General features: G+C 72.8%; 51 protein-coding genes (2 of these 51 only partly in view). 27 read left to right on the forward strand and 24 right to left on the reverse strand.

The genetic code is table 11. From position 1 onward, the window contains the following. Positions 1–1,139: the 3' portion of a PAS domain-containing protein gene (locus tag CK485_RS01750; protein ID WP_109446072.1), read on the forward strand. The gene continues 208 nt to the left of window position 1, outside the view; 1,139 of the gene's 1,347 nt are visible here — the last part of the coding sequence; the start codon falls outside the window, past its left edge; its stop codon occupies positions 1,137–1,139. A gap of 266 nt (positions 1,140–1,405) precedes the next feature. Here the strand turns inward: CK485_RS01750 and CK485_RS01755 are convergent, their stop codons facing one another. Then, on the reverse strand, positions 1,406–2,161 hold the full coding sequence (locus CK485_RS01755) for an SIS domain-containing protein (protein ID WP_109446074.1): 756 nt from the start codon (positions 2,159–2,161) through the stop codon (positions 1,406–1,408). A gap of 137 nt (positions 2,162–2,298) precedes the next feature. On the opposite strand from CK485_RS01755, the gene CK485_RS01760 reads away from it, so the two are divergent. The 7 genes from CK485_RS01760 to CK485_RS01790 all read left to right on the forward strand — a co-directional run bounded on the left by CK485_RS01760 (position 2,299) and on the right by CK485_RS01790 (position 8,365). Continuing rightward, positions 2,299–2,994, forward strand: a complete 696-nt coding sequence (locus CK485_RS01760; protein ID WP_109446076.1) for a metal-dependent transcriptional regulator — start codon at positions 2,299–2,301, stop codon at positions 2,992–2,994. 744 nt (positions 2,995–3,738) lie between these two features. Further along, on the forward strand, positions 3,739–4,659 hold the full coding sequence (locus CK485_RS01765) for an alpha/beta hydrolase (protein ID WP_109446551.1): 921 nt from the start codon (positions 3,739–3,741) through the stop codon (positions 4,657–4,659). Positions 4,660–4,794: 135 nt separating this feature from the next. After that, complete coding sequence (locus CK485_RS01770; protein ID WP_109446078.1) at positions 4,795–5,082, forward strand: hypothetical protein; 288 nt, start codon at positions 4,795–4,797, stop codon at positions 5,080–5,082. Continuing rightward, positions 5,082–6,389, forward strand: a complete 1,308-nt coding sequence (locus CK485_RS01775) for a hypothetical protein (protein ID WP_109446080.1) — start codon at positions 5,082–5,084, stop codon at positions 6,387–6,389. The genes CK485_RS01770 and CK485_RS01775 overlap by 1 nt, the downstream gene beginning before the upstream one ends. 45 nt (positions 6,390–6,434) lie before the next feature. Beyond that, entirely contained in the window at positions 6,435–6,836 is a 402-nt protein-coding gene (locus CK485_RS01780; RefSeq protein ID WP_109446082.1) for a hypothetical protein, read from the forward strand. Positions 6,837–7,012: 176 nt separating this feature from the next. Next, entirely contained in the window at positions 7,013–7,615 is a 603-nt protein-coding gene (locus CK485_RS01785; protein WP_146214475.1) for a hypothetical protein, read from the forward strand. A 6-nt stretch (positions 7,616–7,621) separates the two neighbouring features. Continuing rightward, complete coding sequence (locus tag CK485_RS01790) at positions 7,622–8,365, forward strand: hypothetical protein (protein WP_109446086.1); 744 nt, start codon at positions 7,622–7,624, stop codon at positions 8,363–8,365. On the opposite strand, the gene CK485_RS01795 is transcribed toward CK485_RS01790, so the two are convergent. Beyond that, positions 8,277–8,936, reverse strand: coding sequence for a bifunctional DNA primase/polymerase (locus tag CK485_RS01795; protein WP_241968093.1), 660 nt, complete (start codon positions 8,934–8,936; stop codon positions 8,277–8,279). The two genes, CK485_RS01790 and CK485_RS01795, sit on opposite strands and share 89 nt — an antisense overlap. A gap of 534 nt (positions 8,937–9,470) precedes the next feature. Between CK485_RS01795 and CK485_RS01800 the strand changes: the two genes are divergently transcribed. Continuing rightward, a complete protein-coding gene (locus tag CK485_RS01800) occupies positions 9,471–10,856 on the forward strand; it encodes a transcriptional regulator (RefSeq protein ID WP_109446088.1) in 1,386 nt (461 codons plus the stop codon). A 394-nt stretch (positions 10,857–11,250) separates the two neighbouring features. Continuing rightward, entirely contained in the window at positions 11,251–13,062 is a 1,812-nt protein-coding gene (locus CK485_RS01805) for a hypothetical protein (RefSeq protein ID WP_109446090.1), read from the forward strand. Positions 13,063–13,163: 101 nt separating this feature from the next. Here CK485_RS01805 and CK485_RS01810 read toward each other — a convergent pair whose 3' ends face one another. Next, positions 13,164–14,411: an ABC transporter substrate-binding protein gene (locus CK485_RS01810; RefSeq protein ID WP_109446092.1), complete on the reverse strand. Its 1,248-nt coding sequence runs from the start codon at positions 14,409–14,411 to the stop codon at positions 13,164–13,166. 173 nt (positions 14,412–14,584) lie between these two features. Here CK485_RS01810 and CK485_RS01815 point away from each other — a divergent pair, with 173 nt between their 5' ends. After that, positions 14,585–15,085 carry a hypothetical protein gene (locus tag CK485_RS01815; protein ID WP_109446094.1) on the forward strand — a complete coding sequence of 167 codons (501 nt, stop codon included), beginning with the start codon at positions 14,585–14,587 and terminating at the stop codon, positions 15,083–15,085. Positions 15,086–15,179: 94 nt separating this feature from the next. Next, positions 15,180–16,046: a formyltetrahydrofolate deformylase gene (gene purU / locus CK485_RS01820; protein WP_241968062.1), complete on the forward strand. Its 867-nt coding sequence runs from the start codon at positions 15,180–15,182 to the stop codon at positions 16,044–16,046. Between the two features lie 83 nt (positions 16,047–16,129). Here the strand turns inward: purU and CK485_RS01825 are convergent, their stop codons facing one another. Together CK485_RS01825 and CK485_RS01830 are read right to left on the reverse strand one after the other, a co-directional pair. Further along, a complete protein-coding gene (locus CK485_RS01825; RefSeq protein ID WP_241968094.1) occupies positions 16,130–17,305 on the reverse strand; it encodes a maleylpyruvate isomerase N-terminal domain-containing protein in 1,176 nt (391 codons plus the stop codon). A gap of 266 nt (positions 17,306–17,571) precedes the next feature. After that, positions 17,572–18,132, reverse strand: a complete 561-nt coding sequence (locus CK485_RS01830) for a sigma factor (protein WP_109446100.1) — start codon at positions 18,130–18,132, stop codon at positions 17,572–17,574. Between the two features lie 381 nt (positions 18,133–18,513). Between CK485_RS01830 and CK485_RS01835 the strand changes: the two genes are divergently transcribed. After that, positions 18,514–18,888 (forward strand): STAS domain-containing protein, encoded by a 375-nt coding sequence (locus CK485_RS01835; RefSeq protein WP_109446102.1) that lies wholly within the window; start codon positions 18,514–18,516, stop codon positions 18,886–18,888. A gap of 109 nt (positions 18,889–18,997) precedes the next feature. Here CK485_RS01835 and CK485_RS01840 read toward each other — a convergent pair whose 3' ends face one another. Together CK485_RS01840 and CK485_RS01845 are read right to left on the reverse strand one after the other, a co-directional pair. After that, a complete protein-coding gene (locus CK485_RS01840) occupies positions 18,998–20,062 on the reverse strand; it encodes a GTP-binding protein (RefSeq protein ID WP_199239197.1) in 1,065 nt (354 codons plus the stop codon). Positions 20,063–20,210: 148 nt separating this feature from the next. Then, positions 20,211–20,819 (reverse strand): DsbA family protein, encoded by a 609-nt coding sequence (locus tag CK485_RS01845; protein ID WP_109446106.1) that lies wholly within the window; start codon positions 20,817–20,819, stop codon positions 20,211–20,213. Between the two features lie 125 nt (positions 20,820–20,944). Between CK485_RS01845 and CK485_RS01850 the strand changes: the two genes are divergently transcribed. Together CK485_RS01850 and CK485_RS01855 are read left to right on the forward strand one after the other, a co-directional pair. Next, positions 20,945–21,460 (forward strand): O-acetyl-ADP-ribose deacetylase, encoded by a 516-nt coding sequence (locus tag CK485_RS01850; protein ID WP_109446555.1) that lies wholly within the window; start codon positions 20,945–20,947, stop codon positions 21,458–21,460. Positions 21,461–21,939: 479 nt separating this feature from the next. Then, positions 21,940–22,446 carry an ATP-binding protein gene (locus CK485_RS01855; protein WP_199239198.1) on the forward strand — a complete coding sequence of 169 codons (507 nt, stop codon included), beginning with the start codon at positions 21,940–21,942 and terminating at the stop codon, positions 22,444–22,446. A 223-nt stretch (positions 22,447–22,669) separates the two neighbouring features. On the opposite strand, the gene CK485_RS01860 is transcribed toward CK485_RS01855, so the two are convergent. After that, on the reverse strand, positions 22,670–23,326 hold the full coding sequence (locus CK485_RS01860; protein WP_109446108.1) for a flavin reductase family protein: 657 nt from the start codon (positions 23,324–23,326) through the stop codon (positions 22,670–22,672). A 124-nt stretch (positions 23,327–23,450) separates the two neighbouring features. Then, positions 23,451–25,730, reverse strand: coding sequence for an acetate--CoA ligase family protein (locus CK485_RS01865; protein ID WP_109446110.1), 2,280 nt, complete (start codon positions 25,728–25,730; stop codon positions 23,451–23,453). 263 nt (positions 25,731–25,993) lie between these two features. On the opposite strand from CK485_RS01865, the gene CK485_RS01870 reads away from it, so the two are divergent. Then, positions 25,994–26,581, forward strand: a complete 588-nt coding sequence (locus CK485_RS01870; protein ID WP_241968063.1) for a GNAT family N-acetyltransferase — start codon at positions 25,994–25,996, stop codon at positions 26,579–26,581. 176 nt (positions 26,582–26,757) lie between these two features. Here the strand turns inward: CK485_RS01870 and CK485_RS01875 are convergent, their stop codons facing one another. Together CK485_RS01875 and CK485_RS01880 are read right to left on the reverse strand one after the other, a co-directional pair. Continuing rightward, positions 26,758–27,021 carry a hypothetical protein gene (locus tag CK485_RS01875; RefSeq protein WP_146214476.1) on the reverse strand — a complete coding sequence of 88 codons (264 nt, stop codon included), beginning with the start codon at positions 27,019–27,021 and terminating at the stop codon, positions 26,758–26,760. 297 nt (positions 27,022–27,318) lie between these two features. Next, complete coding sequence (locus CK485_RS01880; protein ID WP_109446114.1) at positions 27,319–27,966, reverse strand: TetR family transcriptional regulator; 648 nt, start codon at positions 27,964–27,966, stop codon at positions 27,319–27,321. An 807-nt stretch (positions 27,967–28,773) separates the two neighbouring features. Between CK485_RS01880 and CK485_RS01885 the strand changes: the two genes are divergently transcribed. Beyond that, a complete protein-coding gene (locus CK485_RS01885; RefSeq protein ID WP_109446116.1) occupies positions 28,774–29,613 on the forward strand; it encodes a VOC family protein in 840 nt (279 codons plus the stop codon). Positions 29,614–30,428: 815 nt separating this feature from the next. Continuing rightward, complete coding sequence (locus tag CK485_RS01890) at positions 30,429–32,885, forward strand: serine/threonine-protein kinase (RefSeq protein WP_109446118.1); 2,457 nt, start codon at positions 30,429–30,431, stop codon at positions 32,883–32,885. 178 nt (positions 32,886–33,063) lie between these two features. Here CK485_RS01890 and CK485_RS28935 read toward each other — a convergent pair whose 3' ends face one another. From CK485_RS28935 to CK485_RS01900, 3 genes are all read right to left on the reverse strand, one after another. Next, positions 33,064–33,216, reverse strand: a complete 153-nt coding sequence (locus tag CK485_RS28935; protein ID WP_199239200.1) for a hypothetical protein — start codon at positions 33,214–33,216, stop codon at positions 33,064–33,066. Positions 33,217–33,635: 419 nt separating this feature from the next. Beyond that, positions 33,636–33,818: a hypothetical protein gene (locus CK485_RS01895; protein ID WP_109446120.1), complete on the reverse strand. Its 183-nt coding sequence runs from the start codon at positions 33,816–33,818 to the stop codon at positions 33,636–33,638. Between the two features lie 198 nt (positions 33,819–34,016). After that, positions 34,017–36,974, reverse strand: a complete 2,958-nt coding sequence (locus CK485_RS01900; protein ID WP_109446122.1) for a BTAD domain-containing putative transcriptional regulator — start codon at positions 36,972–36,974, stop codon at positions 34,017–34,019. 328 nt (positions 36,975–37,302) lie between these two features. Between CK485_RS01900 and CK485_RS01905 the strand changes: the two genes are divergently transcribed. Next, positions 37,303–38,031, forward strand: coding sequence for an AMP-binding protein (locus CK485_RS01905; RefSeq protein WP_241968064.1), 729 nt, complete (start codon positions 37,303–37,305; stop codon positions 38,029–38,031). 172 nt (positions 38,032–38,203) lie between these two features. On the opposite strand, the gene CK485_RS01910 is transcribed toward CK485_RS01905, so the two are convergent. Next, the gene (locus CK485_RS01910; RefSeq protein ID WP_109446126.1) at positions 38,204–38,809 is read right to left on the reverse strand and encodes a TIGR03086 family metal-binding protein; all 606 of its coding nucleotides are present in this window, start codon (positions 38,807–38,809) and stop codon (positions 38,204–38,206) included. Positions 38,810–38,888: 79 nt separating this feature from the next. Between CK485_RS01910 and CK485_RS01915 the strand changes: the two genes are divergently transcribed. Both CK485_RS01915 and CK485_RS01920 read left to right on the forward strand, forming a co-directional pair. Further along, positions 38,889–39,728, forward strand: a complete 840-nt coding sequence (locus tag CK485_RS01915; RefSeq protein ID WP_241968065.1) for a helix-turn-helix domain-containing protein — start codon at positions 38,889–38,891, stop codon at positions 39,726–39,728. Positions 39,729–39,782: 54 nt separating this feature from the next. Next, entirely contained in the window at positions 39,783–40,910 is a 1,128-nt protein-coding gene (locus tag CK485_RS01920; RefSeq protein ID WP_109446130.1) for an LLM class flavin-dependent oxidoreductase, read from the forward strand. Positions 40,911–40,942: 32 nt separating this feature from the next. On the opposite strand, the gene CK485_RS01925 is transcribed toward CK485_RS01920, so the two are convergent. Both CK485_RS01925 and CK485_RS01930 read right to left on the reverse strand, forming a co-directional pair. Then, complete coding sequence (locus CK485_RS01925; RefSeq protein ID WP_109446132.1) at positions 40,943–41,563, reverse strand: hypothetical protein; 621 nt, start codon at positions 41,561–41,563, stop codon at positions 40,943–40,945. Then, positions 41,560–42,921 (reverse strand): CehA/McbA family metallohydrolase, encoded by a 1,362-nt coding sequence (locus tag CK485_RS01930; RefSeq protein ID WP_199239209.1) that lies wholly within the window; start codon positions 42,919–42,921, stop codon positions 41,560–41,562. The genes CK485_RS01925 and CK485_RS01930 overlap by 4 nt, the downstream gene beginning before the upstream one ends. 106 nt (positions 42,922–43,027) lie before the next feature. Between CK485_RS01930 and CK485_RS01935 the strand changes: the two genes are divergently transcribed. Together CK485_RS01935 and CK485_RS01940 are read left to right on the forward strand one after the other, a co-directional pair. Continuing rightward, positions 43,028–43,954, forward strand: coding sequence for an RNA polymerase sigma-70 factor (locus CK485_RS01935; RefSeq protein WP_109446134.1), 927 nt, complete (start codon positions 43,028–43,030; stop codon positions 43,952–43,954). A 495-nt stretch (positions 43,955–44,449) separates the two neighbouring features. Further along, complete coding sequence (locus CK485_RS01940; protein WP_109446136.1) at positions 44,450–44,986, forward strand: UTRA domain-containing protein; 537 nt, start codon at positions 44,450–44,452, stop codon at positions 44,984–44,986. 359 nt (positions 44,987–45,345) lie between these two features. On the opposite strand, the gene CK485_RS01950 is transcribed toward CK485_RS01940, so the two are convergent. From CK485_RS01950 to CK485_RS01960, 3 genes are read right to left on the reverse strand one after another with little or no spacing between them, the layout of a single operon-like run. Then, positions 45,346–45,723 carry a hypothetical protein gene (locus tag CK485_RS01950; RefSeq protein ID WP_109446138.1) on the reverse strand — a complete coding sequence of 126 codons (378 nt, stop codon included), beginning with the start codon at positions 45,721–45,723 and terminating at the stop codon, positions 45,346–45,348. Between the two features lie 6 nt (positions 45,724–45,729). Continuing rightward, positions 45,730–47,073 carry a hypothetical protein gene (locus tag CK485_RS29320; protein ID WP_241968066.1) on the reverse strand — a complete coding sequence of 448 codons (1,344 nt, stop codon included), beginning with the start codon at positions 47,071–47,073 and terminating at the stop codon, positions 45,730–45,732. Positions 47,074–47,080: 7 nt separating this feature from the next. After that, on the reverse strand, positions 47,081–47,389 hold the full coding sequence (locus CK485_RS01960; RefSeq protein WP_109446140.1) for a hypothetical protein: 309 nt from the start codon (positions 47,387–47,389) through the stop codon (positions 47,081–47,083). A gap of 226 nt (positions 47,390–47,615) precedes the next feature. Between CK485_RS01960 and CK485_RS01965 the strand changes: the two genes are divergently transcribed. The 3 genes from CK485_RS01965 (at position 47,616) to CK485_RS01975 (ending at position 52,456) form a co-directional block, all read left to right on the forward strand. Further along, the gene (locus tag CK485_RS01965; RefSeq protein WP_109446563.1) at positions 47,616–48,437 is read left to right on the forward strand and encodes a TIGR03619 family F420-dependent LLM class oxidoreductase; all 822 of its coding nucleotides are present in this window, start codon (positions 47,616–47,618) and stop codon (positions 48,435–48,437) included. A gap of 147 nt (positions 48,438–48,584) precedes the next feature. Continuing rightward, the gene (locus CK485_RS01970) at positions 48,585–51,194 is read left to right on the forward strand and encodes a bifunctional FO biosynthesis protein CofGH (RefSeq protein WP_109446142.1); all 2,610 of its coding nucleotides are present in this window, start codon (positions 48,585–48,587) and stop codon (positions 51,192–51,194) included. 173 nt (positions 51,195–51,367) lie between these two features. Then, on the forward strand, positions 51,368–52,456 hold the full coding sequence (locus CK485_RS01975) for an ADP-ribosylglycohydrolase family protein (protein ID WP_109446143.1): 1,089 nt from the start codon (positions 51,368–51,370) through the stop codon (positions 52,454–52,456). Positions 52,457–52,565: 109 nt separating this feature from the next. Here the strand turns inward: CK485_RS01975 and CK485_RS01980 are convergent, their stop codons facing one another. From CK485_RS01980 to CK485_RS01995, 4 genes are all read right to left on the reverse strand, one after another. Then, a complete protein-coding gene (locus tag CK485_RS01980) occupies positions 52,566–53,459 on the reverse strand; it encodes a DUF72 domain-containing protein (protein WP_109446145.1) in 894 nt (297 codons plus the stop codon). 141 nt (positions 53,460–53,600) lie between these two features. Then, positions 53,601–53,819, reverse strand: coding sequence for a DUF397 domain-containing protein (locus CK485_RS01985; RefSeq protein ID WP_109446147.1), 219 nt, complete (start codon positions 53,817–53,819; stop codon positions 53,601–53,603). A gap of 168 nt (positions 53,820–53,987) precedes the next feature. Further along, the gene (locus CK485_RS01990) at positions 53,988–54,845 is read right to left on the reverse strand and encodes a helix-turn-helix transcriptional regulator (RefSeq protein WP_109446149.1); all 858 of its coding nucleotides are present in this window, start codon (positions 54,843–54,845) and stop codon (positions 53,988–53,990) included. A 300-nt stretch (positions 54,846–55,145) separates the two neighbouring features. Then, positions 55,146–55,856, reverse strand: coding sequence for a GPP34 family phosphoprotein (locus CK485_RS01995; RefSeq protein ID WP_109446151.1), 711 nt, complete (start codon positions 55,854–55,856; stop codon positions 55,146–55,148). 506 nt (positions 55,857–56,362) lie between these two features. Between CK485_RS01995 and CK485_RS02000 the strand changes: the two genes are divergently transcribed. Further along, on the forward strand, positions 56,363–56,881 hold the start of the coding sequence (locus CK485_RS02000; RefSeq protein WP_342673447.1) for a D-alanyl-D-alanine carboxypeptidase. It continues 1,404 nt past the right edge of the window; only the first 519 of its 1,923 coding nucleotides appear in the window; it begins with the start codon at positions 56,363–56,365; its stop codon lies beyond the right edge, outside the window.

Below are 56,881 nucleotides of genomic sequence, written 5' to 3' on the forward strand. Positions count from 1 at the left end.
GCAGCGCCGACGCCGAGGACCTGATGGCACGTCTGCTGGGCGTCATGACCGGGCAGGGCCGCCAGGTGCACGAGTTCCCGCTGCTCACCAAGGACGGCCACCGCGTCCTGGTACGGGCCCAGACCGCCGCCGTGCACGCGCCGGACGGGCGGCCGGTCGGCGTCTACTGCGCCTTCTCCGAGGTCCACGCCCAGATCGACCTGGAGCGTTCGATCGCGTTGAGCGACGCGCTGTTCCAGGAGGCGTCCTGGGGCGTCGTCCTCATCGACGCCGACCTGCGCCCCGCCGTCGTCAACGATCACGCCGCCCGCCTGTTGCGCACCGGCCGCGAGTCGCTGCTCGGCCGCCCGCTCGGCGAGCTGCTCGACCAGGGCGTGGACGAACTGGAGAACGCGCTGCACCACGTGCTGTCCGCCGGCACCCCCCCGGCCCCGCTCGACCTGTGGGTCACCCTGCGCGGCGACGCCGAGCAGACGCGGCGCTGCTGGCGGGTCGGGTTCGTCCGGCTCGGCTCGCCGCTCGGCGAGGAACCCGTGCCGCTCGGCGTCGGCTGGCTCTTCCAGGACGTCACCGACGACCGCAAGGCCTCCGGCGAGGCGTCCCGGCTGCGCTTCCGCACCACCCAGCTGCGCCGGGCCGCCGCCGCCGCGGCCGAGTGCGAGGACCCGATGGAGGCGGCCACCTGCCACCTCGACTACGCGCTGGCCGGCTTCGCCGACCACGTCCTGCTCGACCTGCTCGCCGCGCCGGACGTCGTCCCCGACGACGCGGAGACGGCCACCGCGCCCCGGCTGGTGCGCGCCGCCGGGACGCCGGGTGGCCCCGGGCCCTGCCTGCCGGTCGCGTCGGCCGGGATCCCGGCGCGCTACGAGGAGGGGCACCCGGCGTTGCAGGCGGTGAGCAGGACCGGCCCGGTGCGCGCCGCCGACCTCTCGCCCCGCCGGGCGGAGGAACTGCGCTGGCCGGACGGCACGGTGGCGGGCCTGTGCGCGGTGCTGCGCAGCCGCGGGCGGACGGTCGGCGTGCTGACGTTCCTGCGCGGCGCCGGGCGCCCCGCGTTCGACCGCGAGGACGCGGCGTACGCGCAGGACGTGGCGGCGCGTGTCGCGGCCGCGCTGGATCTGCGGGCGGGGGAGTAGCGGGCGGGGCGGCGCGCTCCGGCCGTGGTGGAGCCGGGGGCGTCGCGTTCGGGTCGCCGCGGTGGGCGTCAGCGGCGCGGGGGGCCGGTCGGTGGCGCGGCGTGCGGGCCGGTGGCGGGGCGTGCGGGTCGGTGGCGCGGCGTGCGGGTCGGTGGCGGGGCGAGTGGGCCGGTGGTGAGGCGAGTGGGCCGGTGTGAGGCGAGTGGCCGGTGGTGAGGCGTGCCGTTCAGTGGCGCGGCGAGCGGGTCAGTGGCGGGGCGCGCCGCTCAGTGGCGGTAGAAGATCCGGTCGCGGTACTCGTCCATCACCCGGCCGTTCCAGTCGTGCCCGCCGTCCACGTTCCCCGAGCGCAGCAGCGGCGGGGTGACGCCGTGCCCGGCCAGCGTGCCCACGGCCGCGGCGACCGCCGCCTGCACCAGCGCGCAGGTGACCACCGTCGACGCGGGGGCGAAGCGCGAGGGCACGCCGTCCGCCTCCAGTTCCGCGTCTCCCACCGCGATCTTGCTGTCGAGCACCACGTCGCAGTGGTCCTTCAGGTACGTCCCCGACGCGTGCCGCGACGTGGTGCTCGGCGGGTACGCGAGCGACGTCACCCCGATCACCTTCAGGCCCAGGGCGCGCGCGTTCAGCGCCATCTCCACCGGCAACGCGTTGCGCCCCGACAGCGAGATGATGATCAGAACGTCGCCGGAGCGCGCCGGACTGGCATCCAGTACGGCGCCGGCCAGCCCGTCCACCCGTTCCAGCGCGCTGCCGAGGACGGCGGGCATCACGTCGACGCCGACCGTGCCGGGCACCGAGAGCAGGTTGACCAGGGCCAGGCCGCCCGCCCGGTAGACGATGTCCTGCGCGGGGAGGGAGGAGTGGCCCGCGCCGAAGGCGAAGACCCGGCCGCCCGCCTCGACGGCCCCCGCGATCAGCCGCCCGGCCTCCGCGACGCGTCCCGCCTCCTCGTCCCGTGCCCGGGTCAGCAGGCCGATGGCCGCGTCGAAGTACCGTTCGGCAAGATCCCCGGCCGTCATGTGGCGTCCTCCCGCTCGTAGTCGCCGATCACCGTGGAGCCTGCCGACGGGGCCTGTCAACACGACGGGACCCGGGTTGTCGGCGGCATGCGTCAGAATTGCTACAGGGCCACCGCACGAGTTACTGAGGGGCACGTATGTCGGGACACCTCATCGACACGACCGAGATGTACCTCCGCACCATCCTGGAGCTTGAGGAGGAGGGTGTGGTCCCCATGCGCGCCCGCATCGCCGAACGGCTGGACCAGAGCGGTCCGACAGTGAGCCAGACGGTGGCGCGGATGGAGCGGGACGGCCTGGTCCAGGTCGCGGGAGACCGCCACCTGGAGCTGACCGAGGAAGGACGGCGGCTGGCGACGCGCGTCATGCGCAAGCACCGGCTGGCCGAGTGCCTCCTGGTCGACGTGATCGGCCTGGAGTGGGAGCAGGTGCACGCCGAGGCCTGCCGCTGGGAGCACGTGATGAGCGAGGCGGTCGAGCGCCGCGTCCTCGAACTGCTCAGGCACCCCACCGAGTCTCCGTACGGCAACCCGATCCCGGGCCTGGAGGAGCTGGGTGAGAAGGGCGAGGCGGACCCCTTCCTGGAGGAGGGCACGCTGAGCCTGGCCGAGATGGCGCCGGACACCGACCCGAAGAACGTCGTCGTCCGCCGCATCGGCGAGCCCATCCAGATGGACGCGCAGTTGATGTACACGCTGCGGCGGGCCGGCGTGCAGCCGGGCGCCGTGGTGAGCGTGACGGGTTCGGCGGGCGGCGTCCTGGTCGGCAGCGGCGGCGAGGCGGCCGAGCTGACCCACGAGGTCGCGGGCCACGTCTTCGTGGCGAAGAGCTGAGGTTCGAGGGCTCCGCCGACTTTCCGCCGGGGGCGGGCTGCTGAATCGGCTCGCTCCGGGTGGGGCGGTGCTGCTGCGTCGCGCAGCTGAGGCTCACAGGCGCGTTCGCGCCGCGGGAACGCGGCCGCGGGCGCGCCTGTTTGTTTTTCGGTGGGGGCGGGACGGCTGCTTTGTGCGGTCGTTGCGGGGCTGTTGCGGAGCGGAGGAGGACGGGGCGGCCAGCGTGCGACGGCGCGAGGTGTGTGGGGCGGAGCGGTCGGCGTGCGACGGCGGCGAGGCGTGTGGGGCGGAGCGTTCGACGTGCGACGGCGGCGAGGTGTGTGGGGGCAGGGCGGCCGACGGGGCCGTCGGGTTGCCGGAGGCGGCCTCCCCGGGTCGACGCCGTCGCCGTCCATCACCCACCGCGTACGTGTCGTCACGCGTCGATCACAGGGGTGATCGGGAGTGCGGCGGAGGCCGGGCAGGCCAAGGGCCCCGGCGCCGGCAGGCGTCGGGGCCCTTCGTCCCCTGGGCGTTCTACCCGGAACCCCGAGCTGTCCGGGTCCTTCCCCTCACCCGTGGGGGACGCTCCCCTCCACGCTGGAAGTCCTCCCCTCGGCAAAGGGAGGCAACACTTGAGCGGTGTCACTCGAAAGGGCGATCTTGCTTGCCGAACGGCCTTTTTCGAAGGTGAGTTCGATAATCTGGAGGCGTTCGGTCACCCGACCGGACGGAGTGGGCGAGGGTGACCCGGGGGTGCCGATCATGGTGCGTCGCGTCGAGGTGACCGGAGCAGGCGGCGTACGGCTCGCCGCCTGGGACTTCACGGACGAGGAGCGCGCGGAGCCGAGCGGCGGCGCAGCCGTCGTCGAGGGCGTGGGGGCCGGTGCGCGCGGCGAAGCCCGCCCAACGGTCCTGTTCCTGCACGGCCTGATGGGCCGCGCCGCGCACTGGGCGGCCAGCGCCCGCGCGCTGGCGCCGCGTTACCGGACGGCAGCCCTGGACCAGCGCGGCCACGGCCGTTCCGAAAAGCCGGACACCGCCGCGTACGACCGTGAGGCCTACGTGCGCGACGTGGAGGCCGCCATCGAGCAGCTGGACCTGGCCCCGGTCGTGCTCGTGGGCCACTCGATGGGCGCCCTCACCGCCTGGCAGGTGGCGGCGCGCCGTCCCGACCTGGTCCGCGCCCTCGTGGTCTGCGACATGCGGGCGTCGGCGGTGGGGGAGTCGAGTCAGCGCGACTGGGAGCAGTGGTTCAAGTCATGGCCGCTGCCCTTCGCGACCCTCGCCGACGTGCGCGGGTGGTTCGCGGAGCAGGACCCGACGTTGGAAGAACCTCGTCCGGAGCGCGGCGCGTTCTTCGCGGAGGTCATGGAGGAACGGGACGGCGGGTGGTGGCCGCAGTTCTCGTTCGACCACATGCTCAGCTCGCGCGACGCCTGGGTGAACGACGCGCACTGGGACGAGCTGGCCCAGGTCCGCTGCCCGGCCCTCGTGGTCCGCGGGGTGGACGGGGAGTTGGGCCGGGCGGAGGCGCAGGAGATGGTCCGGGTGCTGCCGCGCGGCGCGTACGCGGAGATACCCGACGCGGGCCATCTGGTGCCGTGGGACCGACCTGCGGAGTGGCAGCAGGTGCTGACCGCCTTCCTGGACGACCATTCGCCGCACAAGCCCATCGGGCGGTAACGAAACGATCACAATACGTGAGGCTGCACGTTTCTGCGCCGAACGAGCCCCCGAGTCGTGCGTTTTGCTCCCATACGATCAGTAGCCGGACTCTCCGGTTGCTAACGGTCACATCGCGCTTCAGGGGCCTTTCGTATGGCGGACTTGCAGGTTGACGACCGCGTGTTGGCGGACTCGGAGCGGCGACTGTCCCGCCTGCACGGCGAGTTCGCCCGGCTGGGCGGTCAACGGGACTCGCTGCACGCCGAGTTGGGGGCGCCGGCGATGGCGGGCGCGATGGACGAGTTCTTCGACAACTGGTCCCACTACCGCAAGAAGTTGCTGGGCTCCATCGAGTCGGTGGGCACACTGGTGTCGCAGACGCGGTCCACGTTCCGGCGGGTGGACGAGCGTCTGGCGTCCGGCGCGAAGGGCGACCGCTGATGCGGGCGCGGGGCAGGCGCCCGTACGACTGGACCCCGCTCGCCGACCGCGACCCGGTCCCCGGCGACCCGGAGGCGCTGCGCGACGAGGTCACCCACATGCGCCGACTGGCGTCCACCCTGCGCGACCAGGCCCGCGAACTGAAGGCGATCGGCGCGGAGGACGGCCTGAAGGGCCAGTACGCGCAGGCGCTGCGCGGCGGGGCGCGCGAACTGGAGCACCACCTGCGGCAGACGGCCGAACGCTACGAGCACGTCCAGGGCCATCTGGCCTCCTGGGCGGACGAGTTGGAGGACTTCCAGTCCGAGTCGGCCACGATCCTGCGTCGGGCCCAGGACGAGGCGGCCCAACACCGCCACCCCGCCACCACCGCCGAAGACCCGGTGAAGCCCTACCGGGACGCCCTGACCCGCCTGACCACCCTGCGCGACGAACGCGCGTCGCACTACGCGGGCCGCGTCAAACGCGCCTGCAAGGACGTCATCAGGGACAGCACGTGGGAGTCCTTCGAGGACGCGGCGGACGCGGTGTTCGACAACGAGTGGTGTCAGAAGTTCTTCGAACTCGCGAGCTGGGTCGTCACGGTGGTGGGCGTCGTCGCGCTCTTCGTGACACCCGCCGGGTGGGTCGTCGACCTCGCCCTGGGGATCACGTTCGCGCTGGCGGCCAAGGACGTGCTGGCGCTGTCGGTCGGCGAGGGTTCGTGGTTCGACATCGGCATGGACACCCTCGGCTTCCTGACGATGGGCACGGGGAAGGTCGCCTTCGGCATGCTCAAGGGCATCCAGACGGCGACGAGCGCCGCGGCGGAGGCGGTGGCGGAGGAACGGGCCACGGCGGAGAGCCTGCACGAGTCGCGGGGTGTGCTGGACCGGACGTACCGGATCACGAACCGGCGCGGTTCCTCGGGGGCGGCGAAGGCGGAGGCGCGGAGGGTTCGGGCGGGGGCGCTGGCCCGAGCGCGGCAGGCGGGCCTGGCGGCCCGCCAGGCAGAACGATCCCGTGAGCCGCTCGAGGCGACCCAACGCGAGGCGTTCGCCTTCGGCGGCGACAGGGAGGCGGCAGGCGCCTGCAAGAACATCAGGCGTCTGCGCGAGGAGTACGCCCAAAGCCCAGAGGTCCAGAAAGCAAGCGCCCATATGGAGGGTTGGCGAGGGGCGTTCAACGCGAGTTGGCGGATCGGCGCAGGCTCCGACGGGGTGGACAAGTTTCTCGGGCAGAGCGCCCTTGTTCCTGGGAAACCATCCTCGCAAACCTATGACGACTTCAAGGATCAGTTCACCAGCACGGTGGGGACCGGGTGGTGACCGTGCTTCGCGATGACTATCCCTGGCAGAGGAGGGGCCGTTCGCATGACCTTCATTATCAACCCTACTAACGATCCCGTCCTGCGCCGCGGCGAAAGACTTGCGCGGTACGGGTCGATGATCCCCATGCTTGGCGTGTGCCTTCTGTTCATGTCGGGAATCGGGGTGCGCTACACCAGGACGCAATACACCGCGATCATCCTGGTAGCCGCGTTTCTCGGCCAGGTGATCGTCTGGTCGGGCATGTACACGCTTCGCCGCTGTGAAGGATGGGATTCCGGCGTGGTGTCTTACCTATGGTCGGGCGGTTTGTTCACGGCGCTCGCCGTTTGCTTCACATGGGTCTTCCCCGCTGCCCTCCTCCCCTGGATCCCCCCCGTCGTGGCCACGGTGGCCAAGCGGCGGCTTGTGCGGCGGCGAGAGGTGGAGACGGGGAGCGCGGGATGAGTGGTGGCGGGATGGGAAGGGACGGCATGTCGGGAGACACGGAGAAGGGAACTCCTCCGGAGGGGGGCGAGCCGGCGGAGAGCGTGTGCCGGCAGAGGGCGGCGCCGACGGAGGCCGTAGAACGGGATTGCGCCGGGGTGGTGGGGAACGCGGAGCGGGTTGTTCGGGGGGTCGGGGTGGCCGGGGGGTATCGGATCGTGCTGCCGCCGGGGTGGGTCCGCGTGCCGTTGCGCGGCGGGACCGGGAACGCGGTCGAGGAACTCGTCCTCTCGCGCCTGCGGCACATCCCCCCGCACATCCCCCGTGACCGCGCGACCGCCTACCGCCTCGCCGTTCGGCAGGCCCTGAACGCCCAGGTAGCCGCCGCACGTGAGGCCAACGGCCTCGACCTCTACCTCCCCGTCCAGCCCCGCTACCGTGCCGCCCTCGCGGCCTCCTTCCTGGTGTCCGAAGTCGTGTTGCCGGGGACCATGTCCCCGCACGCCGTGCTGGACGCCCTGTGCGCCGGACGCCGCAGGGACCTCACCGACGTCGCCGGGTTTCCCGCCGTCCGGCGCGAGTACGTCCGCGCGCCCGCCCCCGAACGCGACGTCCCGCTCGCCTCCCGCCACGTCGACTACGCCTTACCCGTCCCCCGCGACCCCCATCGCTACCTCGCCGTCACCTTCTCCACCGCGGGGAACGGCGATCCGGACAGCGAGTTCACGCGTGCCGTCGTGGAGTTGTTCGACGCGTTGATGACCACGTTCCGCTGGACCCTGAAGGCCGAGGTGGCCTGAGCACCCATGTCCGGACTCCGGCTCTCCACCCCGCACCGCGATCCCGCCCGCTGGGTCGGGCTGCCCACCGAGTGGCCCCTGCCGGGCTTCGAGCGGGAGTTCCCCGACGCCGCGACCTGGGCCGCGACCGCCGCACGCGCGATCTGGGACGACAGCCCGCTCACCCCGCGCCCTGCGGAGGTCGCCGGGCTCACCGACGTCCTCACGTACGCCGCGCACCACTTCCCCGGCGCCTTCCCCGGCTTCGAGGTCCTCCTCCATCTGCCGGGCCCCCGCGACGACCCGCTTCCCGTCTACCTCGGCGACCTGACCACGGACCCCGAAGACGTCGAAGACCGCGCGCACGAGATCCTGCGTCACCTCACCGGTGCCGACGATCCGTACGCCGTCGAGCCGCCCGTCGTCGAGGAGTTCGGCAACCCGTTCCTCGGGCAGGGGCTGCGGGTCCTGCGCTACACCGCCGACGACCGCGCGGGCGGTGCGCTGCTGCCCTGCCTGCGGTACGCCTGGCACCTGCGCGGGATCGACGGCCAACCAGCACGCTGCGCCTGCCTGTTCGCGCTCCACCCCGATCCGGCCCGCCTGATCGCCGCCCTGGACGACCTCGACACCCTGGCCCGCGACCTGCGTTACGAAGCGGCAACCGGAACCGGCGACGACCTCAGCGGCCCCGCTGCGCCGCCGCCTCCCGGCCGCACGCGTACGCCAGCGGGCTCAGCAGTTCCTCCGCGTCGGGGAGCCAGCGATTGACGGCGCCGGGGTGGCGGGCCCACTGGACGTGACCCGTGCCGCTCATCCGGGTCGGGGGCGCCGCCACGTAGTCCCCGTCGCCCCGGACCACCAGGTCGAGGGAGGCGGGCGGCCAGCCCAGCCTGCGCAGCAGGTCGGGCACCTTGGCCGTGGCACCGGGCAGCACGAGGAAGACCAGCCGACGGGTCGGCGTGCACAGGACGGGGCCGAGCGGCAGGTCCATCCGTTCCATCCGGGCCAGCGCCAGGCAGCCCGCGACCTCGGGCACGTCGATCGCGTCGAAGCCGCGGCCGGTCGGCAGCAGGATGGACGCCCTCGGCTCCCGCGACCACATCCGCCGCACCGCCGCGCCGCTCCCGGTGGCCTGGCCGGCCCAGTCGGGCCGTGTCGGGTGCGCCCCGGGGGCCGGGCAGGCGGGATCGCCGCAGGAGCACCGGCGGCCGCCGTCCACGTCCTCCAGCCACGTGCCGGGCAGGACGTCCCAGTGCCGCTCCTCCGCGTACCGCACGGCGGTCTCCAGCAGGCCGGCGGACGGCGCCGGGTCGCCGCCGGGGCGCGCGACGGGGCGCACGGGGGGACGCGTGGCGGTGGCCGGTGCTCCGATGGTGTCTTCCACGTGCTGCACAACTTCCCTTGTCAGCAAGGGTTACGGCGCCTCGTGGCCTCTTTCGCCCCGCCGGTCCGGCACGCGGGGCGCACGGGTGCACGTACGGGGGCGCGTGGTGAGCTGTGGCACCCGTGCTGGGTAGGTCCTCTTCGGCACATTGCGGCAGCACTCGTAACTCAAAACAACGCGAAGTGATGAGAATCAGCGAGAAGGAAGGAAAAAGCGCCACATCAACGGCATATTCTACCGGCATGGTTGGGCAGAGATCACGCACCGGCCGCGACGTGAGCGCCGGGACGTGACCGATGTGACCGATGTGACTGACGGGACCACGTACGACGCGTCGTGACCGTCCGGAACGTGGGCGACGGACGCCGAAGCGGCGGACGTCGAACCGACGGCCGCCCGCGGGCGGGACGTCAACGGACGGACGCCGGCGACCGGTCGTGAGCACCGGAAGAGGTACCTGATCAGGTACGGAACGTGAGGGGGACGACGATGGCCGCGCGACCGCTCGTGGCGCGCCAGCCGAACGAACGGCTCCAGGCGCTCATCCAGGAAGCAGGCTGCTCCAACGCCGGACTGGCCCGCAGGGTCAACATGTGCGGCGCGGAACACGGACTCGACCTGCGCTACGACAAGACCTCCGTGGCCCGCTGGCTGCGAGGACAACAGCCGAGGGGCCGGGCTCCGGCCGTCATCGCCGAGGCGCTGGGCCGCAAGCTCGGCCGTACGGTGACGATCGACGAGATCGGCATGGCGAACGGCAAGAACCTCGCGTCCGGCGTCGGCCTGCACTTCGCGCCGACCGTGCTGGGCGCGGTGGAGCAGGCGTGCGAGCTGTGGCGCAGTGACGTCGGCCGCCGGGACTTCCTCAGCGGTTCCACCGTCGCCTCCTCCGCGCTGGTGGAGCCCAGCCGCGACTGGCTGATCACCGGCCCGGACGCCGGAGTGGCGCGCAGCGGCGGACCACGCGTGGGCATGGCGGACGTCGAGGCGGTACGGGCGACGACCCGGGCGCTCACCGATCTCGACCACCGTTTCGGCAGCGGCCACGTTCGCCCGATCGTGGTGCACTACCTCAACAGCGTGGTGTCGGGACTGCTCGCCGGTTCCTACCGTGAGGCGACCGGCCGTCAACTGTTCGCCGCGGTGGCGCGGTTGACGGAACTCGCCGGGTACATGGCGGTCGACACCGGCCAACCGGGCCTGGCGCAGCGCTACTACATCCAGGCGCTGCGGATGGCGCAGGCCGCCGGGGACCGCGCGTACGGCGGCTACGTGCTGGCGGCCGGGATGAGCCACCTGGCGGCGACCCTCGGCAACCCGCGCGAGATCGCCCAACTCGCCCGCGCCGCACAGGAAGGAGCGCGCGGCCACGTCACGCCCACCGCGCAGGCGATGTTCCACGCGGCCGAGGCCAGGGGACACGCGCTGCTGGGGGACGCGCGGGCGTGCGCGGTGGCGGCCGGACGGGCGGTCGACGCGTTCGGCCACGCCACGCCGCAGGACGACCCGGAGTGGATCGCCCACTTCGACCAGGCTTACCTGGCCGACGAGTTGGCGCACTGCCACCGCGACCTCGAACAGCCGGGGCCCGCCGCGCAGCGCGCCGAGGAGGCGCTCGCGGGCCATCCGCCGACCCGCGCGCGGCGCCGGGCCATCGGACTGCTGGTGCTGGCCTGCGCGCAGGTGCAGGCCCGCGACGTCGAGCAGGCCTGCCACACCGCCGCGCAGGCGACGGCCCTGCTGAGCGGCCTGCGTTCGAACCGCGGCGCGGAGTACCTGGACGACTTCCGGCGCCGTCTGGAGCCGTTCGGGAACGAGCCGGTGGTGCGGGAGTTCGGCGCCCGCCTTCAGGACGAGAGCGAGGTGGCCGCCTGACGTGCCGCGAACCGGGGGCGGGCGGTGGACCGGGCGGCCCGCGCGAGGCCGCCCGGCCCCGTGGGCCGTCGTGATCCGGCCACCGCGAACCGGCCGTCGCGCGCCGTCACATAGCGTCCGGAAAGGACGTTACGTAACGGGCGCGACGGGGCGGCCGCGTATCCGGACGGAATCGTTACGCTACCGACACAGCCGTCCTGGCCTGCGGCAACGTGTTGCGTATCCCGGACTGTTCGGTCTTTGCGAACGTCTGTCCACCTGCCCGGCGCGGGTCTTGGCCACTGGCGCGTGGTGAGGACCGGAATTCACCCGGTAGCGTGAGCCGACGTTCCGAAAGTCCGGTCGGGGCCCCGGGGGAGACCCCGGGATCACGCAGCAGGCAGGAGTTCCGGTGATGCACAGCGGACAGGGAGACGAGGCGTCGGAGAACACCTACCGGCCGATGCCGCTCCCGGACGAGCCGCGCCCGCCGGCGGCCTCGGAGGTCCGGCAGGGCGTGGTGTTCCCCGCGCACGGCGACCCCTGGCAGCCGCCCGCCGAGGACCGCTGGGCCCAGCCCGGCGCCGATGCGACGCGACCCGTCGCACCGGCCGCGCAGCCCGCGGCCGGCCAGCCGTGGGGCGAACAGCGGCCGATGCCGCCGCAGGCCGACGACAGCGCCGAGGCGACGCGACTGCTGACGCCGTACGGATCCGGCACGCAGGCGGGCGCCCCGCAGCAGCAGGGCTTCGGCGCCGTCCCCTCGGCTCCTGCGGCCCCGGGCTTCGGCGAGCCGCAGGGCTACGTCCAGCTGGGCCACCCCGGCCAGCCGTCGTACACCGGACAGCCCGAGCACTTCCCGCAGGGTGGCCACTCCGCCCAGCCGCAGCACCCCGGCCACGCGGCCCCCGGCGCCGCGTACGGCGACCCCTACGGCGGCGTCCCGCGGCCCGGCTCGGGCGACTCGGAGAAGACCCAGCTCATCCCGCCGTACACCCAGCACCCGTTGCCGCCCCTCGACGGCCCGTCGCACGCGGGCGGGGACGCGGGCGACGGGGACAAGACGCAGCTGATGGCGCCCTACCGCCAGCCGGCCGCCGCGCTGCCCGCCCAGCCGGAGGAACTGCGGCAGCCGCTGCCGCCCGAGCAGAGCTTCGCCGCGCCCGTCCCGCCGCTGCCGCAGGGCCCGCCGCCCGCCGGAGCACGGCCCCCGGCCGCCGCCGAGCCGCCGATGCCCGGCACCGCCCCCTACGCCATCCGCCCCGGAACGCCGGACGAGCATCCGCCGCCCGCGTACGGGAGCGAGCCCGCCCCGGTCGAGCCGACCCAGCAGCTCCCGCGCTTCACCGACTCCTGGGACCAGGGGCCCCAGGGGCAGGGCGGCGCGGGCTTCGGCGCCGAGGGGCAGGGCCAGGTCGCACCCGACGACGACTACGACTACCTCTACCGCCGCGAGGACGAGCCGCCCCGGCAACCCGCCCCGCAGGCCCCGCCTGCCGCGTACGACAGGACGCCCGGCTACGGCGGCCCGCGTGACGTCGACCCGGGCGCGAACCGCTATGACGGCGGCGGGTACGACGCGTCGCGGTACGCCGACGGGCCGCGCCGCAAGAAGCCGTCACCTGCCGTGCTGGTCGGCGTGGGCGTCGCGGTGCTCGCGGTCGTGGGCGTCGGCGCGGGCGCGCTGCTCAGCGGCGGCGGCAGCGGCAAGGACCAGCAGCCCGCCGGCGCGACCTCGTCGGCCGCCGCGGGCTCGGCGGGCCGAAGCGACACCGCGCAGGCGCAGGCCAAGCAGCTCGACGGGCTGCTCCAGACCAGCGACGGCAGCCGTACCGCGGTCATCAACGCCGTGGCCTCCATCAAGACCTGCTCCAACCTCGGCACCTCGGCCTCCGACCTGCGAACCGCCGCCGGTCAGCGCGGCGACCTGGTGACCAAGCTGTCCCAGCTGGACCTCGGCCAACTGCCCAACCACGCCGAGCTGGTCAGCCAGCTGACCATCGCGTGGAAGGCGTCGGCGGCGGCCGACAAGCACTACGCCGCCTGGGCCGACGAGGTCGCGGGCAAGAAGGGCTGCCAGAAGGGCCACGCCAAGAACACCGTGGAAGCCCAGCGCGGCAACGTCTCCAGCGGTGAGGCGACGCTCGCGAAGAAGCGCGCGGCCGACCTGTGGAACCCGATCGCCCAGCGCTACGGGCTCACCCAGCGCCAGTACACGCAGCTGTAGCCGACGCCCGCGGAGGCGGCCGTGAGGCCCTGGGACCGTCAGGCCCCGGTTGGAGTGCCAGGGCCGCCCCCGGGAACGGCCAGAGGCCCCGCCGGAAGCGGTCAGGAGCCGCTTCCGGGCGTCGGCCGGTCAAGCGTGGTCCGCAGGTCGACGAAGCCGCCCTTGCCGAACCCCGTCAACTCCCCGTCCCGCACGACCTGATACGTCACGTCGGGGTTGACCATGCGCGGATAGTTGGGCACGCCGAGCTGGTCCGCGTAGCGCCAGCCGAGCGGCGGGGTCAGGCCGCCGGTCGACAGGCCGTGCGCGTGGTCGAGCGCGTCGTGCACGGTCTGCGCGGTGACCGGGCCGTGCCCCAGGGAGCGCACGACGGCGGCGAACACGGTGTACGCGATCCAGGTGGTCTCCGCGCCGGGGTCGGCCACGTCGATGCGGGTGTCGCCGAAGGCATAGCGGTTGACCGCGTCCCGCATCGCGTTCCACGCCGGATCGCTCGCGGGCGGGTACCAGCTCGTCGCGTACGCGCCCTCCAGCGGACTGTCCGCGCCGCCGGTGCTGTCCAGCAGTGACTGCTCGACGCTGCCGAGCACCGACGCGGTGCGCACCCCGGCCTGGTCGCCCAGCCGCCGGAAGGAGTCGAAGAACGTGCCGGTGCCGTCGCCCATGACGGCCGTCACGCAGCGCCCGGGCTCGTCGCCGCCGACCGCGGTGGCGGCCGCCGCCGAGTAGTCGGTGGCGGTCTCCGGGGCCCGCACGTCCAGCGCGGGCCCGTGGCCGAGCGAGGCGAGCCCCGCGTCGAGGAACTCCGGGTACTGGTCGCCGGTCGCGGTGTCGGGACGCACCAGCGCGATGCTGCGGCACACCCCGGCCAGCTGCCGCCCGTTGCCCGCGAGCAGCGCGGGGGCGCCGCCGTTGACGGGGTACGACAGCGGGCTGGTGAACTCCTCCGGCGCGACGCCGTAGCCGCCGAGGTACGGGATGCCGGCGACCTCCAGATCGCCCATGAAGCTGGTGCCGTACTGGCTGTAGGAACCGACGACGGCGACCGCCTTGGCGTCGACGGCGGTCTGGGCGCACTGCTGGGCGCGGATCAGGTCGTTGTGCTCGTCGCAGGTGAGGACCTTCAACGGGCGCCCGTCCAGGCCGCCCTGGGCGTTGACCATGCGCGCGTACGCCTGCGCCATGGCGGGCATGCCGGGCATGTTGGTGGAGTTGGTGTTCTGCGGCGCCCAGGTCATCACGACGATCGGATCGTGGGACTGCCCGGAGAGCCCCGGGACGACCCCGCAGGCCGTCAGCAGTAACGACGCCACCGCGCCCAGGGCACCACACCGTACGTACCGCCTCATGGGCCCCTACGGTCCACTGCGGCGGTCAACGTATGCGTGACCGAACGGCAACGGGGGGTGACGGAGGAGTGAACAGGCCGTGCGGCCCGTGTCGTACGAGGTCGGCGGGGGTGGCCGCGTCCCGGGCCCCGAGGTCCCGGGCGGCGGGGGCGTGGAAGCAGTACGTACGATCGATGACCGTGCACAGTTCGGAGAAGTCTTCCCGCCGGGGCGCCCGCTCCTCCACGATGGGGCGTATGCCGCTCAACGACATGCCCTGGTGGCGCTGGCGCAGCAACGTGCGCTCCGCGCTGCACATGATCAGCGACCCGGTCTTCCAGCAGGACTGCTGGCTGGCCGGCCGCCCCGGCTACGGGGACGTGACCGACGCCGTCTACCGGCTGGTCGAGGACACCTGGCTGGACAACTGGTCGGCCGAGAAGTACGTCGGGACGATCTTCCGCGACGCGGCGGAGGCCGTGGTGGTGGACGCCGCCGTGCTGCGGGTGCTGCGCGTGCTGCACGGCGTGGGCGCGGACGCGCCGGTGCGGGTCTACCTGGAGCACCCCGACTGGCCGGAGGCGGTGCGCGCGGCCCGCGAGGCGCACGTGATGCTGGCCGGCAACGACGAGGACGACGTGGACGCCCCGCCGCGCTCGCTGGACGTGCTGGCGATCTACACACGGTCGGCGTGAGGCACGCCGGGCCGGTGCCCACGGCGGGGCCGGGGCGGGTCTCGGTACCCGGACGAGGTGGGGCCCGTACGGGTGGATGTGCGAGGCTGGTGCGGTGACCGATGCGCAATACGTCCTGACGCTGTCCTGCCCCGACAAGCAGGGAATCGTCCACGCCGTCTCCAGCTACCTGTTCATGACCGGCTGCAACATCGTGGACAGCCAGCAGTTCGGCGACCAGGACACCGGTCTGTTCTTCATGCGCGTCCACTTCTCCGCCGAGGTCGGCACCGACGCGGAGGCCGGCACCGAGAAGCTGCGCGCCAGCTTCGCGGCGATCGCGGACAGCTTCCAGATGGACTGGAGCATCCACCCGGCCGACCAGAAGATGCGCGTGCTGATCATGGTCAGCAAGTTCGGCCACTGCCTCAACGACCTGCTCTTCCGCGCCTCCATCGACGCGCTGCCGGTCGAGATCGCCGCGGTCGTCTCCAACCACGAGGACTTCCGCGAACTCGTCGGTTCCTACGGCGTCCCGTTCCGGCACATCCCGGTGACGAAGGAGACCAAGGCGGAGGCGGAGGCGCAGCTGCTGCACATCGTCGAGGAGGAGGGCGTGGACCTGGTGGTGCTCGCCCGCTACATGCAGGTGCTCTCCGACGACCTGTGCAAGCGGCTGTCCGGGCGCATCATCAACATCCACCACTCGTTCCTGCCGAGCTTCAAGGGCGCCAAGCCCTACCACCAGGCGCACGCGCGCGGCGTCAAGCTCATCGGCGCGACCGCGCACTACGTGACGGCGGACCTCGACGAGGGCCCCATCATCGAGCAGGAGGTCGAGCGCGTCGGCCACGGGGTGACCCCCGAGCAACTGGTCGCCGTCGGCCGCGACGTGGAGTGCCAGGCGCTGGCCCGCGCGGTCAAGTGGCACAGCGAGCACCGGGTGCTGCTCAACGGGCGCCGCACGGTGGTCTTCCCGTAGCGGGACGGTCGTCCTGTAGCGCGGGACCGTCTTCCTGTAGCGCGGGACGGTCCTCGGGCCGCGGTCTCACCTGACGCGCGAGGTCACATGCGGGACATGCCCGCCGCCGCTGCCAGTACGTCGCTGATCACGGCGCGGTCGCCCTCCTGGCCCGCCGCCAGGTCCTGCGGGCTGCGGTGGCCCGCGGTCAGCTGGCAGAACTCCACGCCGTCCAGCGCGACGTGCGCCACGCTCCCGGCCGCCGTGCCCACCGCCGCCGGGGAGTCCAGCGGGATGTACCAGTCGCCACCGCCCGCCCCCTCGACCTCCAGGTGCAGGGACCGGCCCGGCGCGCCCGCCGCGACCAGCCGGGTGGGCGAGACCGCGAGCCCCGCCCTGCGGCGCCCCGCCAGGACCGCGGGCAGGGTGCGCGCCGCGAGGTCGATCATGCGGTGCAGATGACGCGGCGCGGGCGGGCCGTAGGGGTAGGCGACGGCCTCCGCGATGTCGCCCGCGTGGATCCAGCACTCGTACGCCCGGTCCACGAACGCGTCCCGCAGCGGAAGCCGCGCCGGCCCGTAGGGCACGTCGAGGCCTCCGGCCGCGCGGCCCGCGAACGACACCGTGCGCAGCAGCGCGTGCCCCTGCTCGCGCCAGGTGTCGTGGACCTCGGCGGGCGACCGGTCGCCGAAGCGGTACCAGTACTCCTTGGTCCGTTCCTCCGGGTCGATCGGGTCCCGCGCGCCGGTGCCCAGTGGTTCGCTCATGCCGAGCGCGGCGGCTATGAGCCCGTCGACGGCGGTGAGATGACCGATCACCTCGGCGACCGTGACGTCGCACGAACCGTCGTGCCACTCCAGGCGCACCGACGCGTTCCAGTCGCCGCTGCCCAGATCGCGCAGGAGCGCGTCGAGCCGCGCGGTCTCCGCGTCGTACGGACCGGCCCACTCCGGCACGGGGACGCGGGCCGGACGGCGCCCCAGGCAGTTCTCCAGCACCCGGGCACGCAGCAGCGGGTCGAGGTCCAACGGGTCCTCGGGGCGCAGCAGTTCGACCGCGTTGCGCAGCCGCAGCGCCTCGTCCGCGCACAACGCGCAGTCGGTCAGGTGGGCCTCGACCGCGGCGGTCTCCTCGGGCGAGCAGGCCGACAGCGCCCAGGCACCGAGCAGCGATTTGAGCGTGGCGTGGTCGTAGGAGGGCACCGGCGTCACCGGAGGCACCGGCGCGGGCCCGAGCGGCCGGTCCTCCGCGGCGCCCCGCGGCAGCGGCACCCGGGGCAGCGGTCTGCCGGGCGGAACGGGCCGTGTGGAACCGCCGACCTCCCGCCGCGCCCCGCCGTCGTGCGGGCCGTCGTAAGGCCCCGGGGCGTCGTAACCGCCCCCGTACGCGCTGCCGTTGCCGCCGTACGCGCTGCCGCGGTACGGGTTGCCGCTCCCGTCGTGGCCGGTGTCGTCGGCGGGGGTGCCGTGGTCGTCCCGGCGGCCTGAGCGGTCGGGTTCGTCCGGGCCCTCGGGACCGCGGGGATCGTCGGGGCCGTGGGAGCCGGTCACCTGGTGCCGCCGTGGTGCTCGTGCTGGATCGCGGTGGACAGCATCTGCAGGCCCAGCCGCATCCTGCGGCGCGCCTCCACCTCGGTGAGCCCGAGTTCGTGCGCGGCCTGCCGGTAGTCGCGCCGCTGGAGGTAGGCGAGGTCGAGCGCCGCGCGGATGGACGAGGGCATGGAGTCGCGGATGAAGTCGGCGCGGGCCGCGGTGTTGGCCTCCCGGACGCGTTCCTCGAACTGCTCGGAGATCCGCTCGCCACCCGACGCGACGCGCTCCGCCTCGCAACTGCGCAGCTTGCCGACCGCCTGGCGCTGGGTGAGTGTGGCGATCCAGGAACGCATGTTGCCGTCCTTGGGGTCGTACGCGTCGGGGTTCTCCCAGATGTAGCCGAAGACCTCGCGCGTGATCAGGTCGGCCGCCTCCTCGTCCCCCATGACGCGGTGGGCGAGTCCGTGGACCAGCGCCGCGAAGCGGTCGTACAGCTCGCCGAGCGCGGCCTCCTCGCCGCGGGCGAGCCGCTGCTGCATCTTGCGGTCCCAGCGTGGTGGTGCGGGCGCTGCCATCCGGCCGTCCTTTCTCGGCTCCCCGCTTCCGTGCCCGGTACCGGTCGGCGTAACCGTGCGCGTCGTCATCCGCACCGCCCCGCCTGCCCGTCCTTGCCAGTCAGTGCTCGTCCGTCCTTGCCGTACCCGTCGAATGTATCGGCCGGGTCCGACGGAGTGCGCCCCTTTGCATCAAGCGACAACCGAACGGTTTCGGGTTCTTGCCCAGGGTGAACGTTTCGGGCGATGTGTCGGGTGGGTGTGAACGGGGGATTGCGGGGAAGGGATCGCCGTCACTCGCGCGACGGGGCGGCATCGTGACAGCGTGCCGCCGTCCCGTCACGCGCGGACCGAGGGCGCGGCCCCGGAACACCCGGAGAACGGAAAGGGGCTGCGTAGCCAGTGGCGTTGAGGGTGGAGACGACCGAGCGAAGCGGCTGGACCGTACTGCTCGTCACCGGCGAACTGGACCTCGTGACCTCGCCGGGGGTGCGACAGCAGGTGCACGAGGCGGTCGCGGCGGGACGGCGCGACCTCGTACTCGACCTGTCCGGGGTGCGGTTCTGCGACTCCAGCGGGGTCGGCGTGCTGATCGCCGCGCGACGGCTGATGCGTTCGTGCGCGGGCCGGCTGCGGATCGTGCTGCCCGCGCAGGGCGCCGCGGACGGCTCGCACGTCAACCGGGTGCTGGCGGCGCTCGGCGTACGGCGGCTGTTCGAGGTCTTCGCCGACGTCGACACGGCGGTGGAGGAGAACGCGCGACCGCTTTCTGCGTAGGGGTCGTGTCCTGGCCGCCCGACGGATGGCATGGTCAGCGGGAGCGTGCGGTCGGCGGATCGCGTGGAGCCGGCACGCGGTCGGGGCCGCGCCCGCCCGGGCGGCGGGCTCAGGTCTCCAGGTACCGCAGCACGGGCATCATGCGGTGCGGGTCCGCCCCGGCGGCGAGGGGCTGGTCGGCGCAGGCTTCGAGGCCCTTTGTCAGCGCCTCGGTGTCGATGCCGCTGCCGATGAAGACCAGTTGGGTCAGCCGCGGCTCGGACCGGCGCCAGGGGGTGCTGCGGAAGCGCAGGTAGTTGCCCACGGTGTGCAGGGCGTACTTCTCGTCCTGCCCGGGCGCGCCGAAGTGCACGAAGCCCTTGATCCGGAAGACGCCGGGCGGGCGGGTGTCCATGAAGTCCATGAACGCCCTTGGGTCCAGCGGGAGTTCGCAGGTGTACGACATCGTCTGGTAGGTCGCGTGCGGATGGGCCTCATGGCCGTGGTGTCCGTCGCCGTGGTGTCCGCACCCGGCGTCCTGCTCGTGCCCGCCCCCGGAGTCCGCCTCGGCGCGCAGGTCGTCGAAGGACAACTGGCGTACGGCGGGCTCCCCGGCCGGCCGCCGGTGCCGGTCGAAGAGCAGCTCGGGGTCTACCCGGCCGTGCGCGGTGGTCACCACCGGGGTGTCCGGCGCGAGAGCGGACAGACGGCCGAGGAGCCGTTCGCGTCCGGTGGCGTCCACGCGGTCGGTCTTGTTGAGGACGATCAGGTCCGCGCAGCGCAGGTGGACGTCCAGCTCGGGGTGGCGCTCCCGCGTCGACTCGAACTCGGCGCCGTCGACCAGCTCGACGAGTCCGCCGTAGGAGACGCGCTGGTTGCCGCTGGCCAGCAGCATGCGGATCAGTTCGCGGGGCTCGGCCAGTCCGCTCGCCTCGATGACCACGACGTCGATGCCCGCGCCGGGCCGGGTGAGCTTGCGCAGCATGTCGTCCAGGTCGCCCGCGTCGACCGCACAGCACATGCAGCCGTTCCCCAGGGTCACCATCGAGTCGACCTGCCCCGCGACGGACAGGGCGTCGATGTTGACGGCGCCGAAGTCGTTGACGACGACGCCGATGCGGGTCCCGCCGCTGTTGCGAAGGAGGTGGTTGAGCAGGGTGGTCTTCCCGGCGCCGAGGAAGCCCGCGAGGATCATGACGGGAATCCGGCTCCTGGCCACCGTGCTGCCTTTCTCGGTACGGACCTCGGGGGACGGCCCCTCGGGGCCGGCGGGCCGTCGTGGGACGGGCCCGCGCTGGCCCCCGGTGGAGCTACGAGGCTACTACCGCGCGCCGCGCCGGCCGTCAGCCGAAGTCCAGCTCCCCCGTCCTGGTGCGCTTCAACTCGAAGAAGTCCGGATAGCCGGCGAGCAGCCGGACGCCGTCGAAGACCCGGAGGGCGTCCTCGCCGCGCGGAACGGAGCTCAGCACGGGTCCGAAGAAGGCGACGCCGTCGACGTGGAGGGTCGGGGTGCCGACCTCCTCACCGACCGGGTCCATGCCCTCGTGGTGGCTCTTGCGCAGTGCCTCGTCGTGGTCGGTGCCGTGGGCTGCCGCGACGAGCTGGGTGGGCAGTCCGGCCTCGGCCAGGGCCTCCGTGATCAGTTCGTCGGACACCTCGCGGTCGGCGTTGTGGATGCGGGTGCCGAGCGCGGTGTAGAGGTCGCGCAGGACCTCCTCGCCGTGCGCCTGGGCGGCGGCGACGCAGACGCGCACGGGTCCCCAGCCGGTGGCGAGCAGCCGCTCGTACCGCTCGGGCAGCCCCTCGCGGCCCTCGTTCAGCACGGACAGGCTCATCACACGAAAGCGCAGGTCGATGTCGCGTTGGCGTTCGACCTCCAGGATCCAGCGGGAGGTGATCCAGGCGAAGGGGCAGACGGGATCGAAGTAGAAGTCAACCTTGGTCTTGGTCATACTCGCAGGCTAGACGCCGGATGGCCTGGAAACGAGGGCCGGTCGCAGGCCGGACGAGTGGGCCATTGAGGGGCTGCCGTGGTGCGCGGACCGGCCCTGCGCGGTGCGAGGATGGCCCCATGGCCATGGCACGCATCGTTCTCGTCCGGGGCGACATCACCGCGCAGCGCGTCGACGCCGTCGTCAACGCGGCCAACTCCTCGCTGCTGGGCGGCGGAGGGGTGGACGGCGCGATCCACCGCAAGGGCGGCCCCGAGATCCTGGCCGCCTGCCGGGAGTTGAGGGCGTCGCACTACGGCGGCGGGCTGCCCACCGGGCGGGCGGTGGCCACCACCGCGGGGCGGCTGCACGCGCGCTGGGTCATCCACACCGTGGGCCCGGTCTGGTCGGCGCACGAGGACCGTTCGGAGCTGCTGGCGTCCTGCTACCGCGAATCGCTGCGTGTCGCTGGGGAGTTGGCGGCGCGCACGGTCGCCTTCCCGGCGATCTCCACGGGTGTCTACGGCTGGCCGATGGACGACGGGGCGCGGATCGCGCTGCGCACCGTGCGTGAGTCGGCCGGGGAGGACGTCGAAGAGGTGCGGTTCGTGCTGTTCGGCGAGGCGGCCTACGAGGCGTTCGCGGCGGCGTCGGACGCGTAGCCGCGAGGCGGCGGAGAAGCCGGGCCGGACTCGGGGCGAGCCCGCCTCCCGCACTGGTCGGCGGCATCCTGCCTGCGAAATGCGGTGGTTTGCCCGGAATAAAGGGTCACCGAGCGTTGATATCGGGTTGTGTCCTAGGTGTGACTCGTCACGGCGTGGAGTCAGGGCCGTGCTCAGGTACGCTCCATCGGGTGCGAGTGCTTCGGTTGCGCGAGGAACGCGGCGGTGCCCCAGTGGCGGCCGGTGCGCGGCAGCGCGATGTTCGCCAGACGCACGTCGGGCTCACGGAGCGCGTTGAGCGCGGAGCTTACAGTAAGCGCGGGCCGGCGCGCGACTTCGCTGCCGCATCCCGTGGGAATATGCCGGAAGCGCTTGTTGCGGTGACTGAACGTCAATCATGCTGTCTTTCGTCGGCGTCACGTTCCGTGACGAGGTGGAAGCGCGAGGCGATGTGTCCGCCGGTTCGGATGGTGTGAACGGTGCAGGTGCTTCAGGTGCAGTTGGAGGTACGCCCTGACCCGGCGGAGGTGGGCCGGGCCCGCAGATGGGCCCGTTCCCGGCTCCAGGGCTCCGGCATAGGCGCGGACGAGCCACTGGCCGAGACCCTGCTCCTGCTGATCTCCGAACTCGTCACCAACGCCGTCGTGCACACCGGCTGCCCGGCCGTCCTGCGCATGCTCTTCCCGCAGCCCGAGGTCCCGGAGGCGGGGACCGTACGGGTCGAGGTCGCCGACTCCAGCGAACGCCCGCCCACCCCGCGTCACGCGCGCGGCGACGACACCGGCGGCCGCGGCCTGGAACTCGTCGACGGCCTCGCCGACCGGTGGGGCTGGCAGCGTGAGGGGTCCGGCAAGCACATCTGGTGCGAGGTCGACCGCTGCGCGTCGGCCGGTCCCCCCGCCCCGCCCGCGGCGCCGGTGACGGCTCTGGCCGGCTGGGGCCTCGTGCCGCGCTCGGAAACCCCGCTGCCCGACCGCGTGCGCTGACTCGCCTGCCGTGCGCCGGCCGCCCCCGTCGTTCGCCGGTGCGGGACGTGCGCCGACAAGCCGTGGGTGACGCACCCAGGACCGCCTGCTGGTGCGTCCGCATCGACGCGGACGGGCCAACTCGTCCTCCTGCCCCTGGTCTGGCCATCCGGCGCCGGGCGACGCCGGGACTCCGGAAGGGCACCGCGATCCCGGTCACCGCGTGAGACGTGGGGCGCGTGGCTCAGGCGAGGCCGCCGAACCGGCCGCGGTGGAAGAGCAGCGGAGGGAGCGGCTCCGGCGCGGTGCCCAGGTCCTTGACGCGGCCGACGACGACGAGATGGTCGCCCCCGGTGTGCACCGCGTGCACCTCGCAGTCGACCCACGCCGCTACCCCCGCGAGCACCGGCGCACCGGTCACGGGGGCGGGCGTCCAGTCGACCCCGGCGAACTTGTCGGCACCGCTGACCGCGAAGGCACGGCACAGCGCCTCCTGCCCGGCCGCCAGCACGTTGACGCAGAAGACCCCGGCGCGGGCGATGCGCGGCCAGCTGCCCGACGTACGGGCCACCATGAAGGCCACGAGCGGGGGTTCGAGGGAGAGCGACGAGAAGGACTGGCAGGCGAACCCGGCGGGCGCGGGCGAAAGAGGCGCCTTCACGTCGGCGTCGAACGCGTCCGGCACCTCCTGCGTGACCCCTGGTGCGGTGACGACGGTGACGCCGCTGGCGAAGTGCCCCAGTACGTCGCGGAATCGCGCGGTGTCGAACGGCGCCCGCTCGTCCTCCCGAACCGCCCGCAACTCGGGCCTGGGAAGCGCCTCCACCGGTTCGGCGCAGGTCGCGGCGCCGACCGACCTGAGGTAGCGGACGGCTGCGGCGGCCATCCCCGCGTGTCCCATCACGCCGTCAATTGAAGCTGACGCGGCCCTGGTTAGGAAGGGGGGCGGGTGGCAGCCCCGAACGGCATGCGTCCCCAGCACGCGCCCCCGCCCCGCACCACTCCGCGCCGCCGCGAGTCCCGGTTCAACGGCAGACGGCGTTGGCATCCAGCGCCACCGCGCCCTGCCCGCGCGGCAGCACCATCAGGGGGTCGACGTCCAACCCGGCCAGTTCGTCGCCGAGTTCCATGGCGATGCGTTGCACACGCAGGATGACGTCGACCAGCGCGTCGACATCGGCGGGGGGCCGCCCCCGTACCCCGTCCAGGAGGGTGCGCCCCGGCAGTTCGCGAAGCATCCGGCGTGCCTCGGCCTCCGTGAAGGGCGGTACGCGAATGGCCGGCCCCCGCAGGACCTCCCCGAACACGCCGCCGAGCCCCACCGTCACGGCGGGCCCGAACAAGCCGTCGTCGGTGACTCCGACGGCCATCTCGACGCCGGGTTCGACCATCTGGCAGACGAGGACGCCGTCGAGGCCGACGCCTTCGTGGCGGGCGATGTCGGTCAGATCCCGGTACGCGTCGCGCACCTGGCTCGCCGACGTCAACCCGAGCTTGACCAAGCCGCGTTCGGCCCTGCGGGCGAGTTGTGCTCCGGAGGCCTTCATGACCACGGGGTAGCCGACCTGCCCGGCCGCCCTGACCGCCCCGGCGGCGCTGGTGACGAGGTGCTCGCGCGGCACGCGGACGCCGTACGCCCGCAGCAGTCGCTTCGCCCCGTGCTCGCTCAGCCGCCGGCCCGGACGCAGGAGCGCGCGGGCTCCGCGCGCGGAAGGGGACGCGGTACGCGGCGCGCTCTCGAACGGAGAACGGTGACCGGCGACGAACCGGTGGTGGTCCAGGTAAGCCCTGACAGCGGTGACGCAGCTGCCGAACGTACGAAACGTGGCGACGCGGGACGAACGCAGTAGCGTGCGCCGATAAGCCGTCTCCGTACCCACCGGTGAACCCCACACGACGCACACCAGCTTGTCCGTACGTTCCGCCGCGTCCGCCAGTTGCCGCACGAGTACGTCGCTCATCGGCGGAAACGGGCTGGTGATCGGGCAGATCAGGACGCCCACCGAAGGGTCGGACAAGATGGCGTCGACGATTTTCGGCCCGTGACGTCCGCCCACCGACCGGCCGCAGTGCTCCACCGGGTTGGCCACGCTCAGGGGGCCGGGTATCCACTGGCGCAACTCGGCCTGCTCCTCGGCACCGAGCAGGGGTACCCGCAGTCCGGCCGCCGTCACCAGGTCGCGGAAGCGCGCGCCGGTGCCGCCGGCTCCGCTGATGCCCACAGCGCTGCCGGAGGGGGCGTACACGGCGACGCCATCCGCTTTCGGAGGACGGGCGCGGGCGAGCAGCGCGGCCGTGTCCTGCAACCGGTCGGGCGCGTCCACCGTGATGACGCCGAACTGGCGGAGGGCCGCGTCCGTGACCGCGTCGGAGGCGTTCGGCCCGTCCGTGCGGTCTCCGTCCTCTGCGCGCCTGCCGTCCTCCGTACGCGTTCCGACCTCCGTACGCGTTCCGGCCTCCGTACGGCCGGATGTGAGCGCGACGACGGGCACGCCACGTCGTGCCGCGTGGTCTGCGGCGAGCAGGAACGCCCTGCCGTCCCTGAGCCCTCGCACGTGTACGGCAATCGCTCCGACCTCGGGCCGCTCGGCGAAGTACGTGACGAAGTCGGCCACTTCGAGGTCGGCCTCGTCGCCTGTGACCGCCCAGTGGCTGACCCGTACGCCCAACTCCTGGAGGGCGAGGACCGGGTGGCCCTGGTCGCCGTACTGGGTGACCAACGCGATGCCGGGGCCGCCGAGATCGTCGCGTAAGTGCGTGAAGGCGTCGAGGCCGGTGGCGGGCCCCAGCAGCCGCAGGCCGGAACCGGCGACAGCGTCGGCCAGACGCCGCCCCGCCTCGCCACCGGGCCCTGCGGCCACCTCGGAGCCGGCACCGGGGACGACGGCGAACCGCGCTTTGGCGGCGGCGAGTTCCTTCAGATCACGCAGGGGGTCGGCGGCCAGGAGGACGGCGAGGTCCACCGGGCACTGAAGCTCCGCGACGGACGGACAGCACGGCACGCCGAAGACGGCCGCGCGACGAGGGTGCACGGGGAGGAGCCGGGCGCCCAGCCGTTCGGCCCAGACCATGATGTGCCGCGTGACGGCGGCGTCGGGACTGCCGTCGGCGTCGCACGCCCCGACGACGGCTACCGTGCGGGGACGGAAGAGCGCGTCCAGGTCGGGGACGGACGCGTGCAGTGGACGGCCGCTCACGTCGAGGTCCGTGGTGTCGCCGACGTGGGGTCCCCGGCGTTCACCGCAGGCGACTGCGTGCGTCGTGCGCGGATCGGTGCTGAGGGTTCCGTGTGTGGATCCAAGCATGGGCCCCGTCCGATTCTGGTGAGCCTGCCAACAGAATTGACGCACAGTCAGGTTACTGGAGCGTTGGGTGGGCGGGAACCGGGCGGCACGGTAAAGGTTTGCCGTTCAGCGGGGCTCGTGGGACTGCGGGGATCGCGGTGGTCACGGCGTGATCGCGCCTTTCGGGTCCGTGCGCGCCGCAAGCGGCACCGTGGCCGGGCCGGCGTGCGGGTGGACCGGCTCCGTACGGGATCGCCTCGTCCTTCCCGGTGTTGAATGAGACTGTGCTGCGACCGGTGGAGATCGAGGCGTACGGGCTGCTGCTCCGACCGTGGGAGGAGGACGACGCCCCCGAGGCGCTGCGCGGACTGACCGATCCGGACTACCTGCGCTGGAACCCTCCGGCGGCCAGGCCCGTTGAGGACATCGAGGGGGCGATCGACTTCGTGCGGACCCGCGCCCTGGGCTGGCGGCGCGGTGAGACGGCGTCGTTCGCGGTCCTGGAGGACGGTGTCATACGCGGCCACATCGGCCTCAACAGCATCGACCCGCGAACGTGCGGCGGGCGGGTCGGCTACTGGACGTTGCCCGAGGCGCGGGGCCGCCGCCTCGCGTCGCGCGCTCTGGAAGCCTGTACGCGCTGGGCGTTCCGCGATCTGGGGCTGCACCGCCTGGAACTGGGGCACGCGGTCGGCAACGGGCCGTCCTGCGGCGTCGCCCGGCGCTGCGGGTACGCGTACGAGGGCACGCTGCGCGACGCGCTGCCCGACGCGGGCGGCGGCTTCCACGCCGTGCACCTGCACGCCCGCCTCGCCACGGATCCGGCGCCCGACGTCACCGACGCGCCGACGGCGAACAGTACCGACGCGTAGCGGCGGAGATCGTTGACGGCTCGCGGGCGCCGAGGCGGGGATGAACGCTCCGGGCGCCCCCGTCCACGCGCATGCCGCACCGCTTGGTCCGGTAGGCCGCCCACCCCCGTCCACGCGCACGCCGCACCGCTTGACCCGGTAGGCCGCCGACCGATCACCGCGTTCGCGCCCGCACGTCACACCGGAGGTTGCTCGCGCTCCTTCTGCCGCTTTCTGCGCATCAGGCCGACGGTGCTGAGCGTCTGCGCGATCGCCACCAGTGTCAGGACCACGCCCAGCAGCCTGCGAGACGTCGAGCCGTCACCCCAGAACTGCCAGCTGATCCAGAGCAGTCCGAAGAGAATCCAGATGACGAGGTGCGTCCGCAGCAAAGTCCAGGAACTGTCCTCGGTCGGAGTGAGCCGGCGCATGGCGGAACTCTTCGGCGTCTCTTGTCGCATGCCCCGATCATGCCTGGGAACGGCGGGTACCACGTGGCAGCGCGAGGGGCGCGCGAGGAGTAGGAGGAGTGGACGCTGCCGCAGTGGCGCGCACGGGGGATGTCACCTGTGGGCGGCGGTCATCTGGGCCAGGGGCAGGGCGCCGGCTCTTGGGCGCGGGGGTTGACGGGGCCCGGACACGCGCGAGCGGGCGCCTGGACCGGCAACCTCCCCCGAGGACCGGCAGACGCCCGCGTCGTTGCGTGGCAGGACTGATGGATGACGTTAATACGAGAAACGGCCGAAGCGGGCAGGGGCCTACTTCGTTGGCTTCTTGCCGGTGACGCCGAGGTGCACGAGAAGCGCCAGGTTCGGCTTCAACTCGGCCTGCTTGACGCCCCAGGACTGGAAGCCCTTCTGGTGCGCGGCCGCCGCGGCGAGCATGACGACCAGTGAACCGGCCATCGCCGCCGGGCTGACCGACTTGTCGACCTTCCCCTTGCTCTGCAACTCCTTGATGGAGTCGGTGAGGGAGTTGGTCACGGCGTTGAGGATCTTCATACGGATCTTGTAGAACCGTTTGTCCCCTTCGGCCGCTCCGAGGTCCACGACGCGCAGGATGGCGTCGTTCTTGCGCCAGAAGGTGAGGAAACCGTCCACCAGGTCCTCGGCCGTGGCGTAGGCGGACTTGCCCACCCAGTTGCGGCCGGCGACCAGATCGGTGAGGGTCGCGCCTTCCTTGGCCATGTCCTCCGCGAGTTCGAGGACGGCGCCCTCGACGTCGGGGAAGTACTGGTAGAACGTTGCGGGGGAGGTACCCGCCATCCGGGCGACGTCGATGACCTTGACGTCCCGGTACGGGTGGGTGCTGAGCATCTCGCTGAGGCATTCGAGCAGCTTCTGCCGCGTCGCCTGCCCGCGGCGCCCGGCAACCCGGCCGTCGACGGTGCGAACTTGTCCTGTCATGCCGTCAGTTTACCTTCGGGTGATCAGCGCGCGATTCGGCGGCCTGCAAATGGGGAGGGGGCTCCCCGTGACCATGAACACGCAGGTCAGCGCCGGTTACCCAGCGTGCTTCGTCAGATGCCTGATGGGCAAAGGGAACTGGGACGGCGTCGGTGGAAGGCCGTCGTCCCACGCTGCGTCATGCCACCCCGTGTGATTTCTGGGTCGTTTTATCGGGTCAACTGGACGTGGAATTGGGAGGAGCGGCGCGCGGGTCCGCTCTTGGGGGGTGCGGAATCGATCGGGGCGGCGGGACCGGTTCTCACGCGAGGCGGTTCGGTTCGGCGGTGCGGGCTGCGGGGACTGCGCGGGCTGCGCCGACTGCGCTGGCGGTGTCTACTGCGCCGACTGTGCCTCCGGTGGGCGGCGATCGTTCCTCCGTCGGCCAGTCTGGGGGCCTCGCTCGCGCCGCTCCTTCCGTGGGAGCGGGTGAGGCGTGCACGCACTCCCGCGGAAGGAGTGGCGGGTCGGGCGGGCATGCCTGACGCGGCCGATGGGTGACGACCGGTCCGCTCCGAGGCGCCGTTCCGGGGGTGCGGCGGCGCGGATCCAGGGGTGCGGCAGGGCGCGGAGATGATGACCCTGGGGCGCCGGGCGCATCCGCTCGGAGCCGCCCCATGAGGGGGCGCGGCATGCTGGGGATAAATTGCTCACCTGTTCGAGTGGAGGTTGTCCACAGGCCGGGCGAAAGCCCTGAACGGGGATTAGCGTGGCTATCACGACATCCCCCCGGCCGAGGGGATGCCTCGCACGGGAGGAGCCACGGCCATGGACGCATTCGTTGCGGGGGAGCCCTGCTGGGCGGACGCGATGCTCCCCGACCTGGAAGCGGGCAAGCGCTTCTACGGAGAACTGCTGGGCTGGACGTTCGACGAGGGCGACGACGAGCGCCACTCCTACACGCTGGCCCGCCGGGACGACAAGATCGTCGCCGGCCTGATCGCCAAGCCGGACGGGCGGATGCCCACCGTCTGGAACGTCTACTTCGCCTCGCCCGATCTCACCGGCACGGCGGCGAGGGTCCGCAAGGCGGGCGGTCAGATCATCACCGGCCCCGCGGTGGTCGGCGAGGCGGGCTCGCTGCTGATGGCCGCCGATCCCGCGGACGCGGTGTTCGGGGTCTGGCAGGGAGCGGGGCACGAGGGCTTCCAGGAAAGGAACGGACCGGGTTCGTTCTGCTGGACCGAGCTGTACACCCGGGACAAGGACGCGGTGGACCCCTTCTACCGGCAGGTCTTCGGCTTCGACGCTGAGCAGATCGGCCAGGCGGACGGCCCCTTCGACTACGAGGTGTGGACCGTGAGGGGCGATCGGGAGCCGGGAGGCGAGCAGGCCGGAAAGGAGGGGGACGCGGAAGGGGAACAGAAGGTCTACGTGGGCGGCCGGATGCGCATGGGTACGGACTTCCCCGCCGAGCTGCCCTCGCATTTCGTCGTGTACTTCGGCGTCGAGGACTGCGACCGGGCGGTGGCGACGGTTCGCAAGCTGGGCGGCAAGGTCGACCGGGAGCCCCAGGACAGTCCGCACGGACGGCTGGCATCGGTCACCGACAACCAGGGCACGCACTTCACGGTGATCGACATATCGAGTCGGACCGGGGAGGAGTAGGCACCCGGGCTGGCCCTGGCTGGGTCCGCTGGGCCGTCGGCGCGGCCTGCCCCGGCTGCCCTCGCACTGCGGCGCACCGGCGGCCCCCGGCGACACGTGCTGCGGCGGGGCCGGGGGTCCGCCGCGCTGCCGCCCCGTCGCTCCCGTGCCTCGACACCCCGTCGCCCCGTGTGACCGGCCGCTCCGGCGCCCCGACGCCCCGGCGCTCCGGCGGGCCTCGGCCCGGCGTGCATTGGCCCGGCCTCACCGGCTCACCGCCTACGGGCTCACCGCCTACCGGCTCACCGCCTACCGGCTCACCGCCCTCCGGGCTCACCGCCTACCGGCTCACCGCCTACCGGCTCACCGCCTACCGGCTCACCGCCTACCGGCTCACCGCCCTCCGGGCTCACCGCCCTCCGGGCTCACCGCCTACCGGCTCACCGCCCTCCGGGCTCACCGCCCTCCGGGCTCACCGCCCACCGGCTCGCCGCCCCCACAACCACCGTCCACCACCCCGTCGCCCCACGTCCCGCCCGCCGACATATGCCAACTAAACCGACAATCCCGCATAACAGCCCCTTTCCCTCCTTCTGTAGGTCGACTCGCCGTCTTCGGTGTAAGGGCGGGCTGCGCCGAAGTGCCCGGATGTGGTCTGACCTGCGGGTCCTTGGGGGCATGGGGTGGACGGGGGCGGGGTGCGCCGCACGGGCGCGCGCCCCAGGTTCGCAACGGGGACGTATCCCAGGAAGAATCAGCAGCCGACCCCGGGACGGTCGGCGGTGAGTGGTCGCCCGAGGCTGCAAGAATTCGGGGGACGGGGAGGTGGCAGGGCAGTGGTGGAGCAGCTGACGCAGCACGACCCGAGACGGATCGGTCCTTTCGAGGTCCTCGGGCGGCTCGGCGCCGGCGGCATGGGCTTGGTCTATCTCGCCCGCTCGGCGTCCGGCCGGCGCGTGGCGATCAAGACGGTGCGTGCCGAGCTGGCGGAGGACCAGCTGTTCCGGGTCCGTTTCACGCGCGAGGTCGAGGCGGCGCGGGCGGTCAGCGGCTTCTACACCGCCGCGGTGGTCGACGCCGACCCGCGGGCCGCGGTGCCGTGGCTGGCGACCGCCTACGTCCCGGCCCCCTCGCTCGAGGAGATAATCAACGAGTCGGGGCCGCTGCCCGCGCAGGCGGTGCGCTGGCTGGCCGCCGGGATCGCCGAGGCGTTGCAGTCCATCCATGGCGCGGGGCTGGTCCACCGCGACCTCAAGCCGTCCAACGTGCTGGTGGTCGAGGACGGACCCCGGGTGATCGACTTCGGTATCGCGAGCGGGGTGTCCAACACCCGGCTGACGATGACCAACGTCGCCGTGGGCACGCCCGCTTACATGTCGCCGGAGCAGGCGAAGGACTCGCGCAGCGTCACCGGGGCGAGCGACATCTTCTCGCTGGGGTCGACGCTGGTGTTCGCGGCGACGGGGCACGCGCCGTTCCGGGGCGCCAATCCGGTCGAGACCGTCTTCATGCTGTTGCGCGAGGGGCCCGATCTGACCGGACTGCCGGACGAGTTGCGGCCGTTGATCGAGTCGTGCATGCGGATGGAGGCCGGGCACCGGCCCAGTCCGGCTGATCTACAGGCCCAGTTGGCGCCGCACCTGTTCTCCTCCGCGGACGACGGGGGGACGGTCTCCGCCTGGCTGCCCCCGCACGCGGTCGCGATGATCGAGCAGCGCAGCGGTCGTCGCAGTGCCGCCGCGGCGGCAGCGGCGGCGGCGGCCGGAGCGCCCGCTCGGGCCTCGGCGCCGCCACGCGGCCCGGCCGTCGGCGCTCCCCCCGGGCCCGCGCCGCACTCCGCGCCCCCCATGCCCGCGCAACCGCCCGCCCGAGGCGACCTGGTGGGCGCCGGTGGCGACGGCGGATCGGTCAAGCTCGCGGGGAACGTGCCGATAGGGCCGGGACCGCGCGTGGCGGACGCCAAGGATCCGCGGGGCGCGGCAGCCGGCGCCGGGCCCGCGATCGACTGGTCCGCCCGAGGGCACGGCCCCGCGCCCACGAACGCCCCCGCCCGCGACGACGCCGGAGCCGACGCCCCGGCGCGGCTTGCCGACGGCGGCGCCGCCGCGCACAACGGCCGCCCTGCGACACCCCCGCACCGCGCCCCCCTCCCCGCCCAGCAGCCGGAGCCGCACCACCGCGACGTCCGCTGGCGTCCCTGGCGCTTCCGGATGTCGAACGACGTGTGGGGCACCCCGGCCGTCGCCGCCGACCGGCTCTACGTCACGTCGTTCGAGGTGCACGCGCTCGATGTGGCCACCGGGCAGCGGCAGTTCAAGACCCGTGACGTCGCGTGGACGATGAGCGTCGAGGACGGCCGCATCCTCGCCTCGGACGGGCCGAGCCTGTACGCGCTGGGCGCCGCCGACGGCGGTGAGTTGTGGCGTACCGCGGTGGACGGCTGGGTGTACGCGCTGCGGGCGGGCGCGGGCGTGGTGGTCACCGGAGTGCGCGGCGGCGGGGTGCGGGCCTGGGACGCGGCCACCGGCGAGCCGCGGTGGGAGCGTTCCGACGCGCAGACCGACTACGAGTCACCGGACGCGGGCCCGGCCCTGGTCGACGGCGTCGTCTACTACCGGGGCGGTGGGCGGCTGTTCGCGCTCGACGCCCGCTCCGGCGCGGAGCGCTGGTCGCACCCGCTGGGCGAGGAGGCGGCCGGAACGATGCCGGTGCGGCCCGAGGTCGCCGACGGGCGGGTTCACGCGACGGTGGGCAGCCGGGTGCTGGCGCTCGGCGTCGCGGACGGCGCCGAGCACTGGCGCTTCGACGCGCCCGCGGTCCTCTTCGCGCCCCCCGCGTACGCCGCGGGTGGCGTGTACGCGGTCGACTACCTCGGCACCGTCTACGCGCTGGACGCCCGCGGCGGTGCCGAGCGCTGGCGGGTCGCCACCGAGGCCCGGCAGTCCGCCGAGCCGTTGCTGGTCACGGACGGCCTGGTCCACCTCGGCAGTGGCAGCGCGCTCTACACCCTGGACGCGGCGGCGGGGACGCCCAAGTGGCGCTTCCCGACGCAGGGCGAGGTGGTCGGCGCACCGGTCGCGGCGGAAGGCCGGCTGCACTTCGGCTCGATGGACCACTGCCTCTACACGGTGGACGCGATCAGCGGCCAACTGCGCTGGAAGCTGGAGACCGGCGGCGAGATCACCGGAGCACCGGTCGTGCGGGACGGCGTGGTGTACGCGTGCAGCAAGGACCGCTGCGTGTACGCACTGGACGCCGGAAAGGGCACGGGGTCCCGCAGGCAGGAAGCCTGACCCGAGCATCCGTACCCGCAGCAGGCCGGAGGCCCGACCACAGCACCACCGGCTGTCGTCGGGCCTCCGGCCTGACGCGGATCGAACGCGGCGCGGCTTCGCGCGCATGAAGGAAGCGGGCATGCAAAAGGGGTGGCGACGGACCCCCCGGTGCCGTCGCCACCCCGCTCGACTGGGGTCAGGGGCTGACCCAGTTCGCCGGCTGGACGTGGGCGGGGCTGACCCAGTTGTCCGGCGTGGCCGCGTTCGCCGCCGACGCCGGCAGCACGACGGCGCCGACGATGGCCGCGGTCCCGGCCACCACGAGGGCGGCTCTGCGTATGAGGCTCATGTGGATGCTCCAGTTCCCGAGTGGTTGATGTGATCGAGGCGCATGGCAGGAAACCGGCCACGGCGCCCCCTCCGCGCCGCGGCCGGCCGCATGCTCTCCCCCTGCGCCTGCCCCGGCGTCGACTCACGCCGGGGCGGCATCCCCCGTGTTTCCTGCTTCCCCCGTGAGCCGTTCGCCCGGTGATCCCCCGTGGTCACGATTCCCCCGTGCAACTCCACCCCTCGTGACCCGCTTCACCGGCTCGTACGCCCCCGTGGGCCCGCGTCCAAGCGTGGGCCCGTTCCCCCGTGGTTCCCCCGGCGCGGACCCCGTTGGTCCTCTCCGCGCCGGGGCCCCGTTCCTCATCCGGTCGCCCGGACCCCCGTGTTCCCCCGTGCTTCCCCCGTGAAAATCCCCCGTACCCAAGTGGGAGGAGACGATCAGGGGTTGACCCAGTTGTCCGGCTTGATGATCGGCTTGGCGCCGGACGGAACCTGGGTGGCCTCGCCGCTCACCGCCAGAGCCTGCTCCTCGGCCTGCCGGGGCTCCTCGACCTCCGCGTTCGGCGTGAGGGCGGCGTCCGGGCGGACGGCCTGCCCCGGGCCGGGAACGTTGTTCGTCATGGGTTCCTCCCGTTGGGTTGTTCTTCGCCTGCGCACCCGCCTGGTGGCGACCCCCGTGCGTCACCAGGCGGGGCACGCGGTGCGATGTGATGGAATCCTGGCAGCGGTCGATAATCAACCGATAAACGAGCTCGGCGAGCCCTTTGACCTGCCGTTCGCCCCGGGGTCCCGAACGGTCGGCGTGCGGATCCCGGCGGCTCAGCGAGCGTACTGGACGGCCACCGGTGGGACCGCGGGCTGCTGTTCGCCCAGCAGGGCCCGCACCTGCTCGGACTCCTTGGCGCCCAGCGCGGTGTACGCGGCCAGCGCGTCGCGCCAGCAGGCGCGGGCCCGGTCGACCTGTCCGATGCCGTTCAGCGCCTTGCCGAGCGCGGTGAGGATGCCCGCCTTGCGGTTCTCGCCCGCGTTGTCGTTCACCAGGGCCAGCGCCTGGTCGGCGAGGGAGGCGGCCTGGCGGTGGCGGCCGGTGGCGACGTGCACCTCGGCCATCCGGAAGAGGGTCAGCCCCTCCCACACCGGCTGCCGCGACTCGCGGAACTGCGCCAGCGCGTCGGTGAGTTGGCCGAGGGCGGCGTCGAGCTGCCCGTCCTCCGCCAGCGCGATGGCCAGCGAGTACTGCGCGCAGCCGAGCCGGAAGCCGGTCTCCAGCCTGCGCTGCAACGCGACCGCCTGCTCGCCCGCCGCCACCGCGAGCGCGGTCTCGCCGAGCCCGATCCGGATACGGGCGAGGTTGGCCAGGACCGACGCCTCCCCGTGCAGGTTCGCGTCGTCGCGGAAGGACTCGCGGGCCAGTTGGTAGTACGCCTCGGCGTCCTGGAAGCGCTGTTGGTCGCGCGCGATCAGACCGCGCAGGTTCGGCGCGTAGCTGCACGTCAGCAGGTCCTGCGCGGACAGCCCGAGCAACTGGGCGCGCTGCGCCTCGATGTCCGCCTCGCCCCAGCGGCTGCTGGACCAGCTCAGGATGCGGCCGAGCAGGACCCGGGCCCGCCCCTCGACCAGCGCGTCGCCCTGCTGGGCGGAGACGGCCGCCATGGACCGGGCGCACTGCTCGTACGCGCGCGCGTGTACGCCGGACTCCATCAGGTCCTGGGCGACGAAGAGCAGGTCGACCGCTCGCCGGTGGTGATCGCCGTCCGCGGCGTCCTCGGCCGCCTGCCGGACCGTCGCCAGCACGCAGGACGCCTCGGAGAACAGCCACTCCAGGCCTTCGGCGCGGGAGGAGAAGGCCAGGCCGGAACGCGAGGTGGGAGCCATGTGCGACAGGACGCGGTCGCCCGGGTTCTCCAACTCGTAGGCGCCCGCCGCCGTCGCCAGGTAGAAGTCGAGCAACCGCGACAGCGCCGCCCGGCGGTCCTGCGGGGTCTCGTCCTGCTCCGCTCGGTCGCGGGCGTACAGGCGCAGCAGGTCGTGGTAGCGGTAGCGGGCGGGGGCGGCGGATTCCAGGAGGCTGATGTCGACCAGCGTCTCCAGCAGTTCCTCCGCCTCGTAGGCGTCCATGTCCAGCACGGCCGCCGCCGCCTCCAGCGAGATGTCGGGGCCCTCGGGGAGCGCCAGCAGGCGGAACGCGCGGGCCTGGTGGCCGGCGAGCTGGCCGTAACCGAGTTCGAACGTCGCCTTGACGGCGAGGTCGCCCGCCTTCAGTTCGTCCAGGCGGCGCCTGCTGTCGCTGAGCTTGCGGGCCAGCACGGAGACCGTCCAGGTGCGCCGGGTCGCCAGCCGGGAGGCGGCGATGCGGATCGCCAGCGGCAGGAAGCCGCACGCGGCCACCACGTCCAGCGCGGCCTGGCGCTCCGTCAGCACCCTTTCCGGGCCCACGATCTTCGTGAAGAGCTGGAGCGCCTCCTCCGGGCTCATCACGTCCAGGTCCACCAGGTGCGCCCCCGCGAGGTCCACCATCCGCACCCGCGAGGTGATCAGCGCCGCGCAGCCGGGCGTGCCGGGCAGCAGCGGCCGCACCTGCGCGGCGTCGTGCGCGTTGTCCAGCAGCGCGAGCACCCGGCGGCCGTCCAGCACGGAGCGGTAGAGCGCGGCGCGGTCCTCCAGGCCTTCCGGGATCGCGGCGTCCGGTGTGCCCAACGCCCGCAGGAACGAGGCGAGCACCGTCTCCGGCTCGGACGGCCGGGCGTCCTGGCCCTGCAGGTCCACGTACAACTGCCCGTCGGGGAAGGCGTCGCGGGCCGCGTGGGCGACGTGGACGGCGAGCGTGGTCTTGCCGACGCCGCCGATGCCCGCCACCGCGGACAGGGCCATGACACCCGAATCGGCCGTCGACAACTCCTCCACCAGCTCGTCGACGAAGGCATCCCTGCCGGTGAAGTCGACGACTGCGGCCGGGAGTTGGGCGGGCCGTACCGCGGACCCCGCGGCCGGGGCGTCCTCGGTGCCGGGGGGCTGCGCCGCCAGGTCGGGATCGGCGCGCAGGATGCGCTGGTGCAGCTCGTTCAGCTCCGCACACGGGTCGACGCCCAGTTCCTCGGCGAGCAGCCTGCGGGTGTCGGCGTAGACGCCGAGCGCCTCCGCCTGCCGGCCGCTGCGGTAGAGGGCCAGCATCAGCAGGGCGCGCAGCCTCTCCCGCAGGGGGTGTTCGGCGGACAGCGTGGTCAGTACCGAGACCGCGTCGGTGTGGCCGCCGAGTTCCAGGTCGAGTTCGAGGCGGGTCTCCAGCAGCGCCAGCCGCCGTTCCGACAGCCGGGTGCGGTGCGCCTCCGCGTACGGCCCGGGCAGTCCGGCCAGCGGCTCGCCGTCCCACAAGTCCAGTGCCAGGGCCAGCAGTTCGCGGGCGCGGGCGGCCTCCCCGCGGGCTCGGGCCTTCTCGGCCTCGACGGCGTACTCCTCGGCCCGCGTGACGTCGAGCGTGTCCGGGCCGGTGCGCAGGGCGTATCCGCCGGACTCGGAGGTGAGGGCGTTCGCACCGAGCACCTTGCGCAGCCGGAACGCGTAGGTGCGCAGCGCGGCCAGCGCGCTGTCCGGGGGCGCCTCCCCCCACAGCGCGTCGATCAGCTCGTCGGCGGTCGCGGTGCGGCCACCGCGCAGCAGGAGTGCGGCGAGCAGGGCACGCTGCTGCGGCGAGCCCGCGGGCAGCGGCTCGTCGCCCCGCCATGCCCGTACCGGGCCGAGGAGCGCGAAGCGCAGTCCCGGCGCCGTTCCGCCATCCATGACGAACTCCGTTTCCCACCGGCCGGTCGCGCGCTGCCGACCGTGTATATCGATCGTTCATCGCGAACCGGGACCATCTGACAGGTGTGATGAGCGCAGCCGCGTGACGGCCAGTTTGCCCTGTCGTACCGGGCGCGGTCACCTCCTGGCGGGCGGTTGTACGCCAATCAGCGCGAATTGATCGGAACGCCACGTTCCGTGTGTGAGACCGGTGGGGGAAAGGAGTGTCGGACCTGTCATGTGCTCTTGGTGTACACCGCCGGAGAGGTCGGTGCCGATGGCGTGGGACAGCGTCCAGGTGCCGGACCCGGCGAGGATGCGAGCGGTCATGACCCCGGGCAGGATGCTGCGCAGGCGCGCCGCCGAGGCGCCCTTCGCGGTGCCCTACGGGGCACTGCCCGGTGCCCCGTTCGCGGCGACCGCCGCGTGCAGCTACGCCGAACTCGACCGCCGCGCCCGCGCGGTGGCCGCCCGGCTCGGCGGCGCGCTGCCGCCCGGCAGCCGGGTGCTGCTGGCCTACCCGCCGGGACCGGACTTCGCGGGCGCCTTCTACGGGTGCCTGTACGCGGGGATGGTCGCGGTGCCCTACGCGCTGGGCGAGGGCCGCTGCGCCGACGGGGTCGCGGCGGCGGTCGAACTCGTCGCTCCGGCCGCCGTGCTGACCGCGTCGGACGGCTGGTCGGCGCTGCCGGTGGACCGGGACCGGGTGCCGGTGCTGGAGGCGGACGGCACGATGGTCGGCGGCCGTCCTGTCCTCCAACTCGCCGACCGCTGGCGGCCGGTGGGGATACTGCGCGGCGCCGACGCCTACCGCCGCTACGTGCCCGGCGCGCCGGGCGAGGCCTCCGCGGGCCGCATGGAGCCCGCGTTCAGCCACGGCGACCTGCTGCACGTGCTCAGCGAACTCCAGGACGCGTGCCGGATCGGCGTCAAGGACGAGGAGGTGGGCTGGATCGCGTCGGTCCACGGCGTGGACGACGCGGTCTGGCGGCTGCTGCTCCCGGTCCACGAGGGCCGCGTCGTGTGGGAGACGCGGGGCCCGCACGGGTCCGAGTGAGGCCCCCGTGCGGGACGCGGAGGGCGCGCCGTGGTTCATCGCCGGCTCGCATTTGGCTTGAACCAGGCGCCGAGGCGGGCGCACGCCGAGGGCGTACGGGAGCAGCAGAAGCGTTACGCCACCCGTCGGCCCGCGTCGTAACGCCGCGCCGCCCTGACGCCGCCGGCCGGCGTTACGCCACGCCGCCGGCCCGCGGCGGAGTCCAGCCCGGGTCGCGGCCCGAGAGCCCGAGTGCCCGGTCGAACGCGGACGCCCCGCCAGGAACGCCCACCGGGTCCGCGAAACCGTCGTACTCGCGGTAGACCGGCGCGTACTCCTCGACCACCGCGAGCACCGTCGTCGCCGTGGACGACGGGCAGGGGAAGTCCTGCCCGGTCGCGCGGGCCACGTCCCAGCCGTGGACGACCAGCTCCTTGAGGACCATCGAGAAGACCGCCTCGGCCGGCATCGCCGTCCCGCCGCCGAGGTCCACCTCCCCGTGCCACGCCCGAGGGTCCGCCCACGCCGCCACCGCGCGCTCCAGCTGGTCCGCGTAGGCGTGCGCCCACTGCGGATCGGCGGTGAAGTCGCGTTCGGTCAGAGCGGGCGGCAACGGCTCGCGGCGAGCCCGGTGCTCCAGGCCGTGCGAGGTGTACAGGACCCAGTGGTTGACCAGTGTGCGGACGTCGAACTTCGCGCACGGCGTCGCGTCGTCCAGCTGCTCACGGCGCACCCCGCGCGCCGTCCGAGCGGCGAGTTCCGCGGCGCCGGCCATCTGCCCATAGAGCGTCTCGTTCATGGTCACGACGCTAACGCGCAGGTCAGCGGCGGTATTGAACAAACGCGACAACGATCGCCGACCGCACTACGCTGCCAGTGTGACCACCCCCGGCATCGGGCGCGGGGTGCTGCGGCCGGACCTGGCGGCGCGGCGCTTCGAGCTGCTGCGCGAGGAGCCGGACGACGACCTGGCGCCGTACGTGGAGTTCCACTGGGTCGTGCGCTGGGACCTGCGCGGGCGCCCGGCGCACGACCAGCGCGTGCTGTCCCACCCCAACGTCCACCTGGTCTTCGAGCGTCCCGAGACCGCCGTGCACGGCGTCAACCGAGGCGTGTACGCCCACCACCTCGCCGGCGCCGGGCACGTCTTCGGCGTGAAGTTCCGGCCCGGGGCCTTCCGCACGCTGCTCGGCGGACCCGTGGCCGCGCTCACGGACCGCAGGGTGCCGGCGGCCGACCTGTTCGGCGAGACCGTCACACGTACCGAGCGCGTGGTGCTCGGCGCCCGCGACGTCGCCGTGATGAGGCGGGCGGCGCAGGACTTCCTGCGCGGGGTGCTGGACGGCGCCGTCCCGGACCCGGCGGCGCGCGAGGCCGCCGCCCTCGTGGAACGGATCGCGAGCACCCCGGCCCTGCTGCGCGTCGGCCAACTCGCCGCGGAGTCCGGGCACTCCGTACGAAGCCTGCAACGGCTCTTCGCGGAGTACGTCGGCGTGCCCCCGAAGTGGGTGCTGCGCAGGGCGCGGCTGCACGAGGCGGCGGCCCGGGCGGACAGCGGCGCGGCGGTGGACTGGGCGGCGCTCGCCGCGGACCTCGGGTACGCCGACCAGGCCCACCTGGTACGGGACTTCACCGCCGCCGTCGGCGCCTCCCCCGGCCGGTACGCGGCGGGCCTCGACGCCCCCGGAGCCGGTGAGCCTCGGGCCGTCCCGGGGTAGGACCGCCTTGGGCACCCGGCAGCCGTCCGGGGCCGCGAAGGGGGAGGCGGGGGCGTGGAGTTCGGGATCTTCGTTCAGGGGTACGTGCCCGCCGGGCGGTCGAGGACCGACTCGCGGGCCGAGCACCACGCACTGCTGGAGGAGGCCGACTACGTCGTCGCGGCCGATCGCGCGGGCTTCAAGTACGCCTGGGCCAGCGAGCACCACTTCCTGGAGGAGTACTCCCACCTGTCGGCCAACGACGTCTTCCTCGGCTACCTCGCGCACGCCACCGAACGCATCCACCTCGGCTCCGCCATCTTCAACCCGCTGCCGCAGGTCAACCACCCCGTCAAGGTCGCGGAACGGGTGGCCATGCTCGACCATCTCACGCGCGGGCGCTTCGAGTTCGGCTCCGGGCGCGGCGCGGGCAGTCACGAGGTCCTCGGCTTCCTGCCCGGCGCCACGGACCTGGACGTCACCCGGGAGATCTGGGAGGAGACGATCGCGCAGTTCCCCAGGATGTGGCTGAACGACACCTACCCGGGCTTCGAGGGCGCGCACTGGTCCCTGCCGCCCCGCAAGGTGCTGCCCAAGCCGTACGGACCCGCGCACCCGGCGATGTGGTACGCGGCCGGGTCACCGTCGTCCTACGCGATGGCCGCCCGCAAGGGCCTGGGCGTTCTGGGCTTCAGCGTGCAGGGCGTCTGCGACATGCAGTGGGCGGTCGACTCCTACCGGACCGCGATCCGCGACGCGGAGCCGGTCGGCGCGTTCGTCAACGACAACGTGATGGTGACCACGACGGCCATCTGCGCGGAGACCTCCGCCAAGGCCCGCGAGGCGGCCGTGCGCGCCGACCTCGGCTACCTCCACTCGCTGCTCTTCCGCTACCACGACACCTTCCCGCGCCCCGAGGGCGTCCCGCGCTGGCCCGAACGGCTCCCGCGCTACACCCCGGAGGTCATCGACCTGCTCATCGCGGAGGAACTGCTGGTCTGCGGCGACCCCGGGGAGGTGCTGGCGCAGTGCAAGCGCTGGGAGGCGGCGGGCGCCGACCAGTTGGCCTTCTGCCTGCCGGTGGGGCTGCCGCGCGAGGACGTCCTGACGACGATCCGGCTCATGGGACGGCACGTCATCCCCGCCCTCGACACCGACCCGGTCCACCGCACGACGCGCCTGCGCGGCACGGCGACGCGCTGACCGGCTTCGGCAACCGGACCGCGGGGCGGCCCTCACCGTTCCGTCGAACGCACCGCCGTCCCGATCAACCGGTGGGCCGTCGCCGGGGTGTTCGCGGCGAAGTGGAGGCGGGTGGTCCGGCGCGTCTCACCGTTCGGGAGGCGGACGAGGTGGGGCTCGCGTTCCACGGTGAGGTCGGCGGTGCCGCTGACGGTGCACAGGAGCGAGCCGGGCCGGTCCGGGAGCTCGCGGACGCCCAGACCGCCCGCCGACGTCAACTCCCTTCGCACGGCGGCGATCGCGGACAGCGGCACCTCCACCTCGCCCAGCGGGCCCGCGCTCAGCCGCAGCGTCGTCGCCGTCAGCACGTGCGGGCGGCGCTTGGTGGTGGCGGCGAACGCGAGGAAGCAGTCCGCCAGCAGCGCCATCCACAACAGGTGGAACGCGCGCCACGAGGGCGGCAGCATCGAGGCGTCCATCAGCCCTTCCGCCAGCAGCTCCGTGGCGAGCAGCATGCCGACGGTCGTGCGCAGGGGGCCGGAATGGCCGATGACGGTGTGCCCGCGGCGGACCGCGTCCAGGGGGCGCCGGGTCAGCCACGCGGTCAGGTCGCGCGACACCGCCGCGAGCAACTCCCGCCCGCGCAAGGCCCGTACCGTCGTCGTCGCGTTCATCGTCCGCCTCCCGTAGATCCGTTGACCAGCCGGATCGGGTTGGTCAGCGCTGCCATGCTCCCGTCGCCCGCGTGCCGTACCTCCGCGCGCACGTACGCGGTCGCGGCGGACGTCGTGCGCCACTCGACGCGTCCGGTGAACGCCAGGTGCGTCTGCCCCTCGTCGGTGATCATCCGCACGACGGGGTCGGGCACGCCGGTGACGGTCAGCGTGACGACGACCGGCTCGCCGGGGGCGGCCGGCAGCGTGCCGCCGATCCCCGCCCGCTCGCCGCCTTCCGCGACCGCCTCGAACGCGACGTCCACCTCGGCCGATTCGGCGATCCAGCTGCGGCCCGCCCGCAGTCCCTCCAGGATCGCGCCGCGTTCCAGCGCGTCGGCGAGCACGACCGTCTGCGGAAGGCCGACCACCTGCGGTTCGCGGTGCGCGTCGGAGTTGCCCATGGCGGGCAGGACGCGGTGGCCCAGCAGGTTGTCCCAGGTGGCCAGCGCCGCCTCGTCGTCCAGGGTCCAGGTGCCGTTCCAGACCTCGACGGCGTCGGCGTGCTCGTAGCCGAACCTCCACTGGCTGCCCAGGTGCAGGCCGTACGGGTGCGCCGGGACGACGAGGCCGCCGGCGCGGCGGATGTCCCGCGCGGTGCGGGCGAACGCGCCCTCGTCGCGCGCCCGGAAGCGCCAGTCGAACCAGGTACCCGGGTCGGTGCCGAGGGCGAGCAGGTGGCCGTTGCGGGTGGTGATCTCCTCACCGGTGAGGACCAGCAGGTCGTCCCCGGCCTCGGCGGCGAACGCGGTGTGCGCGGAGGTGGTGTTGTGCTCGGTGCTGACGATGAAGTCCAGGCGGGCGGCCCGCGCGGCGGCGGCCACCTCGGCGGGGGTGCGGGAGCCGTCGGAGTGCACGGTGTGCAGGTGGCAGTCGCCGCGGTACCAGGAGCGGCCCCGGCCGGTGGCGGGCGCCGGAGGTCCGATCGCGGTGGGGGCGGGCTGGGGGAGGCGGCCGGGTCCGATCGCGGGGGCGTGGCGCACGGCGACGTGGATCTCGTACGCCAGGCCCTGCGGGGCGACGGTGTAGGGCCCGAGCAGGACGCGCCACGTCCCCGGGGCGATCGGGCCGGGGAGGTAGCCGGGCGTGGCGTCGCGCTCGCCCACCCGGAAGGAGTCGCGGGCGCCGCCCGACCACCCCCTGAAGCGCCCGTCCGCGTCGAGGAGGCCGATGTCGCAGGCGTTCCCCGCCGTACCGTCCGGCATGTCGGGCCGCTCGTACGCGTACGACACGGCGATCTCCCGCACGCCGTCCGGCACGGCGAACGGCACCTCCACGAAGTCCTCCGCGCCGGGCGGCAGTTGCCCGCGCAGGACCATGGTGTCGTCGTCGCCCGGCCGCTGCGTCACGCTCCCCAGCGTAGGCGAGGCGGTGCGGTTGAATCGGATGCGCGCGACAGCGGTGACGAGCCATGCGGGGTGAGCGGTGAGCGAGTACGACCAGCGGACAGCCGGACGCGACGAGGGCCCCGGCCGGGACTTCGCCGAGTGCCGGCCGCTGCTGTTCACGATCGCGTACCAGATCCTGGGCAGCGCGGTGGACGCCGAGGACGTCGTGCAGGACAGCTACCTGCGGTGGCACGCCGTGCGCCGTGAGCAGGTCGAGCACCCGCGCGCCTACCTGGTGCGCACGGTCACCCGCCAGGCGCTCAACCACCTGCGCGCGGCCCGACGGCGGCGCGAGGACTACGTGGGGCAGTGGCTGCCGGAACCGGTGCGCACCGCGCCGGACGTCGGCGAGGACGCCGAACTCGCGGAGTCGGTGTCCATGGCGATGCTGCTGGTGCTGGAGACACTGGGCCCGGACGAGCGCGTGGTGTTCGTGATGCGTGAGGTGTTCGGCTACCCGCACGCCGAGGTCGCCGAGATGGTCGGCAAGTCGCAGGCGGCGGTACGGCAGATCGCGCACCGCGCCCGCGACCACGTGCAGGCCCGGCGCAAGCGCTACAGCCCCGACCCGGCCACGGCGCGCGAGGTCGTCGACCGCTTCCTGCGCGCCGCCGGAACGGGGGACGTCGAGGGCCTGATGAGCCTGATGGCCCCCGACGTGGTGCACATCTCGGACGGCGGGGGCCGCGCCGCCGCCGCGTTGCATCCGGTCAGCGGCAGGCAGCAGGTCGCGCGCTTCATCGCCGGGATCGCGCGGACCACCAACCTGGGCGCGAACGCCGAACGGACGAGCTGCAACGCCATGCCCGCCCTGCTGCTGCGCACGCCGGACACCCTCGACTCGGTGCTGGTCTTCGAGATCGACGAGGGCCTGATCCACGGCATGTACGCGGTACGCAATCCGGAGAAGCTCGGCGGGGCGCTGGTACCCCGCCGTCTGGCCAGGACGGGGGAGCAGGTGTGACGGTACGACGCGCCACCGAGGCGCCGATCGACGCGTCCCCGGTGCAGGTGACGACGCCGGCGGTTCGCACCGATCCTGAGGATGGCGGCCCGGCCGTCCGGCAGAGTGGCGCCGACATGACGAGCACTGACGTCTTTTGCCCCGAGCGCGAGCGCCTTGGGTGATCGCTCAACGACGTCGGGCGGCCGGGCGAAGCGCGTGGAACACGCGGGATGCCCAGGTTGATCGCCGCTTGCTCGCTGCCGCCGCCGTCGCGGTCCGCCACTCGATGGAGCACGGCGTTCGTGGCGAGTTCGGACACGCATAGTTGGATCTCCAGGACGCGTCTCACGTAGGCCGACCCGGCCGGCGATGCCGCAGCAGGGAAGTCCCGGGCGGCCTTCACTGAGAATTCGCGGCGTGGGAACTGCTTGCTCAGGCATGCATGCAGGCATCGGGACGTTCTCGCCGCCCAGCGTGTGGGCGGACAGGAATCGAGACGCAGGGAGGACGCGCGTGGACGAAGGTGTGTGGGTGGGGAGTTCGACGCCTTACGTGCGGCTGCGTGGGGACGGTGAACCCGAGCCGTGGGCCGAGGAGGCCGCCGTGTCGGGCGGGAAGGGCACGCAGCGGATCACGTTCGCCGGGGAGGTGTCGGCGCCGCCTGTCGTGGCGCGACTGCTGGGCGAGGACGGTGCCGTGGTTGTCCGGCGCAGGGTGATGTACCTCGATGGCGTGCCCACCGAACTCACCGACACCTACTACCCCTCCCGAATCGCCTCGGGTACCGCGCTGGCCCGCAAGGAGAAGATCCGCGGCGGCGCCGTCGCTCTCCTGCGTCAACTCGGCCACGCGGGGCGGCGCGTGGAAGAGGAGGTGAGCGCCCGTATGCCGACCGCGCAGGAACGCGACGCGCTCGGCCTGACGGAGACGCAGCCTGTACTGACCCTGACCCGCCGCACCCTGGACGCGGACGAGGGCCCGCTCCAGGTCGACCTGATGGTCTTCCCCGCCCATCGCCAGCGCCTGCGTTACGAAATGGCCCTCGCATGACCGACGATCACCCACGCGACCCGCGCCCGCTCCACGAGCGCGTCGCCGCCGACTTGCGGGACGAGATCATGTCCGGTGACCTGCCGCCGGGCGGTAACTTCGCATGCCGAGAAACAAACGGCTCCAGATAGTCGACATCTTCAGGGGCGACGTCGTCAGAGGAGCCACCTTGGCGATCGGTGGTTCGCCGGTGGACCGGTAGGCCTCCAGCAGAGCGGGAAGCAGCGTTCGTCCTCCTTGGGTGATCCCGTGGTCCTGGCCATGTGCATTGACCAGATACGCGAAGTCGTCTTGCCTGACCTCCGAACGGAGCACCCGCCCTTTATCGGTGTCCGCCAGCTTTTCGGCGCCATGAGTAGCTAGAACGGCTGCGGGAGTCCCAGGACTTCAATGATCTCCATCAGCCGATCATCCGTGATCTCTGGAGAAGTGAAGTTCATCTCCCTTGCGTGGTCGATGAAATCCTGAGGCGGTGCGACTTTGTGAAGGGCTACGTAGTCGGCCCACGCCAACTGCCATACCCATTCACCATCGGTCACCACACCCACCCTCACCCGCATCTTGTCGTCGTCGTCGGAGAAGGGATCGGCAACCATTCCTGGGGAGATGATCAGCGGTTCGGCGGACTCCAGGAAACCCGACAGCCTGTCGACCTCTGAGTCCGGCAGGGAACCCGGAGTTGCCTCGATATTCCGAGGTGCATCCGAAATCCGGCGAGGTGCTTCAACGGACGGCAACTGAACTCAATCCTTCCCCGGAGTGAAAACTTCAAATCCGCCGCGTTCGGTCGGATGCATATTGACTCCGTCGTCCGCGAACGGCGCGACGGCCATCTTACCCCCTGGGTAGACCCATAGAAAATTATTTGGAGCTTCAACAGGCACGCCCAGAGTGTTGGCAAGGTTCTGCGCGAAACCGTCAGGGAGCTTACCGGTTGAGCAGGACAGGAGACGGACAGGTTGTCCCGGCTCCCAGCCATTCCTCTTTATGAGGGACGCCATGTCTCCGTGGGTGAGGTGGAACCAATTCTCAGGAAGATGTGCGGCGCCTGGCTTGACTTGGTAACCAACGGTGTAGGGATCTCCGTGGATTCCTACATCGAATGCGCCGTCCTTGGGTGGAATGCGGTTCATGCGGTAACGCAGCCTGTCTCCCTGCCGGAACATCAGCATGCCTGGACGTCCGTCATCGAACTTACGTATGTCCATCTTGACTGGTTCGTTACCGTTCCGCAGGAGAGCGTCGAGGCGCGCCAGAGCACCTTCGCCTTCCCCCAGGCTCCCGAGCAGACCGGCATCGGCAAGGGTGGGGAGCAGACGCGGGCCGAGGCCTTCGAGGAGTCCCTGGATGCCCTTGCCGAAGCCTCCGCCGATGATGCCGAGCAGCGCGCCGATCTCGACGTCCTGCTCCAGGCTGTCGGCGTGCTCGAGGCGGCCGGGGTTGACGATGGCGTCGTAGCCGAGCGTCATCGCGGCGCCGCCGGCGGCCATCTTGGCGATCGGGGCGAGGGCCTTCAGCGCGCGGCCGAGGCCGCCGAGGGCTTCGAGGAGGCCCTCGACGATGCGGTCGACGGTCCTCATCGCTTCGGCGATGCGGGCGATCAGCGCCATGATCTTCGCGGCGCGTTCCCCGGCGGCGAGGTTGGAGGCCACTTCCGACAGGGGGCCGGTCAGCAACGACAGGGGCAGCGCGGCGAGTTCGAACTCCAGGATCTGCGCGCACAGCACGCCGATCTGGGAGATCATCTCGTGCGCCTGGTCGGCGAACTTGTTGAGCTGGTCGTGCCCGTGGTGCAGGGCGTCGGACGCCTTCTGGCAGTGGTCGCGCACGTCCTTGGCGCGGGTGTGGAAGGCGTCGGCGGACTTCCCCTCCCAGCGCAGTTCCCCGAGCGCTTGCCCGACGTACCAGTGGGCGTCGTCCAGCGCGTCGCCCAGGGCCTTCCAGTGGCCGGCGATCCGGCGGATGCCGTCGGGGTCTACGGCGGGGTCGGTGAAGCCGATGAACTCCAGGACGTCGGCGGTGGAGTGGCCTATCTGCTCGTTGAGCTTGTCGATCCAGTGCAGGGGGTTGAGGTCGTCCCAGTCCACCGGCGCCCTACTCCTTGCCGCCGGCCTGCCGGGCCAGTGCGGCATCGATTCTGCGCAGCACGTCGGCGATCGCGCCCAGCGCGGTGGACTCGTCGCCCCACTCGGTGTGCAGGCCGTCGGCGATCTGCGTCAGCTGCTTCATCGCCTCCCCGACCGTGCGCTTTGCCTTGCCCGCCTCCGGCAGATGCCCGAACGCCTCCAGCGACCCCGACGCCCGCTGGAACGCCGTCACCGCCGCCGGAAGATGACTCGTCCCGTTCTTGATGTGCCGCGCCGCCGTCTCCATCGACGCGTACTCGGTCCTCAAGTCCGCCATCCCGGCCCCCTCCCTCAGGTGATCAAGACCAGGAAAGTCTAGGAGCGGGCGCTGACAGGCCCCTCGCGAACCGGCCACCACGGGTGCCGCGCCGCCCTACGACGCGCTCGATGGACGCGTGCCTTCCGGTGGGTTCGCCGGGATGATGAGGAACGTCGTCGTTCAGGCTGTTCACTACCGGCCGTTCGCCGGAAAGGCGGAAGGCCCCCGTTCACCGGAGGTGCTCGTGCGGATCGCTGTCGGCGGGTTTCTGACCGACGAGACCATTCGGCCCGTGCGGCTCGCGCGGGAGTTGGAGGAGCGCGGGTTCTGCGGGCTCTACCTGCCCGAGCACACGCACATCCCCGTCAGCCGCGACACCCCCGCGCCGATGGGAGAGCCGCTGCCCCGGGAGTACGGGCGCACACTCGACCCCTTCGTCGCGCTGGCCGCCGCCGCGGCCGTCATCGAGCGGATCGGCCTCGGCACCGGCGTCGCCCTCGTCGCGCAGCGCGACCCCATCGTGCTCGCGAAGGAGGCCGCCACGCTCGACCTGCTCTCCGGCGGCCGGTTCACCCTCGGCGCCGGCCTCGGGTGGAACGAGGAGGAAGCACGCGACCACGGCGTCGACTGGCCGCGCAGGCGGACCGCCGTCCGCGACAAGCTCGCCGTGATGCGCGCCTTGTGGGCCGCCGAACCCACGGCGTACGAGGGTGAGTTCGCCTCCGTCAGCGCCAGCGACGCCCACCCCAAGCCGCACCGCCCCGTCCCCGTGCTGCTCGGCGGCGCCGCCGGACCCCGGCTCTTCGCCGACATCGCCGCCCACGCCGACGGCTGGCTGCCCCTCGGCGGGCGCGGACTCGACGAGTCCGTCCCCCGCCTGCACCACGCCTGGCAGGCCGCCGGACGCACCGGCGAACCCCGCGTCGTCCCCTACGGCCTGCGCCCCACCCACGACAAACTCGCCCGCCTGAGCGACCTGGGGATCACGGAGGCCGTCCTGCACCTGCCGGCCGCCGGCACGCAGGAGGTCCTGCGGACACTGGACGAGTACGCCCAGTTCCTGTAGCCGCCCACCGGGGCGCCCGCCCCGCCCGCCTGACCCCGGCGCGCCCCACCCCGGCGCCCCACCCCTCGAATATTCCTTTCCCACCTGTGACGAAGCGCGCAGCGCGGCCCCTCCGCCGCTGTCAGCGGTCGCTTCTATGCTCGGATCATGAACAGCAGCAGCCTGCCGGGACGCCCGCCCGAGGAGCCGACGCCGACCGCCAACGCGATGCGCCGCGCGCTGGGCCGGGTGCGTTCCGGGGTCGCGCTGGACGTGTCCGAGGCCGCGGTGCTGCTGCGGGCGCGCGGTGACGACCTCGACGCGCTGACCCGGGCCGCCGCGCGCGTGCGGGACGCCGGCCTGGACGCCGCCGGCCGCCCCGGCGTCATCACGTACGCGCGCAACGTCTTCATCCCGCTCACCCGCCTGTGCCGCGACAAGTGCCACTACTGCACCTTCGTGACCGCCCCCGGCAAGCTGCGCAGAGCCGGGCACGGGATGTTCCTGTCCCCGGACGAGGTGCTGGACATCGCCCGGCGCGGTGCGGAAGCGGGCTGCAAGGAAGCGCTGTTCACCCTCGGCGACAAGCCGGAGGACCGCTGGCCCGAGGCCCGCGAATGGCTCGACGCGCACGGTTACGACGACACGATCGCGTACGTGCGGGCCATGGCGATCCGCGTGCTGGAGGAGACCGGTCTGCTGCCGCACCTCAACCCGGGTGTGCTGTCGTGGACGGACTTCCAGCGGCTGAAGCCCGTCGCCGGTTCCATGGGCATGATGCTGGAGACCACCGCGACCCGGCTGTGGTCCGAGCCGGGCGGCCCGCACCACGGCTCGCCCGACAAGGAGCCCGCGGTCCGGCTGCGGGTGCTCCAGGACGCCGGGCGCACCAACGTGCCGTTCACCACCGGCATCCTGATCGGCATCGGTGAGACGTACGCCGAACGCGCCGAGTCGCTCTTCGCCATCCGCTCGGTCGCCCGGCAGTACCACGGCGTGCAGGAGGTCATCGTCCAGAACTTCCGCGCCAAGCCGGACACCGCGATGCGCGGCATGCCGGACGCGGACCTGGACGACCTGGTCGCCGCGATCGCCGTCGCCCGGATCGTCCTCGGCCCCTCCGCCCGCATCCAGGCCCCTCCCAACCTGGTCGCGGGCGAGTACGCGCGCATGATCGCGGCGGGCATCGACGACTGGGGCGGCGTCTCACCGGTCACCCCGGACCACGTGAGCCCCGAGCACCCCTGGCCGCACATCGACGAACTGCGCGCCCGCACCGCCGAGTCGGGCTTCCGGATGCGCGAGCGCCTCACCGTCTACCCGGAGTTCGTCCGCCGCGGCGAGCCCTGGCTCGACCCGCGCGTACTGCCCCACGTGAACGCCCTGGCCGAACCGGAAACCGGGCTGGCCAGGGAGGACGCCGTGCCGCACGGCCTGCCCTGGCAGGAGCCGGAGGAGACCTTCAGCGCGACCGCGGGCGGCAGCGGCCGCACCGACCTGCACACCGCCATCGACACCGAGGGCCGCTCCAGCGACCGCCGCGAGGACTTCGACGAGGTCTACGGCGACTGGGAGGCCCTGCGCGAGCAGGCCGCGTCCGCGCCCGACCGCATCGAGGCGGACGTCCGCGCCGCGCTGGCCACCGCCGCCGACGACCCGACCCGGCTGACCGACGCCGAGGCGCTGGCCCTCCTGCACGCGGACGGGCCCGCGCTGGACGCGTTGTGCCGCATCGCGGACGACGTGCGCCGCGACACCGTCGGCGACGACGTGACGTACATCGTCACGCGGAACATCAACTTCACCAACGTCTGCTACACCGGCTGCCGTTTCTGCGCCTTCGCCCAGCGGCGCACCGACGCCGACGCCTACACCCTGTCCATCGGCCAGGTCGCCGACCGCGCCGCGCAGGCCTGGGAGGTCGGCGCGACGGAGGTGTGCATGCAGGGCGGCATCCACCCGGACCTGCCCGGCACCGCGTACTTCGACATCGCCCGCGCCGTCAAGGAACGCGTCCCGGGCATGCACGTGCACGCGTTCTCGCCGATGGAGGTCGTCAACGGCGCGACGCGGACCGGCATGTCGGTGCGCGACTGGCTGACCGCCGCCAAGGAGGCGGGCCTGGACTCCATCCCGGGCACCGCCGCCGAGATCCTCGACGACGAGGTGCGCTGGGTCCTCACCAAGGGCAAGCTGCCCGCCGCCACCTGGGTCGAGGTCGTCACCACCGCGCACGAACTGGGCATCCGCTCCTCGTCCACGATGATGTACGGCCACGTGGACCAGCCGCGGCACTGGCTGGGCCACCTGCGGCTGCTCGCCCGCATCCAGCAGCGGACAGGTGGTTTCACCGAGTTCGTGACCCTGCCGTTCATCCACACCAACGCGCCGGTCTACCTCGCCGGGATCGCCAGGCCGGGACCGACCACCCGCGACAACCGCGCGGTGACGGCGATGGCCCGCCTGCTGCTGCACCCGCACATCCCCAACATCCAGACCAGCTGGGTCAAGCTCGGCACCGAGGGCGCCGCCGAGATGCTCCGCTCCGGCGCCAACGACCTGGGCGGGACGCTGATGGAGGAGACCATCTCCCGGATGGCCGGGTCGAGTTACGGCTCGTACCGCTCGATCCGCGACCTGGTCGCCATTGCCGAGGCGGCCGGACGCCCGGCGCGGCAGCGCACCACGACGTACGGCGAGGTCTCCGAGGAGCGGCGGGCCGCCGGGCTGGCCTCCGACGGCCACCTGCCGCAACTGCTGCCGGTCGTCGGCGACTAGCGGCCAACGGCGGGCAGAGCGGGAGGCGGTGCCGCCCGGCTGCCGTCCGCCCGCCTGCGGTCCACCCGGCTCGCGTTCGTGCGCCGCGCGCCGTACGCCTGGCCGAGGCTGACCTGTGCATTACACCGTTCCATTACAGTGCTGCGCGCCGGACCGGGGAGGGGAGCACCACCGTGAACGAGATATGGGGACGGGCACAGCAACAGGACTTCCGCAGCCGGGTGCGCGGATGTCTGCTGGGCGGGGCGATCGGCGACGCGCTGGGCGCGGGCATCGAGTTCGACTCGCTGGACGCCATCCGCCGCACCCACGGGGACGCGGGCGTGACCGACTACGTGCCGGCCTTCGGCAGGCGCGGCGCGATCACCGACGACACCCAGATGACGATGTTCACGATGGAGGGCCTGATCCGGGCGCACGTACGCCGGGACGCCGGAGTGTGGCACCCGCCGACCGACGTGCACCGGGCTTACCTGCGCTGGGCGAGCACGCAGGCCGACTGGGGGCCGGACGAACGCAAGAAGGACCAGGGCTGGCTGGCCCGCGAGGAGTGGCTCTACTCCCGCAGGGCGCCCGGGCAGGCGTGCCTGAGCGGGCTGGGCGACGAGCGGATGGGGACGCCGGCCGCGCCGAAGAACCCGCAGTCCAAGGGGTGCGGAACGGTGATGCGCTCGGCGCCCTTCGGCCTGCTGGTCGGCTGGGAGCCGGGACTGGTCTTCCAGCTCGCGGTGGAGTGCGCCGCGCAGACCCACGGGCATCCCACCGGATATCTGGCGGCGGGTGCCTTCGCGGTCATCGTGCACGCGCTGGCACACGGCGAGCCGCTGGACGCCGCCGTGCAGCGGGCGCTGGCCCAACTGGCACCGCAGCCCGGCCACGAGGAGACCACGGAGGCGCTGCGCGCGGCGCTGGGCGCGGTGCGGCAGGGGCTGCCCACGCCGGAACGCGTGCAGTCGCTGGGGGAGGGCTGGACGGCGGAGGAGGCGCTGGCCATCGGGGTGTACTGCGCGCTGGTCGCCGAAGACGTGCGCCACGGGCTGCTGCTGGCCGTCAACCACTCCGGCGACAGCGACTCGACGGGCTCGATCTGCGGCAACCTCCTGGGCGTCCAGCACGGCGAGACGGCGCTGCCGCCCGCGTGGGTGGTCGAACTGGAGGGACGCGGCGCGCTGTTGACGCTGGCGGACGACTTCGCCATGGAGATGACGCAGTCGGCGGGCCTGCACAGCGACGGCTGGCTGCGCCGCTACCCGAACGCGTGAGGCGGGCCGCAACGTGAGGGCGTGAGGCAGGCCGTCACGTGAAGGCGGCAGACGCCCCGTCACGTGAGGAGCGGCAGACGCCCCGTGAAGAGGCGCGCGCCGCCGCCGCTCAGCCCGGAGCCGGGGCCCCGGACGTCGTGGCACGCGCCGCCAGCTCGCGCATCGTCTCCGCCGCACGGACCGCCGCCGTGCCGCAGCAGTTGTTGAAGACCAGGTGGACGCTGTCCGCCTGCCGGGCCAGCGCGTCGATACGCGGCAGCCACGACTCCAACTCCTCGGTGCCGTACGCGTGACGGAAGCGGTCCTCCTTGCTGCCCGTGCCCCAGGAAGGACTGCGGCCGTGGAAGCGGACCACGGCCGGGCCGGGAGCGGTGACCCACGGCGGCGTGACCGGGCCCTCGACCGTGTCGACGGAGACGGCCGCACAGCGCAGGTCGGCCAAAGTGCGGGCGGTGTGCTCGCGGCGGCCGGGCCGCCACCAGTCGGGATGCCGGAACTCCACCGCCATCGGCCGGTCCCCGATGCGTTCGCGGCACAGGGCGAGGTGCGCCGTCGCGCGCGGGCCCGGGGCGAACCAGGGCGGGAACTGGAAGAGCAGGGTGCCCAGCCGCCCGGCCCGCCGCAGCGGCTCCACCCCGTCGAGGAACCTGCGCCACACCTCGTCCACCACACCCCGCGGCACGTCGCCGGGGCGCAGCATCCGCTGCGGGCGCCCGGACGGCCGCAGCGCGGCGGGCAGCGCGGCGATCCGGGTCGGGTGGCCGGTCATCAGGGAGAACGCCTTGACGTCGAAGACGAAGCCGTCCGGCGTCCGTTCGGCCCACAGCGCGCTGTTGCGGGCGCTCGGCAGGCCGTAGTAGGTGGCGTCGACCTCGACCACCGGGAAACGGCTCGCGTAGTACCGCAACCGGCTCTCCGCGTCGCGGGCGGAGGGCGGGTACCAGCCGCTGTCCAGCAGGGCGCGGTCGGTCCACGAGCAGGTGCCGACGAGTATCCGGTCCATGACCGGCGCCTACCCGGGCGAAGGCGCGGAATGTACCGGGCCGTCAGAGGAGCGGCCCCCACGGGGAAGGCGGGCGTGGGTGAGCCCCCTCGACCAGGACGGCGGCCAGACGAGAGGGCTCGGGGGTACTGCCGCGCGGCGTCAGCCGCGGTCGAACGCGCCTGCCTCGACGTCGGCCACGAACGCCGTCCACGCCTGCGAGGAGAAGGAGAGCGCGGGGCCCTGCGGGTCCTTGGAGTCGCGCACCGCGATCGTCCGCGGGCCCGGGGCGCGGACCTCCACGCAGTCGCCGTGCGCACCCGAGTACGACGACTTCTTCCATGCCGCGGTGACACCGTGCCGGCTCGGCTGCTTGATCATTTCAGCTCCGGGTGTGTGAGTGGCCTGAGAGGCGGTTGACGCCCTCGTGACGCGGATGACGCTACCGGCCAACATCAGTCTCCGGAGGGGCTGTTCACTCGACCGGATGGCATATTCCGCTTCGGGCCACCGAAGGCCGTGCGTACGGTGTAACCTGCGGCCTTCGCGCTACTGGGCGTATTCCTCGGCGAGTTCGATGATGAACTGCCGCGACTGGTCGGGCCCGAGCGCCAGCGCCCTCAAGTGCTCGTACATCATGCTGTAGTCGTGTACGTCGTTGGGCTTCTCCAGGTACAGGTCGCTGGTGACGCCCTCCAGGTAGACCACCGTCGCGTCGGACGCGTCCTCGAACTCCAGGATCGCGAACTTCCCGTACATGCCCGGGTGAGCGCCGACGCTGTACGGCAGCACCTGAAGCGTGACGTGCGGCATCGAGCTGCACTTGACCAGATGCTGCATCTGGTCGCTCATGATGCGCTCGTCCCCGGTCACCCGGCGCAGCGCGGCCTCGTCGACCACCGCCCAGTACCGCATCGGGTTGACCGGGTCGGTGATGCGGTCCTGCCGCTTGAGCCGCACCTTGGTGCGCTTCTCGATCTCGGCGGTGGTGTTCTCCGGCCACATGCCCTCGATGACCGCCCGGGCGTACTCCGGCGTCTGGAGCAGCCCCGGCACGACCAGCGACTCGTAGACGCGCAGTGAGGCGGCGTCGGTCTCCAGGCCGATGTAGACGCTGTACGGGACGTCGCCGAAGGCGTGCCACCAGCCCTGCTGGCGCGACTCCTTGGCCATCTGCATCAGCGAGTCCACGACCCGGTGGTCCTCGACCCCGTAGACGCCGCACAGGTCGCGCACGTCGCGCTGGCTGATGCTGCGCCGGCCGTTCTCCAGGCGGCTGATCTTCGACTGCGACACCAGCAGGCGCGCGGCGACCTCCTCGGCCGTCATGCCCTTCTGCTCACGCAGCTTGCGCAGCTCCGAGCCCAGCCGGCGCCGCCTGACAGTTGGATTGACGCTGGACGCCACGACCCGCACCTTTCGCCTACGACCGACCCGCGTACGACCAGCCGCGCCCGGGCTCGCGCACCGGCGCTTTGTACTACGGGTGTACTACCGGTCAGCAGCCTGCCACCAACGGTGTGGCCCGCGCTGGCAAACGGGCGCAACGGTTTGGGCGGACCTTTGCCTTACGGCGGCCGAACGCCGGTCGGCCACCCCGGTTCCGGAGGGGCGCACGCCGGGACGCGCGGCGCGCCGGGCACCCTCCAACGAGGTGTCCCGGCACGCCGCGCGTCCCGGCGGTTCCGGTCTTCCGTTGTCCCGGGGTCAGCGTGCTCCGGCCCGGGCCATGCCGCGCCCGGCACCGCGCGGCGCGGCCGCGGGCCCCTGGGCGGGTGCTCGGCGGGGCTGGACGGCGACACCGTTCTGGACGTCCATCACGGCGTGCGCCACCAGGCCGCCCATGGGGTCGTACCTGATCAGGTCACGCAGGCGCGATCGCGAGGACCGGCCCTCGTTACCGGGGTAGAGATGCTTGCCGAGGCCGACCGCGTGCGCCAGCGCGGCCAGCGCCGCGGTCCGCGGGTCCGGCGGCACGCCGGTGCGGATCGCGTTGTCCAGCCGGGCGCGTATCTCCCGGCTGACCTCGCTGTCGGTCGCCTGGTAGCGGGTGGTCGGCAGCACCCCGCACATCTGGCCCGGCACGGCGTGCACCATGTCGCACCGTTCCAAGTGCGCGAGATACGTCTGGCGCAGCCCCAGCCGGGGCCCGCCGATCCAGTGGACCGCGCGCACCGGGCTGCCGCGCCTGCGCAGCAGTTCCAGCGCGGTGTCCAGAGTCGGATCACCTGTCGGCCGTGGGTGCACCACGGCGATACGATCCCCGTCAGGGGCTATTCGTCCCGCCAGGGCCAGCTCCACTAGCTGAGCCCCGGCCAGACCTAGGTCGAGCGACTGTGGCTGCGCCGTGGTCCCGGTGGCCGGGTCCAGGGCGAGCAGCAGTAGCTCCTCCGGAATTGTTCTGCGGCTCCTGCCCATCCATGCCTCCCCGCGTGGATGAATGACAGGGTGACGCCTCTCACACCGATGTGTCGAGAGTGCCTCTGCCTTATCTACGGGAACCGGTAGGTATGTCGTTCTCGTCTACCGGGTGGGTGGTGCCTGGAGGGGCGTACCGGCGGGTCGGTGGACCGGGGCACAGGGAAGCACAGGACACTGGCTTGAACACGGGTAGCGGGGCGCCGCGGCGGCGTCCCGTGCGATGTCAACGGGAGGTTTGAGTGGCGGGCGAGTCCCCCGGCAGGGCGGAAGAGCGGCAGTCGTCGGGGGAGACGGCGAAGGTGACGGCTACCGCGGATCCGCGGCTGGCGGTACGGGTGGACGGGGAGACGGTTCCCCCCGCCGCTCCCGCACCCGACGCGGAACGCGATCACGACCGCGAACGGGCTGCGGATTCGGACACGAAGCGTAGCGCATCTTCGCCGCAGGGTGACGGCGATGCGGACGATTCAACGGAAAGCGGTGCGGCGCGGGACGTCACCGAGGTGGACGACACGTCGGACACCGATACGGCGGAAGACGACGAGACGGCGGACGCGGCGGACGGCGACCCCGCCGCGGAAGACGCCTCCGGTGCCAATGCTCCCGCCGAGGACGCCTCCGGCGCGCAGGCTGTCGACCCCTCTCGTGAGAGCGGCGACGGGGACGAGGACGAGGCTTCCGGCGAGGCCGCGCCCGTAGCGGCGGCTGCCGCGAAGGCGGGAGCCGCAAGCGCGCCGGAACCGAAGGCGGAGGCTGAGGCCGAGGCAGACGAGAAGTCGGAGCCCGAGGGCGAACCGAAGGCCAAGTCCGAGGTCGAGCCCGCCGCTGGAGCCGAGGCCGCCGCCGAAGCCAAGCCCGCCCCCGCCGCTGAAGCCGAGACCGCCGCCAAGGCCGAGCCCGAGTCCGCCACCAAGGCGAAGCCCGCGCCCGCGCCTGCCACCCCGGCGAAGCCCGAACCCGAACCCGAACCCGAACCCAAGCCCGCGCCCGCGTCCAAGTCGGAGGCCGACGCCGAGCCCGAG

Source organism: Streptomyces sp. ICBB 8177 (assembly GCF_003144095.1).
Taxonomy (GTDB): Bacteria; Actinomycetota; Actinomycetes; order Streptomycetales; family Streptomycetaceae; genus Streptantibioticus_D.

What these genes read in the sequence shown, in the direction of transcription:
- CK485_RS01775 (WP_109446080.1), top strand. Translation starts at nt 5,082, where the DNA reads ATGCGGGCGCGGGGCAGGCGCCCGTACGACTGGACCCCGCTCGCCGAC.
- CK485_RS01850 (WP_109446555.1), top strand. Translation starts at nt 20,945, where the DNA reads ATGGCACGCATCGTTCTCGTCCGGGGCGACATCACCGCGCAGCGCGTC.
- CK485_RS01910 (WP_109446126.1), bottom strand. Translation starts at nt 38,809, where the DNA reads ATGAACGAGACGCTCTATGGGCAGATGGCCGGCGCCGCGGAACTCGCC.
- CK485_RS01760 (WP_109446076.1), top strand. Translation starts at nt 2,299, where the DNA reads ATGTCGGGACACCTCATCGACACGACCGAGATGTACCTCCGCACCATC.
- CK485_RS01970 (WP_109446142.1), top strand. Translation starts at nt 48,585, where the DNA reads ATGAACAGCAGCAGCCTGCCGGGACGCCCGCCCGAGGAGCCGACGCCG.
- CK485_RS01780 (WP_109446082.1), top strand. Translation starts at nt 6,435, where the DNA reads ATGACCTTCATTATCAACCCTACTAACGATCCCGTCCTGCGCCGCGGC.
- CK485_RS01805 (WP_109446090.1), top strand. Translation starts at nt 11,251, where the DNA reads ATGCACAGCGGACAGGGAGACGAGGCGTCGGAGAACACCTACCGGCCG.
- CK485_RS01875 (WP_146214476.1), bottom strand. Translation starts at nt 27,021, where the DNA reads ATGCGACAAGAGACGCCGAAGAGTTCCGCCATGCGCCGGCTCACTCCG.
- CK485_RS01980 (WP_109446145.1), bottom strand. Translation starts at nt 53,459, where the DNA reads ATGGACCGGATACTCGTCGGCACCTGCTCGTGGACCGACCGCGCCCTG.
- CK485_RS01985 (WP_109446147.1), bottom strand. Translation starts at nt 53,819, where the DNA reads ATGATCAAGCAGCCGAGCCGGCACGGTGTCACCGCGGCATGGAAGAAG.
- CK485_RS01885 (WP_109446116.1), top strand. Translation starts at nt 28,774, where the DNA reads ATGGACGCATTCGTTGCGGGGGAGCCCTGCTGGGCGGACGCGATGCTC.
- CK485_RS01905 (WP_241968064.1), top strand. Translation starts at nt 37,303, where the DNA reads ATGACCCCGGGCAGGATGCTGCGCAGGCGCGCCGCCGAGGCGCCCTTC.
- CK485_RS01880 (WP_109446114.1), bottom strand. Translation starts at nt 27,966, where the DNA reads ATGACAGGACAAGTTCGCACCGTCGACGGCCGGGTTGCCGGGCGCCGC.
- CK485_RS01765 (WP_109446551.1), top strand. Translation starts at nt 3,739, where the DNA reads ATGGTGCGTCGCGTCGAGGTGACCGGAGCAGGCGGCGTACGGCTCGCC.
- CK485_RS01845 (WP_109446106.1), bottom strand. Translation starts at nt 20,819, where the DNA reads ATGACCAAGACCAAGGTTGACTTCTACTTCGATCCCGTCTGCCCCTTC.
- CK485_RS01960 (WP_109446140.1), bottom strand. Translation starts at nt 47,389, where the DNA reads ATGGCGGACTTGAGGACCGAGTACGCGTCGATGGAGACGGCGGCGCGG.
- CK485_RS01770 (WP_109446078.1), top strand. Translation starts at nt 4,795, where the DNA reads ATGGCGGACTTGCAGGTTGACGACCGCGTGTTGGCGGACTCGGAGCGG.
- CK485_RS01815 (WP_109446094.1), top strand. Translation starts at nt 14,585, where the DNA reads ATGACCGTGCACAGTTCGGAGAAGTCTTCCCGCCGGGGCGCCCGCTCC.
- CK485_RS01900 (WP_109446122.1), bottom strand. Translation starts at nt 36,974, where the DNA reads ATGGATGGCGGAACGGCGCCGGGACTGCGCTTCGCGCTCCTCGGCCCG.
- CK485_RS28935 (WP_199239200.1), bottom strand. Translation starts at nt 33,216, where the DNA reads ATGAGCCTCATACGCAGAGCCGCCCTCGTGGTGGCCGGGACCGCGGCC.
- CK485_RS01830 (WP_109446100.1), bottom strand. Translation starts at nt 18,132, where the DNA reads ATGGCAGCGCCCGCACCACCACGCTGGGACCGCAAGATGCAGCAGCGG.
- CK485_RS01755 (WP_109446074.1), bottom strand. Translation starts at nt 2,161, where the DNA reads ATGACGGCCGGGGATCTTGCCGAACGGTACTTCGACGCGGCCATCGGC.
- CK485_RS01865 (WP_109446110.1), bottom strand. Translation starts at nt 25,730, where the DNA reads ATGCTTGGATCCACACACGGAACCCTCAGCACCGATCCGCGCACGACG.
- CK485_RS01930 (WP_199239209.1), bottom strand. Translation starts at nt 42,921, where the DNA reads ATGGTCCTGCGCGGGCAACTGCCGCCCGGCGCGGAGGACTTCGTGGAG.
- CK485_RS01800 (WP_109446088.1), top strand. Translation starts at nt 9,471, where the DNA reads ATGGCCGCGCGACCGCTCGTGGCGCGCCAGCCGAACGAACGGCTCCAG.
- CK485_RS01995 (WP_109446151.1), bottom strand. Translation starts at nt 55,856, where the DNA reads ATGGGCAGGAGCCGCAGAACAATTCCGGAGGAGCTACTGCTGCTCGCC.
- CK485_RS01895 (WP_109446120.1), bottom strand. Translation starts at nt 33,818, where the DNA reads ATGACGAACAACGTTCCCGGCCCGGGGCAGGCCGTCCGCCCGGACGCC.
- CK485_RS01860 (WP_109446108.1), bottom strand. Translation starts at nt 23,326, where the DNA reads ATGGGACACGCGGGGATGGCCGCCGCAGCCGTCCGCTACCTCAGGTCG.
- CK485_RS01925 (WP_109446132.1), bottom strand. Translation starts at nt 41,563, where the DNA reads ATGAACGCGACGACGACGGTACGGGCCTTGCGCGGGCGGGAGTTGCTC.
- CK485_RS01840 (WP_199239197.1), bottom strand. Translation starts at nt 20,062, where the DNA reads ATGATCCTCGCGGGCTTCCTCGGCGCCGGGAAGACCACCCTGCTCAAC.
- CK485_RS01810 (WP_109446092.1), bottom strand. Translation starts at nt 14,411, where the DNA reads ATGAGGCGGTACGTACGGTGTGGTGCCCTGGGCGCGGTGGCGTCGTTA.
- CK485_RS01790 (WP_109446086.1), top strand. Translation starts at nt 7,622, where the DNA reads ATGTCCGGACTCCGGCTCTCCACCCCGCACCGCGATCCCGCCCGCTGG.